The following is a 57,671-nucleotide window of genomic DNA, read 5'->3' as shown; positions in this document are numbered from 1 at the left end:
GATACATCTCTAACGTATCCGTTTCATGCTTATTTCCCATAGAATATTTAAGTGCCATATATGCATATAAATAAAAAATAAAACTCTTTGTTTTTGGATGAATTTCAATTGCATCTTTGTAAAATCCAAAAACTAATTTTTTTCCATGGGTTGTTTTAACACTCGCGTAGTAATTGCTTTCTGGGATCATCAAAAGCTTGATTGTATCATCTTTAAGCAACTGTTTAGCCACTGCTCCACTGGCTTCCGTATAATAATCTTCATGGAGCATTTTTTTCAATAAATGCAAGCGTTGTTCACGTCCTGCACTATCATTTTTCCCAAATCCAAAACTAATTCGGGTTCCAAATGAGGTTGTTCGTAACAAAAAGCACTGACTGATTTCATTTTGATCTTCAATAATTAGAATACAGTCATATTTCACCTGAGTATCTTGGGGAGCAATGCCTCTTTGAAACTCTTCAAAAGTAAGTAACTGGCCACCAATAGGTTTATAAGTGTCAAGATATAAATTATAGAGGTGAGCGATTTCATGCACCTCAAGGCTATTGACTATACGTTCGCCCGTTGGAGAAATTTTTTTAATAACTAACATTGTTTATCACTTATCTACGTGTTTGAACTTTTGCCGAAGAGCAAATTTAATATGCTCAACGGTTCTGAATTAAAAGCAGGAAATTATGCTTATTTCTAATAACTAAACGATGATCGCTAAACTATCAATATATTTTCTGTTAAGTACATTTTAGAATCCGTTTGATTTTAGAGTGTATATTTTAAATGAAAAATAATAAAAAAACACAAAGATTGATAAAAATAAATGCAAAATCATTGTGTTTGGGGTTGCCTAGTCACGTTCATTATACTAAGAAACCGATCTATATCTTTTGGTTCTTTGACTCTACTAAAAAATCCAGCCTGGCTCGTTGTATTTTTAGTATTTTGTTTTTCTCGGAGATGAGCGACGAGGTAAGCACTTCCCGGAGCATTAATAACACCTCCTGAAGATAAATGGGTAGCGACAATCAGATTTTTTACCTGCCTATATTCATTTTGTCCATAACATAAGCACATGCTCTTGCGCCCGTCCATCGCGTACGAAGCGATCACAAAAAAGATGTTTATTGTTGGTAATGAAGTTGTCGCTTTAATGATTGCTCGTGTTGCTAAATCGTCACATGAATTCCTTGCTTCGACAACAATGTTTTATACTTGGTGATAGGTAAAGACGTAACTATTTTAGGTTGGGCGAAAAACGCCCCGGAAAAACGAAACGTAGGCGTTACGTGAATATTTTACGGGGCGTTTTTCGTTCAAGATATCCAAATATGGCCGTTTCTGGATAAGGAAACCAATTGCGAAATGAGAAGATTGGTTATCGAGATTGATATGCAGCCAAAGTACGCCGACTTTCCGCTATTTCTGCAAGATGATCATCAGCAGTATCATCCCAAGATTTGACGAAACTAGTTGCTGCCGTTCCAATTATTGTTACCACTGCTGAAGTAAAATCAATAGCCATGCTTGTGTTTACATCATTAGCCGCCCACTGTTGCTTTGAAAGTTGTAAAACCCCAACGGTAGCAGCTACTAGACCAGAAATATAAAGATACCTTCTTTTATAGTTCGCTTTGGCAAGTTTTAATTCAGATTCAGCCGTGTCTAAATCCCCTTCAAGTATACTTATTTCAGCAGAAATTTGCGGGACTAATACGGATTGTATCGTTCTAAAAAAGCCGCAGTATTTGCTTTTGGAAACCTTTACCCTACATGGATGAACATTATCTGGTCCTGGTTGTTCGTTCTCTTGTTGCGGTCTACCTGCTTCCAGATCATGCAGTTCAAAATTATTCTGTTGTTGTTCCATAATTAACTCCTTGAAAAAAAATGCATTGTAGACCACGATAAGCCTCAATCATATACGCTAAAAAAATTTTATTATGAAAACATCAAATGATTTCCGCTAGCGACAGGCAAAGTTGGAAGAGAAAAAATAGATGTAGTTAAGGAGTTACTGAGCGCATGATGAGATTGCAGTGAGATAAGTGTTTCTGTCGAATGTATTTCCTCAATAAAATGTAAAGTAGGCAATTATTAAAGCGACAACCCCATTGCCAATAAGAGACATTTTTTCAGTAATATTTTGAATGGATATAAGCATATTCTGTTTTCACACATTTTTTAATCCATTTCTAGATGGATAATGCAGCAATCTACTCAAAGATGCAAAAGATTAAAAAAAGGAACAGGTAAACTTCAGAAAAGATGTAAGATAGATGAAGAGCAAATTACATGTAGCGATAAAAAATTGATTTATAACCTTGGAGATTTAATATCGCTACACTTGTATTGTATCACTCGAAACTTAATTTATGATTAATAATCTTTACTTTTTAATAGACTGAAAATCATCGCATGATTCACTCATATTGCCTTGAAGTATTGCTGCCAAAATTTGTATTTGAGTACGCGATAACGTATCAAATCCATTTAAGTTGGCAACAGAAGGCCATAACTCAATTGATTGTGCATAATATTGGGCTCCAGTTTTGAAAACATAACACAAATTATCATTTTCACTTTTTGCCAATACAGCGGGAGAAACCGTTTGAAAATCAGCATATACAGTACCATTGGCAACAAAACTCAATATTTTTTGATATATTTGCGCCAAATTACTATTCATAGATGATGCTTGATTTAAACCCTGATTACTGATAACACATGCCCCATGTTCAGCGCATTGCTGCATTACGCTATATGAGAAAGTGAAGTTAGGTTGTGAACTCCCCCCTTGCATGGGAAAAAATGGACTAATAGGAAAGTCCAGCCAAGTGTTTTTCCAAGCTGCATAGTGTAGATTTATAGCATTTGATAAACAATTTTGTTGCGCAATATCCGTATAACCTGCACTGATTAATGCGTGTTCTGCGTTTGGATCAGCCCATGAAATAAAGGGTTCATCCGTAGAGGAAGCACACGAGGTTACACTGATTTCGCGTATTAATGGTTCTTCATCATAAGTATAACCGTTTATATCGGTTGCATTAGCTAAAGCGGATAAAAAGTTGGCCCAATTATCTAAATAATCTTCCTCCCACCAATGGGCCACTGTTCCCTTTTGGGTGACATTTCCTTTTTGAGCGACAATATTTATAGGTTCATTTCCATTTAAATTTTTTACCCAGTTTGGAGCCGCAAATCCCGCCCAAACTCGCAATTTAGCAGTAATTTTTGCATTGGGATTGGCTTGATTATATGCATTAATAACACTAAGTGCTTGATCAATACTTGTTGTATCGAGCGTAATATTACCATGTTCATCTGGCGAATTAGGCTGTAATTGAGCCCAAGTCACATTAATTACAGTACCGCCAAAAAGTTGTACCGTATTGGACAATGTTAACTTATCTAAAGAATTATTTGGCGAAGGAGGATCAATACTGTCCTGTTTATTATAAAAAGTAATATCACCCATATTTACTAAACCTTGTACCGGAGGTTTATTGGGTAAGTTAGCAGCAGAAGATTGGCTTGTAAGCGTTAACGTTAGTATCGTTGATAAAGCTATTTTATTAAAGAGATTCATAAAGCCCACTTGTTATAAGAACGAATTGAACAACCATTTTGAGGTAATATGAATAAGTTATTTTATATGCAATGTTTATAAATCACTAGTCAAAAATAAAGTTCTTAAGATATCCGCTTTAATAGTATATTGAAAATTCGGCATACAGTTGCCAGTAGAGTATCCTTGACTCTATTCTTTGATAACGAGTAATATAAAACTATTTTTAGTGTGAAGGCATAATTACGTTTGACTGTTTTTGCATCGCATGTGAAAAAGATTTTTTCTGCAAATTATGTATGATTAGGGCAAGACTAAAATTTATATCTCAACATTAAATTGCTGAAACACGAGTAAATGGAATTAAAATGATTAACACTTTTTCATTTTGCACAAAATCACTTGTACTTGTAACGTCCGTTTGCGCAATGACATCATTTGCCCTTGCCGCCTCCCCGTCAATTCCTGTTCCCATTTATGGTTCATACATTAGGTACTTAGATCGCGCAAAGCAAACATTTAATGGCGAACCTAATCCTAACAGTCGACCAACCAAGCAAAAGGAAGATTTCTTCACTGTTTGTAAAGCCTCGGGGTGCGTAGCTCATACGCCCAATTTATATGCCCCTCCCGGTGCCCCCAAGTACATTGACTATCACTGGAAGAATAATCGCTGGGAGCTAAAGGCCTCACACCTCTTCAATTGCAATAACGGCAGTAAAGTCAAATCTACTCTATTCGAATTTTTTACACCGAATGGCGACGGAAGTTTTTCTGGTCAACGGAGTATTAAAATAGAGGGTGCAGGATGTCCGGAAGAAGGTCCAGGAGTATATAAAATACCTTTTAAATTAACCCCTGCTTAAGAGAATTTTTCCTATATCGTGCTGCAAATTTTTCACGCATTTTCCCGTGGACAAAATCTTTATTTCATATTGTTGCATTTATTTATAATAAGCTTGATATAATCCATTAATTGGCCTTTGAAAATAGTTCTAACGATGATGCACCCTAAATCAGTAATGCCAAAGCGTTTTATGGTAATTGGCGCTTTATCAGCAATGTTTGCCACAATTTTCGGGGCTTTTGCTGCTCATGCTTTGAAAACACAATTGAGTGCCTATCAAATACATGTTTTTCAAACTGGAGTTTTTTATCAATTTATCCATAGCTTGGCCTTATTATTTGTAGGCATAATTCTCTATCGATTCAATGCACAAACCATAAGAGTTTCAGGATGGTTATTTTTTGCGGGTATTTTGTTCTTTTCAGGTAGCTTATACTTACTGAGTTTGACGAACATAAAAATCATTGGAATGATTACTCCCATTGGTGGAGTGTGTTTTATTGCTGCTTGGCTATTACTGGCGATAGGAATACACAAAACCAATTAAGAGATGACTCATTTATCAAAATAAAGGAGTCAGAAGCGAATAACCTTATTGTCTTTTAAATCGCTTCTGACTTTATTTACTTATTAATTTTATAAAAGCACACACGTTGATAAAGAACTATTTTCTCGATCACTACTTTGATTCTCTCTTTTTACCTCATTTAAGAAAATCTTACCCCCTCTTTTTAAATTCAATTTAGATCCTGTGAATTTAGGGACAGCTTGGGATGAGCTAACTGAAGTTTCAAGCATTTCAATCCCGAGGTTTAAGTAATGAATAGTTCGAATCTCACTATTTACAAATCCTTGTACATTATGTTGATAGTATTCAAGTGGCGTTTCTTCAATTGTAGAAGCACTAAAAAATGAGCTTGAACTCATTTTATTCGATTCTACATTACGTTTTTTAAAAAGTGCCTTCATTGCTTGAGTAAAAAATGGGATGCATGACGCATTATCATTAAAACTTCGGTAAAATGGGCAGGCAAAACCCTCCTCTCCAATTTGAAAAATTATTTTTCCATCTACTTGCTTACAAAAATCTTTGCTTGCATAAAGAGATAAGGTAATCGTAGAGATTTTTAAACTGCTCTCTTCAATTACTTCACCAGCGAGATGTTTTCTGCCTTTTAAATAAGTGGTTATGGTCTCATATAAATCAGAAGGAATTCTATCCTTATCTGCAAGGGTATATGGTGTTTTAAAGGTTGCGCCCTTCATCGCTTGATAGGTAGGTTCATCAATAAAAATTCTCAGTGAAATAGGTGTTTGTCCCTCTTTTAAATGCCCTACATATTCGGAAACCAGGTGTTTGGTGTATGCAAGTACTCCTGGAAGTTCGGTGATCTTATTGAGTGCATGTGTAGTACCAGAGGCTTTATATTTCACTTCAACTGCATAACGCAAAGGTTCATTAATCTGGTTTTCTCCATTAAAAACTTGAGGATGGATAATTCCTCTTAATCCGCCACTTCCTACAAAATAATCAGTTTCAGGATATTGTTTTTTTAACTCATTAAAGTCTTTTACTTCTTGATACTGAATTTTAATGCCAATTGATGTGGCATATTCCCTTAGCCTTTTTTCCAAATCACTAATGGTCACTTTGGAATGAATGCTGTCTAATATCTCTCCAAAACCATTACTTCTATCCATTCCAGAAAAGGAACTTTGCTCCACATACATTGCGTGATTACGTATAGGAACCTCATATTTTTCAAACATTAGAATTTCTTTTTCTGGGAATTGCAGCTTTAATTGTATAGCACCTAAAAGACCAATAGGTCCTGCGCCAATAAAAATTACATCAGTCATAATTTATTGATAACATCTAGAAAAACAGGTGGGTATCATAACAGGTACAATTTTATTTTCATCTGATTTTTAAAGACAAAACGATTGTCGTTATAACCCTTTCCCAGGCCCCTTCATACCCCCATCAGCAAATAAACATGGACTATATTGCAATTTAAAACGTATAAATTATAGTGCACATAATTTTTTATTTTTAAATGCTCAGTGAGATAGATTGGGGAGTTTGACTAACCTGGTTGTTTGTTTATACCTAAATACTGAGAAAAACCATTATTGTGATTCACGGATTTATTATGAAATTTTTTAAACGCTTATATGTTCAAGTTATTGCAGGAATTTTTATCGGTATTCTTTTAGGCATTGTAGCCCCAACACTAGCAGTCTCATTTAAACCCTTTGCCGATTTATTCATAAAGCTAATAAAAATGATGATTACCCCCATCATTTTTTTAACACTTGTTTCAGGTATTGCAGCAATGAGTGATTTAAAAACCGTAGGTAGAATTGGTGGTCTCTCACTCATTTATTTTTTGATAACAACTATTTGTGCCTTAGCTTTGGGGTTAGTAGTAGCCAATATAGTTCAGCCCGGCACAGGGATGAATATAGATCCGTCTTCTTTAAATATCTCCGAAGCACAATCTTATCTGGGTAAAACAGAGCAGATAAATAATATTCAGGATTTTGTTTTGAATATTGTGCCTGAAACTTTTTTTAGTGCATTTGTCCATGGAGAAATTCTGCAAGTGTTGTTTGTTGCTATTCTATTTGCATTAGGCTTGATGTCATACGGGAGTAAAGGAAAATTTATCTTAGAAAGCTTTGAGCACCTGACCAAAATATTTTTTAACATCATCCATGCGATGATGCATTATGCTCCTGTGGCTGCTTTTGCTGCTATGGCCTATACCGTAGGTCAATATGGCGCCCATTCTTTACTCGGATTGACTGAGTTATTGCTTTGTTTTTATTTAACCTGCATTGTATTTATATTAGTCTTACTGGGTAGCGTTCTCTATTTTGTTTTAGGCTTAAATGTCTTTAAGGTAATCAAGTATTTTAAAACCGAAATTTTTATCGTTTTTGCAACATCTTCTTCTGAAACCGTGATGCCAAACTTACTGGAAAAACTAACTGAATTAGGTTGTGATAAATCAGTGGTGGATCTGGTAATTCCTACAGGTTACTCTTTTAATTTAGATGGAACAGCGATTTATCTTACTCTCGCAGCTTTATTTATTGCCCAGGCAACCAACTCAAATTTGCCCCTTGAACAACAAATTTTTTTATTAATGATTATGATTATCAGTTCAAAAGGAGCAGCAGGTGTTACAGGTAGTGGTTTTATTATATTGGCCAGCTCTTTAGCCGCTGTAGGAACCATTCCTGTTGCTGGCGTAGTTATAATTCTTGGGGTAGATCGTTTTATGTCTGGAGGGAGATCTTTAACCAATATGATCGGTAATGCTATTGCTGCATTGATTATTTCAAAATGGCAAAAATCGATTAATATGAAAAAAGTTCACGAAAAACTAGTATAGAAAAACGGATTCTAATATTCACAATGTTTATTAAGCAAAATAGAGGATAATTTTGTAATATGTTCTTTTCCTGGTAAAAACTCAATTCCCCATAATGAGTATGATGGGTTATTACCTAGAGTGTAACGGCCATCCGCAAGAGTCAAGGGGGTGTACTGAGCAACAATCACATAATTGTCACTAAACCACGAAAATACAGCTAAATCACGTTGTTGCCCTGGAGTAAAACTTGCACTAGTGTGGCTAGAAAAAAGTGGAACTTGTGCCACGGACATTATAGAACCTCTTTTTAAAATTGGTGTATGAACCTCTTTAATAATGAGGCAATGGTTATTTTTTGCAATGACACGCCAATAAAAGGAACTTGCTAACGCTGGCATTGCGCGAATGCTTGTTAAGCGTAATTTTTGCTGCGCGGCGAATGCTTGTATGCTTTGAAGCGCACGTTGATGTTGTATGCTATTAAATAGCAAGAGAATGCTTGCAAATAACAAACCTAACATAATGCCCTTTTGATCTTGATGGATAACAGACCAAGCAATACCTAATATTAAAGGGATAGTAAATATCGGATCCACTATAGCAATAATATCCCAACTAATCCGTTTATAACTCACTGGCCATAGTAACACGGTACCGTAAGAAGTGAGTGCATCAAGAAGCCCGTGGGTAGCATAACCTACCAAGGCGGCACATAAAGTAAGTTTCCAACATGCTCTATAACGGGAAAAACACAAAAAGAATAGAGCCACCAATATTCCACCCACAGGAATAAACAAGAGTGAATGAGTAAAGTTACGATGCCACAGCTCCAAACTCATAGGATCATTTTTAAAACGAATAAAAATGTCCAGATCTGGTGCCATAGCCGCTAAAGCACCTACTTTCCAAGGAATATGCTTATTATATTTTCCAAAAATTGCTTGTGAACAGGAAGCGCCTAATGCTGCATGAGTAACAGGATCCATACCTTATCTCGCCAGTCTAGTTCTTTCAAAAAGGCCTCCCTTTGTTCTGCAAAAAAATGAATTGTCAACAACTCCCATGAATACTCAAAAATTATTCCTATATTTAATAACCCAAGTCAGGCAACATACCGAAAAGTATAAATTATTTTTTGGATTACTGAGTTGGAGTTGGTTTTGTAGCTAGCGAATTCTCAACACAATTATCAGCAACTTTATCGATACCCGCTTCATATTCATTATCAGTCATGTTATCTGATTGTTTAATAAGATCCATTAGTTTTGGCTGAGCGCACTGACAATAAGCATTAATGAGTTTTTTATCATCTTCTGTTTGTTGTGGCAAAACGACGTTCCATCTATCAAGACAATAATCATTAATGTCACTTTCTTTGGCTTTATTTAAAGTAATTTCATCTTCTAGAGAATCCATGGCATCATGCAATAACGTTCTTGACATACATAGCTGAATTGCTTTTTTTACCGCAGCATCATTATCTAAGGGTTGTTTTGCCGCACAACTGCAATATTTTTCACCAAAATTTTTATAATCTACTTTATCTTTTGCTTTATCAGCTTTTTTCATCCAAGCATCTGTACATATAGTTTGGAAATCTCCACTTTGTTGTTGAGCATCTGCATAAACAGTAAGAGAAAAAATCATTGTAAGAACAATAGCTGGTCCTTTTAGCGAGGAAAAGGTCATTATATATCACTCCTTTGGTTGAAAATGGTGTCTTCCCTAATTGAGGATAGCGTATGCATTACAGGTAATCTACTATTTTATCACCGCTCCCAAAACATCCCCCTATCCTTTTCTTTTAACATAGTAATAATAAATCCCAATATGAACAAACCATATGAAACCAGCTAAGAATATTTTTCTACCCTCATGGCTAAAAAATGGACCTATAAAACGTCTGGCTTTACTCGATTAATAGAGTAGAAAAAGTAGAGATCGCTATAAACGATTTCCAGGACAACCACAATGTGGTTCTAACTTTATTTCCTGTTTATGGTTTCTCGGCTTCGCTCAGATTTTGAAAGATCCAGAACAGGGAATCAAATAAAGTCCTTATCTCGACCCCACATTATTTATTTTTATTTTGAGAAAACGAAGGGTCTTTTTTTTCATCTTTAATTATTGAAGGTTCCTGAGTCAAATCAGTAATGTTGTTATTTAATAAATTTGTCGTCCTACAAGTAAAACGTAGCTGCATCTGAAAGTATTGATCCCTGCCTGAAAATTTTTTTAATGGCTCAACCCCATACTCAACCAACATCCTTTTAATAGTAGAGTAACATTTAGGATTCTCATACTGTGTCTCTCTTGCTAAATGAAGCAGTGAGTTTCCGTGCTCCGATTCATAACGTTTTACATCAGCCTTACATAAAAGTAATCTTTTGATTGCTTTAATATTCCCTTCTATGATGGCTTGCTTCAACCAATCAGACTCATTGGCAATGTTGGCTATTTTTTCTTTATTTTCGTTAGATAACTTTTTTAAATCTAATAAAATATCTTTATTAAATAGAATATTTTTCAAAAGAGGTGTAGATGCATGTTTAAACACTTCGTTATAGAGTGCAGCACTATTCTTATTTATTTTATAATTTAAAAGAGCATAGATTAATTCTGGTTGATTAGCCTCTAAGAGATGCTCGAGTGCCGCTTTATTTTCAACTTTTATAGAGAAGTCAGCTCCATATTTACAAAGCACTTTCAGAGTATTAATCATATCGTCTTTCTTATTTTCCGAAAAACACCCTATACGACTCTTCATCAAAGCTCTTAAGCACTCTGTAGCAGTCTTATCAATATCATCTCGTTTCCCCCCAAGAATGGGTGTGAAAAATAAAGAAAAAAACGATGTTTTTTCTTTATTTTCATTTTGACCCATGTGTTCGAGATATTTTAGATGTTTATCTAATACTGTATGGTTTAGGCACGCAGCTATATTATATAATACCTGTTTTTCATAATAGTTTAATAAAAGTGGATTGGTGTAAGTTTTATCTTTAGTATCCATCATAAGCGCTTTATAGTCCTCTTCAAAACGGTTATTTTTTTCTACTCCTAATAAATTAAATTCATTTTCAAAAGCTTTTGCCTGGTTCCCGTCCATTAAATTATTAATATATTCATGGAACTCGGCTAATAAATAGAACCTTAATTTCATACAATCCAGCATGACTTCATCTTGTGCTTTTTGAGGTGTCCTAATAGTACAAGATAGTATTTGTAAAGAAGGTTGATCTTGATTTACTGTCATAGGGATATGTGAAAATACAATCGTTTGCGGTGTGCTCATGATGGTACATTGTGTTGTTTCAATTAAAGACATCTCCTGAGATTGTTTTTTTCTTTTTCCACACAATTCGATAGTATGACTAATAATATTCAGATTATCTCTAATAAAGCTAAAATCATCACCAGAAGATGGCATCATGAGGCTGGTTCCGGGTAACAGTTTTGTTTTTGACTCCAGAAGGCTCTGAGGAATAATGCCAGCAAAACAAGATGTAATAATTGCATGTTTAAATCCACTGATATCTTGCATTATTTGTAAAAGTTCACCCGTTTTTTTTTGTGTATTGAAAAGATCAATCGTATGATTTTTGATTTTTATACCGCCATGCCCCCATATAATTAAATTATTTGCTCGTTCTAAGTCGCACACGTCTGAAAAATCTATCCAATTTTTTCCATCCCCAAGTATATGCACCGTCACATTATGCTGTTTGCAAAGTTCTTGTATTTTTCTGATCCCATTTTGGTGGCTGTTATCCTTTTCATTGTCTTTACCTACAATCACAATCAAATCTATTTTATTTTTATTGTGAGCACGGTTAACACGAAAAAATTCATTTTTTTCATTTTCTGACAAAATAAGAGGAACTGTTTTGATAGGAAGACCATGTTTTTCAAGTGTCTCTTTAACACCATTAGGCAGTTCAGAAAATTTTATTGTGGTATATCCCAGAAAGAAACCTTCATTCTCTGGGAACAATTTTTTGATATCATCAAGAGATAAATCAATTTTTTTTTTGTGCAATATTGAATCTTTTTTATAGTGCACTTCGATTTCATTTTTATTTTTTATAAAAATAAGTTCCTCATCTCCCACATCTTCCATGATATTCTTTGCAATTTGTGTGGTATCAACTGGCGTAATCTCAATTTCTTGCTCATTATCTTGAATCTCTGCAACCGTCATAAGTACGATATCTTTTTTTCTTATAACAAATTCGGATAATATTTCGTTAGGCATGTGGCATTTGACTAAATAATAATCTTTACCTTCAATTGGATGCCGATTTTTCAAGATATTTTGAGCGACTTCTTCAGCATGTGTTTTTAAGATGGGGTGGCTTATTACAAAAAGAGGTGTTTTTTTTTCCTTGCTCGATAATGATTTCACCACAACAAAATATCGTTCAGAATCATGCCCTTTTTCTTGCACAGATTGCATCATTACACCTCACTAAAAAGTATTCCTTTCATATAACAAAGCTGGACCCTTTAAGTATAGATAACTTTTTGGACACTTTCATTTGCTAGTCCTCTCAGTACAAAATGCTCCTGAAAAAAGATAAACCTGACAAAGACCTCCTTTTGAAATACTATAATCTCTATTGAATAAAATATATGCAAAACAATAATCATCATACCGAGGAAAATATGATAGAGATAAAGAAACTGAACGAATTACATGTAGAAGAATTGTCCACTTATCTCAATAATTATCAAGAAACCACGATGTTCATCAGGAACAATTTATATTACTCAGGAATCAATTACCAAGATGCGCCATTTCACGGAGAATATTATGGCTCTTTCGAGAACCATCAACTTAATGGAACTTTAGTTCATTATTGGAATGGGAATATAATGATGCAAGCTGAAAATTTTTCTATATTATCAGCATTAGTTGATGAATTTAAACTGAATAGAATAAGGCCTATTGCTGGAGTATTAGGAGAAGACTCTCAAGCCAGTTTTGTCATTGATAAGCTAGACTTGCAATCGCCTTCCCTATTCGCCGTCAATTATCAAGAAAAGCTTTTCTTACTTAATCTTGAAAAAATGATGATGCCTGAAACAATTCATACATATGACTGTGCCATTAAATCAGTACAAGATTGCCAAATAGATGTCATCAAAGAATGGCTTGTTGCTTATCATATAGAAGCACTTGGAGAAGATGTTAATAATCCCAAACTTGAAGAATCCATTATTAATGAAATTCAAGATAAACAGCTTAGCCAAAATCGATGGGTTTTATTTGTAAATAATACTCCGGTTTCACTGTGTGGATTCAATGCCCATTTACCTGATATTGTACAGCTAGGCCCAGTTTATACCCCTCTTTCTTTAAGAAATAAAGGTTTTGCCAGAACTGTTGTATCTCTTTGTTTAAAGCAAGCGGCTATGAATCAAGTCAAAAGAGCTATTTTATTCACCAATGAGAATTCTGCTATACGTGCTTATAAATCTCTTGGCTTTCAAGAAATAGGAAAATATCGATTAGCATTGTTTAGAAAATAATGAATAGTATCCTAAAATCGAATCCCGAAAATCTGATTTTAGGATGGTATCAAACTCAACATCCAGAAGTAGTTATAGCCACAGTTGGGGGTGATGTAGCACTGCTTGCTTGCGTGTATACAACAGTACAGTTCGTTTTAAGCGTATAAGTTGTCGCAGCACCTGAAGTAGATGCTGTAAACGCATTTGATACGTTCACTGCACTTGTAATACCCACAGCAGATGGATATCCAAAAACCAAACCAACGGTACTGCCTTCCATAGTAATTGAGCCAGTAGCCCCAGTTTGTCCCGTAGCTAAAGCCGCACCATGGGCAGTTACATTAGCTGAGTTGATTGCTCCAGCTAAACCATTCAGATCTGCAATATTAGCCTGTGTACTAAAGCTATAAAACTTAGGAATAGCATAAGCAGCTAAAATTCCTAATATGACCATCACTATAACAAGCTCAATTAATGTAAAGCCATTTTCCTTCTTCATTCAAACCCCTGTTTACTCATTTATTCTGGGCCCAAGTTATAGGTTATGATTCGGTCCTAGGCTAACCCCTAGGAACGAATCATAACAACATTAACACCCAGAAGTAGTTATAGCCACAGTTGGAGGTGATGTAGCGCTACTCGCTTGAGTGTATACAACAGTACAGTTCGTTTTAAGCGTATAGGTTGTCGCAGAGCCGGAAGTAGATGCTGCAAACGCACTTGATACGTTCACTGCACTTGTAATACCCGCAGCAGATGGATATCCAAAAACTAAACCAACTGTACTGCCTTCCATAGTAATTGAGCCAGTAGCCCCAGTTTGTCCCGTGGCTAAAGCCGCACCATGGGCAGTTACATTAGCTGAGTTGATTGCTCCAGCTAAACCATTCAGATCTGCAATATTAGCCTGTGTGCTAAAATCATAAAATTTGGGGATTGCATAAGCGGCTAAAATTCCTAATATCACCATTACAACAACTAACTCGATTAAAGTAAAACCTTTTTGTTTACTCATTTGAAATATCCTTATTTACTAGTGATTCTTTTTAAATATGCCAAAAATTAGTTACCATACAGTACAGCCCCAAATTTTCTTATCATGGCACCATTGGAACGAGTCCACCTTAAAAATAGCATTCCCCTGGTTACAGTATAGATCAATAACCATCTGTTGGGAGTACTTTGATTTAAAATAGTTCCTGCTACGCACGTTATAAATAAGCTGATGTTTTTTAGAGTCATATATCCAACTCCCAGGAACATTTTTTGCGCTTGAAGAATCTGCAGAACGCACATTAAATTGCCGAAATAAATCAGGCTTATTTAGAAAGGTACATTCTGGATTTTTGGTTTCAGAAAACGAACTTTGAAAACGCGCGAATTGCTGCATATTAAAAAGGGTACTCTGTACAGAAACCTCTTCAATAGAAGCTTGCATCAAATCTAAAAAACGTATAAATATGCCTATAAGAAGAACAACCAAAATGAATAAGACTACAATATGAACACTCGATAAGCGGTAGGATTTTTTCATGTTTGTCATTGTTGTTTCACCAAAGACGCTAAGTTCCATGTCGGCAAAAATACCCCCAACGCAAGAATTAATACCATGCCGCCGATAATCACGAGTAATATAGGCTCGATCGCGTCACTTAAACGAACAAGGTCATAGTTAACTTCACGCTGGTAATACTCTGCCACCTCATCAAGTAGATGATCAATGGTACCACTCTCCTCCCCAAGTACGATCATCTGAATAATTAGAGGAGGGAAAAGATGCGTTTTATCTATAGCTGCTGAAATTGTATTGCCTTTAGCAATTAAATCAGTAACTCCTTTGATTTGCTGAGACATATAAACATTATTGGTTGATGCACCAACCATCCGAATACCATCAACCGCGGTAATGCCTGCGCGTAATACTAAAGAAAGAAGCCGAGCAAACCGAGTAAGGAGTATGCGATGAATAAGCCATCCTATAATCGGAATTTTAAGTTGCAACTTCCCCCACTGAATTGCTCCTATAGGTGAATGTATATAAGATCGAATAGCCAATACAATTAATAGGATAATTCCAATCAATAAATACCAATAATGAATAATAAAATTAGATGTGGCTAAGAGAATACGTGTAGGTAATGGTAAAATCCCATGCATATTAGCATAAAGTTTAGCGAATGCAGGAATAACAAAAACATTAATGATAAGTAATGCAATAATAATGGCCCCGATCACCATTATGGGGTATCGTAAAGCTGATTTTACTTTTTTAGTAATATCTACTTCCATCTCAAGATATTCGGCAAGATGCAGAAAAATATTATCTAAATTACCAGTGTTTTCTCCAATAACAATTAAATTAAGGAAAAAATCTGAAAAAATTTTCGGGAATTGACCCATGGCTATATTGAGAGAACTGCCTTTATTGAGAGCAATCACTATCTTTTGCAGCGCATCAGCTAACGTTTTATTGCGTGTAGTATCGGCAAGCCGTGTTATTGCAGAAGCAACAGGAATCCCTGCGTGAATCAGTGAATACATCTGGTGACAAAATATATGCAAATCACCTAGAGTTACTTTAGGGACAAACCAATTTGTTTTGGAGGTTGGCGTAGTAAGCGATCTTTTAATTTGACTTGCAGAAATATCTAGCGGTATGAGGCCCTCACTGATCAGTTGGTTAGCAAGATCTTCTGCACTGAGTGCGTTTCGTTGACCGCTCAATGCTTTCCCCTGTTGATCTCGGGCGTTGAAATAATATTCTGGCATACGCTAGTCCCTTATCAAAATAATACTATACTCGTAATGACAGAAATTGTAGTTTGATAGAAAGCAAAACTTTGCCATAAAGCCCTAGCTTTACTACGTGATGTTCACACTACAATTTTTTAAACGATTATAACAGTACTCATCTCTATTTATCGTCTCATAAATTCTTCATCTAATTGTCCAACTACGCGAATGGCTTCACTAACTGAAGTGATACCTTTCTTCACGAGATCCAATACTGATTCGGATAAAGGGTGATAAGTTTCGCAAGCCAGTGCTGCTTTGACAAAACTGTTTGAGTCATTATGTCTTAAAGCGATTAACATGTCTTTATTTAACTCCAAAAGCTCATAAACTCCAGTCCGTCCTAAATATCCACGATAATTACAGGCAGAACATCCTTTGGCCTTTTTAAATGACAGATTTACATCGACTTTCATTGATTCAAGCCAAACGATTTCGTGAGGATCAAGTGGAGCATTGTTTATTATACAATTATCGCACAAATTTCGAACTAATCGCTGGCCAATGATTCCTTTAACAGCTGCTGCGACCATATAACCTTCTGAGCCCATATCAATTAAACGCATTGCCGAAGTCATTGCATCATTAGTATGTAATGTAGCTAATACCAAATGTCCTGTAATTGCAGCACGCATCGCTATTTGCGCTGTTTCAGCATCACGAATTTCTCCGACCATAATGACATCAGGATCCTGGCGCAACATGGCACGTAGAACCCGGGCAAAGGTAAGATCTATTTTGGGATTCACTTGCACTTGATTCACTCGTTCAATCCTATATTCAATAGGATCTTCAACAGTTAATATTTTACGTTCTGGAGAATTGATGCGCTGCAATACACTGTATAATGTAGTCGTTTTACCGCTTCCTGTAGGACCAGTAACAAGAAGCATCCCATAAGGTTTAGAATAAATATTTTCTATACGTTTAACTATCTTATGGTCTATACCCAACTGATTTAAATCAGTAATATGAGTGGATTGATCCAATAAGCGCATGACAACTGCTTCTCCATTCGCTGTAGGAAGTGTTGACACACGCACGTCAAATGATTTTCCTTTAATTTTAAAGTTAAAACGACCATCTTGTGGAATGCGTTTTTCAGCAATATCTAAGTGAGCACGGAGTTTTAAACGTTGAACCAAAGCACCTAGGATACGTTTTTCATCTAAAATATTTTCATTTAATATTCCGTCCACTCGAAAGCGAATTCGTAAAGAATTCTCACCAGGCTCAATATGAATGTCGGAGGCGCGTGCTTGAACAGCATCACGAAATAAAGAGTTTAAGAGTTTAACAACAGGGGCTTGTTCTTCACTTTCTTGTGCTTCATCAAATAAATCATCTTTTTGCTCCTTAAACTCTTCTAAAATTTCATGTGAAAGCTCATGAGCAAAATTCGTGATCTCTTGTGTACGGCGATAAACTCTATCGAACACTTTCAGCAAAGCCAACTCGCTGACTACAGCCATTTTAATAGGTTGTTTCAAGATTTTTGAGATTGCATCAAAGGCGTTAATATCTTGAGGATCAGACATTCCCACTATTAAAGCTCCATCTTCTTCTCCTATGATAAGAGCACGATAACGACGGGCATAAATTTCGGGTAAAAGATGAATAAGATTCTTATCTATTTCATAATGATTTAAATCGACATAAGTTATTTTAAGCTGATTGGCGATAAACTTTAAAACTGCTTCTTCAGAAATTACTCCCATTTCAACTAATATGTGACCTAATTTATCTCCAGATTTTTTTTGTAACTCAATAGCCTTATCCAAACTCTCTTGGGAAATTAACTTCTCCTTAAATAACAATTCGCCAAGTCTAATCCGTTCCATAATTATCCTTGTAAGACCTTCAATCGATTTTCAGCATAATCACGCACTGTTGGATCACTATCAGGATTTTGACTCGCACGAATATATGCTTCAATGGCTTGGTTGGCTTTATTATTATGCTCCAAAGCAATTGCATAACCTAACCAATAACGACCATCGTTCGGATCGACTTGTATCAAAGATTGATACAGACTTCCTGACTCACGAACTCGGCCTACAGATTGGAGTGCTGCTGCTAAAGTGCCGTAAAAATCAGGATAGGACATCATGGGGGGACGATATTTTGATAATAGGCTAATCGCATCCCTTGCTTTACCTTGATCAAGAAATATTCTTGCTTTGATAGTAATAAGAGCAGCATCAGCAGGAGCGTACCGGAGTCCTTCATTTACCACTTCCGTTGCTTGAGCAAAACTTCCATACGTTAAATAAAGTGAAGCTAAATTTTCTCGAACATCAGATGCGTTTGGTACCTTGACCAGAATTTCTTGTAATAGTGTTATCGCTTCTTCATCAAATCCTTTGTCTATGGCTTGAAGTGCTTTATTTAATTGAGCATCATGCCATTCTTCAATTGTCTGCGGGGTGTATACTTTATTTACACCTATTGAAGATGGCTCGCCTTGATTATCTACCCAGTTATTCAACTTATCCTCAACGCCTGGTAATTGAATGGCGGCCCGTTGTGATATTGAAGAAGTTACTGGTTCTATATAGCTTATAAGATTGACTGGCTCAGGCAGAATTACGACAGCTTCCGGGGTTTGTTGTACAATAGGTTCTGAGTTTATCTCGGTATTAAGGATGATTCCTTCTGTCTTGGATGTACTTTTTGCTGTTTTTACACTCATTTTCTCTACATGTTTATTAAACAAAAAACAGTAAAAAACAAATGCAATTACAAAAAGACAGAATAGCAAAATAATCTTATTCGATCTGCCTCTTCTTTGTGGCAATGCAGGCATGAATAAAGGCATAGCATGCTTAGTATGCTTTTGCTTTGCAAGATCATGTAACATTTCATTAAGCAAACTCATAGGTATAGTCCATAAGTCCAATACATCATAAAAAGAACGCTAAGCCCTAGCACTCCAATTCCAGAATAAATTAAGAATGAATAAATCCATTCTAAACGCGTAGAATTTAATGTATCAATTATCGCTCGTCGTACAGCGCGCCCATCAACTTGAGCCTTCCCTTGTCCATAAGCCACTAAAAGTGATTTATGACAAAGAATATTTAATAATCTGGGTAAGCCTTGGCTTGCACGATATAAACGTTTTTGAGCTGCTTGAGTAAAAATAGAACCATAAGTATATCCAGCGCGAGCCATCCTATGATTCAAATACTTATCCAGTTCATGGCGTGCCAAAGGTTGTAGATGATAGGAAAAAGTAATACGTTGTTTTAATTGCCGCAATCCAGATTGCTCCAACTTAGTATCCAGTTCTGGTTGGCCAAAAAGGACTACTTGTAGCAATTTATGCTCTTCAGTTTCTAAATTGGTAAGAAGTCGGACTGCTTCTAAAGATTCGTCGGATAAGGCTTGCGCTTCATCAATAATCAATACCGTTTTTTTTCCAGCTCGATGTAATTCTAATAAACAGCGATTAATCGCTTCAAGCAATTGATATTGTGTCCAGGCTTCATCTGGTTGCATCCCTAATTCTCGGGCAAGAGAAAGTCGTAAACCTTCAGCTGTTTGGTGCGGATTAGGAATGTAGGCAGTGACGTATTCTTCTGTTAAGTAATTGAGCAATAACCGACACAACAAAGTTTTTCCTGTTCCTACCTCGCCAATAATCTTAATAAAGCCTTCACCCTGAGCTAAACTAAGCAAAAGTACGTTTAAGGCTTCTTTGTGGGTAGGAAGCTCACAGAAAAACTCCGTGTTAGGTGTAAGCGTAAATGGCGCTTTATGCAATTTAAAATGTTCTAAATACATTGCTTCCCCTTTTAGCGCGTCCCTAAGTTTTCATTAGATTTAGGTCCTAACATAATAGGTACCTCCCCTTGAGTTCCGTAAATATCAGGCCTATCACCGATATGAAAACCTCGTTTAAGACTTGAAACACGGCGCGCAGATACGGTAATGTCTTTATTAGTACTTTTTCCAGTCACAATGGTTGGTCTTAATAAAATGACAAGCTCGCTTTTTTGTGAGTTTTGTTTTGTAGCGCGTACTAAAGTGCCTAGAAATGGTATATTGCCAAACCAAGGCAGCTGTCCAATTCCCTCAGTCGTTGTATCTTGCATTAAACCTCCAATAACCACTACTTGGCCGTTTTTAGCATGTACCATGGTATCTGATTCACGAATGGTGCTATTGGCTAAAGGTAAATCCAAGATTCCTCCTTGAGTTCCTAAATCAATGACCTTGCGTTGGTCTTTGACTAAGCTTACTGTGGGATGTATATGCAATGTAACTTGACCATTCGCATCAATTTGTGGCGTAACATCCAAAGTAATCCCAGAGAAAAAGGGAGTTAAATTAACATTTAACGTAGGCTGAGTCACAAGGCTTGAAGTAACAATATTTTGATTTTGAGAGACGTTGGTTACAAAAAACTCATCAAATCCTACCTTTATGGCCGCGCTTTGATTATTCATAGCCGATACACGCGGGCTTGAAAGCACCTGAACATTCCCTTGTGTTTCCAGTGCTTGAATAACTGAGGTAAAATCCTGGGGATTCCAGTGAATGTCAATATCAAACGCTTTAGGAAAACTGGATTGAGTAATATCAACTTCTGGAAAATTACTTAAAGCGTTGAGTCGGCTCCCAAAAAGTTTCCAATCAATTCCCATCTGAAATTCATTGGTCAAATTGACTTCCAGGATTTTCGCTTCAAGAATCACTTGTCTGTCCATGCTGTTTTGCACCATATCAAGATAACGCTCTACTTGTTTAAGCTCTCTAGGGGGAGCATGGACAACAACTAAACCAGCCACATTATTCACTGTAACTGAACGGCCATCAGCTTTACCGATCATCTTTTTGACTGTATCTTCTAGTGACTTCCAAAAATTAATATTACTCTTGGTTTCCACATCACCGACAACCGCACTGTAATTTTGATTACCATTGCTAAGTACACCCGAAAGATTGCCACCAGAAACACTAGTTCCTGTATTTGGGCTTCCAGGGGTGCCTGCGGTGGTCACCTCACCTGAACTTACAGTCATATTTGAACGACTTTTTCGTTCTAACTCCAAATAATTTACTTTAAAAATTTGAGTTCTTAATGTGTTAGGTAAAATTTCATACCCACCAGGAATGGCATTAAAGGAATAACCATATGCGTCCTCAAGTGCTTGAAGCACTTGCTCTATAGTAACTCGTTTCAAACTTAAGGTAATATTCCCCTTAATTTCAGGGCTTACTACCATGTTAGTTGAAGTATCTGCAACCAATCCCATATAAAAAGCTTGTGCAGGAACATCCTTAACTGCTATATCAAAGCGCTGGGGACCACCTCGTGATCTTGCATCACGAATTTTCAGACTTGGCAACAACGCTCTCACTGGAGTACCCCGCCCCTTGGTATGATCCGATCTCATCACTATTTTATTATTAGCAACTGCTTGCTGCATCACGCTGTTCATCTCATCAATGGCTGTTCCCTTTATTGGTGCATGAGTATTACAGGCAGTTAGAAGTAAAATTATTGCTATTATCCCTATTCGCATCAATGAGTTTTCCACAAGCGTTTGCCAAATAAATATAGAATCTTTCTACGTCCAGCGTAAAACAATACCACATGATTTTTATCAATAGCAAGAACGCGAGCTCCTTGAATACTGCTGCCTGTTCCCACTATCTGACCATTAATCATAGCCAGTCGTCTCATTGGTCCAATTAAAATACTTTGCAGATTATAATTATCCTCAACGATGGATTCATGGACTAAAGGATTTATGAGGGGTTTTGTTGGATCATGTAATGCAGCATTACTTATATTAATTAAGTTAAAGAAAAAAAAGCAAAAAACAAGAAATTGTTTTTTTATACTCATTGGTTTTGACCCTGTTTTATTATTAGTTGCGCACTTTTTGGTTTCAGAGTGTAAAAATCAACGGTAATCAGCCCCTCTGGATATTTTGTAACAGTATAATCAAACTTATCCCAATAAAGCCGCCATGGTAATTGTTCCAGACGTTGCAAATATTTTATTACCGGAAAATAAGTACCTCGCATAATCAATCGGTAATGATTCGTTTGTAAAGTTGGTGGGACTGACGTTTTAACAGAAGGCGATTTAGGTGTCGTAGTACTCGTTTGTGGAGGAGCAGGAATAGGTATGACCGTACCAAAATTTTCTATGGTTACCCCCATAGTTTGTTTTAACATATCATGTAATAGCTTTGCTAAATCACGTTCTGAAATATAACGCTTATTATAATGACTAATTTCTTTATCTAATGTGCTAATCTCAGTAGTTAACTCTTTAAAATGCATAATGGTGTTTACTGTCCCTGGATTGTTGATCAAAATCTCGATGATCTTCTTTTTTTGTGTTACTATAGTTATCTGATCGAGTACTTTTTGAACTTTTTGTTCTTTTTCGTTTCTTGAATTTATTATTGGTTTCACAATAGCAAAAAACCATAAGAAAAAAAGAACTACTACAATAATCAAGAGCAACAGCACTCTGTCTCGCTCACTTAGGTGATCAATTTTTTGTTTTAATAGATATAATTGCTTTGTGTAAAAGAACTTTAGGTCCATTTACTTTGCCCCCTGGACTTTTGTAATAGTCTGATCAGTTTGTTCAATAATTTCTTCTTGTGGTCCAAGATCATTTGTGGCAATAGAAAATTTCAAATAAGGATGATCTTTTATTGTTTTTACAAAGAACAAATCAAAGAGAACATTTTTAAAGGAGTTGGTAGTTAGCAGCCTACTCATAAGTTCTGATACGGAATCAGGGCGAATAGCATACCCATTTAACGTAATACTATCGGAATCATGATTAATTTGAATTTGATTTAACCATAAAGTATTAGGAGTTATTTGAGCAAGGTCGAACATATATTCAGAAAATCCACGTCGAATAATGAGATGCTCCAATGAATTAATCTCTGCTTTCTTGGCTTGCAGTTTTTTCTCAAGGTTTTTGACTCGCGTTACAAAAGGAATGTCGCTGACTAACAATGGATAAGCCTTTGCCAGTTTATTGTAATCTTGTTGAACAAACATTAAGTTCTTTTGAGCCACTTTAAGTGATTTATAAACTTGGAAATTAATTAGTTCGAGAACTACTGAGAGAATAACTAAAATGGCTAAGACAATGAGCACTACCAAACCTATTAATGATGCAGGCAATCGACTGGTGCTTTTAGGAATGTCCTTAAGAAAATTAATGGATTGACTCATGATTCACTTTTCCTATCTAAGAGCATTAAAGCACCGCCAATAGCATAAAAAACCTTTTCCATGATTTCAGGAGCAATCGGTTTGGACGTAAAAAATGAATTGATGTCTAATAAGTTCACTTCCTTGTTAAGTTCTGTTTGTAAATAAACAAATAGATCTGTTGCTTTATAAAAACTGGGAGTAAAGAAGATTTGTTTAGGCGCAGGAAGTTTGAGCTCCATTAAACAATAATCAATACTACGCTGAATTTCTAACAATATATCCTGATTTGCAGAACTATTAGGCTGTGTAATTGTTTTGTTCAAAGGTAAGGTACGAAATAGATATAAGTCTCCCATGTAATATATATGGTGGTGACAGTTCTCATCATTATAGCTAATGACTATAATTGGTGTCTCAAGTGATATTGGTTGAAGTAATAAAAGTTTGCTTAAAGCCAATTCACTGATGCTCACGGCAGTAACATTCAATAAACAACTTTCCATTAAAGATACTTTATGGAGTAATGCCGACTGTAATGTCACCGCAACAAACGCTTTTTTTCGTTTACCGCCCGCGCCATGTGGTGGTACTGCAAAAGCATCTACGACTATATCATTTAGAGGATAATCAACTAGACCTTTAAGTTGCCAACGCAAGGCTTTAGAAAGCTCGTTTTCAGGAATTTCGGGCATATCGACTAATAGCAGTTGATAGAGGTCTGGAGAAAGAATCACTTGACACGAACGTCCAACTAGATGATGTTTATTTATGTCTTCCTCTAAACATTTAGCAAGAAGAGCAGGGGATGGCTCCGTAAAGTGATGCTCCTCACAAAACAGAATGCTCTGATTATCTGCTAGACCAACAAGCGAATATCCAGAATCGCTAAGCAAGCAAGACAGAGGTTGAGGCGATTTAAATTTACCTAATCCAAACATGCATCATCCTGATCATTGTTCATGAATGGCAGTATAAACCGAGATATTCCTAATGTCGATTCAAAAAGGTATTGAAAGATACTGATAATTATATCAATTTTTCTATGTCCAATACTATTACATATCACTTAAAAAAACAGTATTGATTATAGGAACAATTTCACTGCCATTACTTAGAGTCATATTTATAGTCACGGCACGAACAGCCTTCAAGGTTGTTGTTGCAGTAAAATCAGATTGATAATAGCTAAGCGAAAAATCGGTCACTTGATTACTGAGTGTCTGAGCTGAAACACCTGTTCTTGTCAAAATGGGGCTTGACCAACTATAAGATATAGTCGTACCATCTGTAGTAGTAAATGTCACATTGGTTGCATTTATTGCAGAAAAACGACTCGCCTCTTGCAACTCTTTAGTCATACGTGTCATGGCTAAAGTTGCCTGGGTGGTTAAAGCGGTAACCTTTACCCCAGTAAAATAGTTGGTAAAGCCTGCACTTAACATGAGAGATACAGCAGCGACAACCCCTCCCGTAATCACCATCACAATAATCATTTCAATGAGAGTAAATCCCTTAATCGTTCGCATAATTATATACACTCGTATTAATAGTGGCATTACCAGCGCCGGTTACATTGATGGTGATTGTTTTCGGGTTAGAACCTGTAATAGTAGGAGTACTTACGATAAAATTATTCGCTGAAGCATAATTCGATAAAGTCGTACATATATCAAGATCTGGTGTGATCGTACAAGGATCGTTTAAAGCTGTATAACCGTTTATATCTCGGTTCATCAAAATGATTTGCATGCGTGCGTTCGCTAAAAAACTGGCTTGTGGTGTTATTCTTGAAATACCACTGTAGCGTTGAGCTTGATTTATCCCAATTAATAATCCGCCTACAATAATCCCCATCGTCACTATGAAAGTAATAAGTTCAATAATAGAAAAACCACGTTGTTTTTGTTTTGACATGATTATCCCCTTATTGATTATGCAATACCGTAGGAGTTACCCCAGCCCCGGTTCTCGATCCCGTTCCACTTACTGAATAAAGCGTGTAGCTTGTAGGTAGTGAGATAGCAGTCCAAGTTCCACCCGTATAACGATAAGCTAGAGTACCTGCGCCTACGGCTAAACAGTCGTTTGAAGAATTACAATGAATGCCAAGTAAATTCATGGTTCCTGGGGACGCTTGGGCGACACAAGACGCATTGGATGTAATAGGAAGACTGCAATTAAAGATTACTCCATTGTTTCCTACAACCATACAATTACTTGTACTTGGGCAGTGAACCTCATTAAGCGATTGACCAGTAATATTAAAAGCATTACTCCATGAAAAACCATTAAAATAATGAACTGCACCAATACTGCGCACAAGAACACAACTATTAGCCTGGGTGCAGTCTATACCATTCATCGTACCGCCTATATTAATCCGATTAGCAAATGGTGTAGTAGAATTCACTGGAAAAACATAAAGATCATTAGGAAGTGTAGCCATGCAAATGTCATTCATACAACTCACACTTGAAACAGGTACACTCCCCACACTATTCGTATGATAGGATGTTCCGGTCCCTGTATTATACATGAGCGGCCACTGTGGACTTTTTTCTTGACCTACTATCCAGCATAGTGTTGGATTACTGGGTACATCACAAGAAACGGCTGTAAAATTTGAGCCGCGTTCCGTTCCAAGTAACGACCAAGAACTCCCGTTAAATTGAAATATATAGCCGGTGTTAGTGGCAGTCGAACCTACAGCTAAACCATAATTAGTACTGATATCTATACCTCTTAAGGTAACCCCGCTTGTTGTCAGCGATGTTGACCATGATGTACCATTATAATTGAGGATAACCCCATTACTACCTCGAGTTCCAACAGCATAATAGCTACCTTTAGCTAATAATACTGCTTGAGCGAGCATTACCTGGCCATTTGGTGCATCTAGAGAAGGAGCTCCGCCTTGGCTATTGATTATATATTGTGACTGACTGACTACAGCACCAGAAAAATGGGATGCAGCAATTGTTCCATTTTGTCCCCGTCGCGCATTGAGTAGAGTATTCCCACTTATCCCATCGTAATAGATTATTTCTGAATCGATAGATATGGCTCCAAAAGTCTCGAAATTGGCAATAGAAGCAAGCGGAATTGAGGACGATGAAATAGACAGAGAACTGGTAATCGTTGTTGACGCTTGATCTTGACTGCAATTGTATTGGTATTCCCCTTGGCCTGGGATCAAAATAGTGGTACTCCAGGCATTATCACACATCCCAAGAGACAATTGGTAACTGCCATTTTCAATGCCTGTTATAGCTAAATCATAGGCATTATTGGCGGATATAGTGCTTATAGATGAATTGGTACCGCTTATAATCATTGAGACAAAAGCAGTAGCAAGTCCAGCTATAACAACAAGCAGAACTGCAATAACCATCATCAAAAATCCGGATTGTTTAACCATTTATAAACCCCGTTTCTGCAGAAACTGTAAGTGTTTTAGTACCGACTCCAGATGCGGTAATGGTAATTGTTGCACCTGATGCAGGTGCTCCCATGGAATTAAAAGTAATGCTCATTGGAGACAGGGTGATTCCCGTAGGCATGCTTACAGAGTATGCTCCATTTGGAGGATTAGGGGAGATGGTATAGCCGTTTGTTGAAAGAATAATACTATAATTTGTATTTAAGCTGGTCGCTAAAACTTGAGTATAACGTATGTCGCGTCTTAATTGCTCTGTTATAGAAGACAAACTGTAAAGCGACATCGATGGAGTTTTCATTCCAAAAAATAGCACAATAAGGCCAATGATTAAAATAATGATAATCAGTTCAATAAGGGTAAAGCCAGATATGCGTCGCATCACAAATCCCTGTCAGTAAAAATATTCCTAGCTTTTAAAAAATATAGTACAGCTGGCTTTATCTAATTGCTATGTATCTGTTTAAAAAGATATAAATTATCAACTTAATAAAATGGAAAACTTCTCATCTATGGTCTAGCATAAATTCATAGAGAGGGAAATGTTCCATGAGGCAGAGAAGAATAATGAAAAAAGTAATCATTGCCTTAACCATCACAGTCTCATCAATGCTGCTCAGTAGCTGTGATACCATGTGCTGTGATGATGGCAAAGGTCATTGTTGTCCAACGGGAAAAACCCGGACTTGTCCAAAGAGTGGTTATAATGCATGGTGGTATTAAGAATATCACTAGTACCACAAGTTTACCTCGCAACAGCCCTGGTTCTGGGGACATTTAGGGCTGTTGTGCAAATGCGTCTATTATAAACTTAACAGTATACCTTGCTCCGGTTTAATTAATTCTACGCCAATATCATTTTCCTGGGACAATTCGTTTATAACCTGCCTGGCTGAATCTTCCTTAGAGTTTGAAAAGTCAACTAATCTCGGTTTGATATGAGTAACAATCACAGGCAATCCCCGTAATGAGTTTCTTAAATTTAAAGGATCAACAATCGATGCCAATTGCCGCAATTCAAGCATAAATAAATTTGGCTTTAAATGACCAAACAATTTGTCATCTGGTTGTGAATTTAAAAATGAACACTCTAGCATGATGGCATGAAGCTGTTTATTTCTGATAAGTGGTGCAATTTCGTTCCAAATAGACTCCATGTTTGTCGATTTTTCAATCCTATCAGCACCTGTATCACCAAAATATAAGATATATTCGGTCTTATAACGTATTAAAAAAGCGCTTGATGCCATTCCACTATGACTTAAAGGAAACGCTTTTACGTGCAGATCTGTATTAGGAATAGCAACCCACTCAAGTAATGGCATCGTTTGATAATGCTGATAATTCAAGTGCGGAATTTCTCCCCCATCTCCAAAATTTCCCCAAACAGACCAATTAAAAATATTTTTCTGCAATGCTTGCATTGTTTCTTCGCGCGCCATAATTGTTTGCTGCTCTCGCAATTCGGGTTGCGCCATCACAAGCCCCATAAGATGATCAAGATGTGCGTGAGAAATGAGGTAAGTTGGGATATGTTTTTGCAGCAAATCGTCAATATTTTTATGATGCACTGATTGTTGATTGACCGCAACTTCAAGCCCATGGACTAAAGTACCCCCATCAAGAGCGGTATAATTTTCACTTTCGGTGGTCTTTAATAAATAAGCTGATAAATTTCCATCTTTCAAACCACCATAGACTCCCAGAGGAACAATTTCGAAGACAGGTGCACAATTTGCTGTATGAGACAACAAAATAAAAAGCGTAATCAATAACTGGCGCATGCGGATTTCCTTTCAATGATGCAGGTAAGTTTGTAAAATAATATAGTATATGACTGACTTCAATCATTTATAGATACGGTATAAAAAAATTAGTAGCATAATTATTAACGCAAGTGTAGCCTGTTTAGACGAAGTCGTGATACGGAACTAAACTCGCCAAAAACAGGGTTATGTCTCAAAACCAGCTCAATGGCTTATCAAGTATTTATCAATATATCAAAATGGGATAAATTAGCGAAAATTGGGAATATTATTGCGTTCAGCCTCCCCTCTTAAGACTTGAATTTTGTGAAATTATTGGCAAATATGTACTATAATTTACCATTAGTTGTTGTTTTACACAGAGTTCCTATGAAAAATAAAACAGAAACAAAGCTTAAAAAAGCATTATTTTTTAAAGAATATTCTCATCTATTAAAACACTTAGCACAAATTTCTGAAGAAGATTTAAAAAATAATCAATTACCGGAGCCTTTAAAGCACGCTTATGCATACCTTGCTCGGCGAGAAATAGGTGCCAATGCAACCGACATATCATATGGTTTATTCCGTAGCATCCATCCAGTAGCTCACAAGGGAGGCATATATAGTCGAGAAGGTTGTTTAGCTAAGACAATAACTATAAGTAAGAAAAAATTTAAAGTTGTTCCAATTGATGAATACGATTTAAAAGAAATAGAACAGTTTATAGATTTAAAAAAGATAAAACGTATCGATCCTAAATCTAATTACGAGAAAAATGATAAAGGTTATTATTATAAATCGGATTTACATTATAATAATTTTGCCCATTTTGAAAAAAAAATCTTAGGTGATTTACTAGGAGAACGAGATAAAAAGACACCTTTTATTGGCTTAGCTTATATCAATAATACACCTGTATTCATTATGAATGACGAGTTTGATAAAAAAAATAACATGTTTGGTCAATATACTGGCTTTACTATGTTGGCATCGAATGCGAATAAGTTCTTTTTTAATCTAGCGAGGTGTTATAATTCTCCAAAAGATTTTATAGATAAAGAGTTAAATTTGAACCTTAACGATCTTTACGCCGATGAATCTAGCAGCAAGAATTTTGAAGATAATCCGTATGACAAAATTAAACAGTTAAAAGAGAATCCTTCGATTGTAGAATTATTAAAATACACTACAGATTATCGAGGCCTTATTGCAAACAAATGGCTAAATACAATTAAACTTATAGAAAGTAATATCGATAAAAATTTGTTTGATAAAAATAAAAAAGTAATTTTACAGTTAATCAACTTATTAGAAAAAGAACTCGCCAGAGCATTTGAATATTCAAAAGAAGACCCAGTTAGGTTTGAATATTTTTTTGAGAATGCGTCGCAATTGCTTTACCATTTATTTCAATTTACAAATAAAGATGCGTTATACCATGACTATTTACAAGAGCTAAAAAAAATTACCTGTCCACAAGGTGATGTAGACTTTGCTCTAAAAAATTCGTGTATGAACGCGATTTTATCTGCTACTTATTATGCTCATGAGCAATTTCAAAAAATAAATGAGCGTCAATTAAATGATCCAATAATGTTAGCCGAATACCAACAAGTAATTGACAGCGAATTAGATAAGATACAACAAAAAATCAAAACATTAGAGTTATCCTACCCCTCAGAAACTTTAGAGAAATTATCACTCGAAGAACAACAAACCCATCAAAAAGAATATTCGACATTAACTGAAACAAAAAATTTTATTCTAAAAAATAAAGACAAATGGCTTACCGACGAACTGGAAACATTGAAAAAAATTTCAGGAGGAGGTTCTCCTGATGCGGGTTTTTCTTTTTATGATAGTAACGAAGAGCAGCATGATATTATTAATTCTTTAAAGGAAATTACTAAGAAATACAGTAATAAATTTTCACTAAATTATAGATTTGATAATTCTTTTTATTTTGAAGTTAGACAGGCTGAATTATCTTCATGGAAAAAATCGAATGAGAATCAAATTATTTATGTAGCCCCTGTTTCTGAGTATTATCAGGATGTGGACGTTATAAAGCAAATTATTTATAAGTTAGCAGATGGTAATGATAAGAAAGAGATTCCTCCCACTACGAAATTTTATGTCATCGTGGATGAAACACTAAAAAAAGACCCAGGAATTGTGCAAAAAATTTTTGATGAATTCCCTGAGCAATGTATAGGCGTTAGTATCGTTAATTCCTATAATAAATCAACAATGTATAAACGAGCACCTGCAGGCTTTGTCATGCATTGTAAAAAAGCAGGCTCCGAAGAATTAAAGCATGAAGATGTAATCCATCAACAAGATTTTTACCTATCGACTTTAATTGACCATTACATTGAATTAAAATCGGGTTACGAATTTGAAAAAAGATTAAAAGAAAATCAATCATTAGTAAAATTTTTTCTAACTAATCCCAAACAACCCAATTCACAACTGGAAGATTATCCATTATTTTTGCGCTCTGGATTATTACATGATCATGAAGACTTACCTATAAAAAAAGAAATAAATCGATATAAAATTCGCGATAGTTTTAATTTTTTATTCTCAAGTTCTGCAAATTTTAATAATGTTCAAATGAATGATGGGACTAAATTATTTCAGCGTCGTGCATCCATGGGAGCCATTCGCTCAGGACAATGTTTGCACCAGCTGGCACATTTCTATTTTCGTGGTAAGAAACGTGGTGAGCTTTATCCAGCAATCCAAGAAGCAGTAAACAATATTTTAAATCAGAAAGAAGTTAATCTTACAGATGCAAAAATTGTATTACTTGCCATCGTGCGTGGTTTAGAATTAGGGGTGAAGGAGGAAGATATTCCCAAACTCAATCAACAGCTAAAAACAAGCTTGGAACAATTTCCGGAGGATGTAAAAAAACATATTAATTTTGTACTTACTGGAGTGGACGAAAGAGACAAGGACAGTAAGTTATATCGATTTTTCCATCATAATAAAGTATATTCAGAGTTAGAAGTCAAAGAACAACAAGAAAGACCCCGCGCCCCGAACTAAAAATGGTCTTTAAGCCCTCTTTTAATTTCAGTCATCGCAGCCTTGATGCAGCAAAAGCATCATCAAGGATAACAACATATCCACTTCCCACAAATGAAGCCAGACCTTTCCAATTTGCCCCAGCCCGTCATGTGAAACAATGGGAGTTAACATCCTAGCAGTTGCCTTTATAATTTGCTTTTGATAGTCAATTGATTTGTGAAAGATGATATTATCCAGACAACTATTAAGACGCGGACTCAATTATATTTTTTACGCAGTTAATGGGAAATAAATGTAATACAATCAATATGGAGATAAATAAAATATGAGAAAAAAACGATTAAAACTATTTAATATGCTTGTCTGTCTTGGCTCGCTTGCCTTTAGTCAAAACTTAGCAGCCATTCATCCTCATGCCTCAAATTTAAATGACTTTGCAACACTCATTCAAGCCTATGAAAATAGCTTATTTGAACGTTCTCCTGAAACAGCTTTATTTTTAGATCGTAAAGAGATCCCACAGGATAAATTTACTGATAACTCTTTTGAAGCGATATATCGCTGGCAATCCCAAGAGGATTACTACTTATCTGCACTTAATGAATTAGATCCCAATAAATTGCGTGGAACTGCAGAATATACAACCTATTTGTTGATGAAAGAAACTTTGGAAAACAATAAAGACAGTAGGCTATGTAAAGAGGAGTTGTGGGATGTCAATTCTGCAGCGGGATGGCAAAACAACGTAGTAGATATTGCAACAAAACAACCCGTAGGTACCCCTGAAAACCGCGCAATGGCCCTAAAACGATGGACTACTTTTCCCCAACTGGTTCATAATGAAATTCGTAATTTAAAAACCGGTATCTCCCTCGGTTTTACTGCATCGAAACCCACAGTCGAGCGCGTTGCTAAGCAAATACATCTCATGATTAGTGAACAGGCAGAAGAATCACCTTTTTATGATTTTGCCAAACGAGATAACGATGCCACATTTAAAGAACATGTAGCCAATCTTATTACTACAAAAATTAATCCCGCATTACAAGAATACGTTGTCTTTCTTGAGAATGAATATCTTCCTATAGCACGTAAGGAAGTTGGAGTTTCAGCCCTACCCCCTTCCGCTCAGCTGTGCTATCAAGCGAAGATTAAACAATTTACTACCATAAATATAAGCCCAGAAGTCATTCATCAATTAGGATTGACTCAGATGGAGCGATTAAATAAGGAGGTTTCTGAAATAGGTTATAAGTTATATGGCATCAGGGATATGACCGAAATTTTTCACAGAGCTCAACAGGAATCAGCACATTATTTTTTAACAGAACAAGATATATTAGATTATAATATGGCTGCTTTAAATAAGATAAAAGAGCAAATCCCGCTATGGTTTGACTTGATCCCTAAATCCGAGGGGATAATTAAACCGTACCCGCTTCATAGGGCTAAAACAGGCGCTTCCGGAGAATATCATCCACCTACTGAAGATGGCTCTGAACCTGGTATTTTTTATATTAATACTTATGAACCAGAAAAAATCAGTCGTATTGATCAACAAGCAACCTTGTTCCATGAATTAATCCCCGGGCATCATTTTCAAATCGCTTTGCATGTAGAAAATAAGTCATTACTTTTTATGAACCGATATTTTCATAATTCGGGATTTGTAGAAGGATGGGCTTTATATGCAGAGCGACTTGCTGATGCTATGGGTGTTTATGATGACGATATTTCTCGGCTTGGTATGCTATCTAATGAATCGTTTCGTATTGCACGATTAGTAATAGATACTGGGATACACAGTAAACATTGGACCAGACAACAAGCAGTTGATTATTTGAGTACGCACTCTGCAGTAAATGCTTCTATCATAGAAGGTGAAATTGATAGATACATAGCCTGGCCTGGACAAGCTACTGCTTACATGATTGGTAAACTTGAAATAGAACGATTGCGTGATTTGGCAAAAGCAGAATTAGGTTCTGCCTTTAATATTAAAGAGTTCCACAATCAAGTACTACAAAATGGCACAGTGACTTTAAACATACTTAGGGAACAAATGATGTATTGGCTGAGTACGGTCAAAAATTCGCAAACAGCGTATGCAGAAAAATCCTAAGCGTGTTCCTAGCTTTTGTTTCTGTTTATATAACTGCCTACATACCGCTGAACAGCAGCTGAATGTAGGTCAATTATAAAAGTAATCTTGTATTCTTAATTCGTATTTGGGGGCACTTTTAGAAGCAAAATATGCTCCCTTGGTCGCTTTATGACTGAAGTCAAGCCATGCAAACTTACCGAAAGATTGAAATTCGTCGGATAGATCTTCCAGAGCAATTTGACGATTTTCAGCAATAAAACCTTGCAAGACTCACATGACCTTCTTTTAAATGTTGCTGATGTTTTACGACTTCGTCTATGCATTCATTTAAGTTATATCTAAAACTATCAAGCTCTGCTGCTGTTTGATTTTGGTGATTAACAATGGTGCTATCAACACGCTCATCTGCGAGTAATCGTTTAACACAGTCTAGATGACCACGCTCTACGGCATCATGCAAGGCTGTATAGCCCACATTATCCTGTTTATTAGGATCCAATTTGCGATCTGCAAGGAATAACTCAAGAACAGCGACATCACCAATGGATGTAGCCCAGAATAGAATAGGTTCTGAACTTGCTTGTATCGCATTGATATCAATTGCAGGGGTTTTAAGAAACATTTCTATTATTTGAAACGCCTGGTTATACTCTTCTCCTTTTTTGCCTGCTAATCTGCGTATCGCATCTCCTATAGGAGTAGTACAATAATGATCACTCGTCTCAACGACTTTAATATTAGGATAAGCAAGTAAACATCCACGAATAGCTCGCATGTCATTAAGACGGATAGCAACAATGAGATAATCTATATTTTCTTTGATAATGCCGGGGTTGCTATTTTTAAATGTTGTCTGAAAATACTCGAGATCTGCTTTTCTTTCTTGCTCTTTAAGTTCAATCGTCTTTTGAATATCCTCATCTTGGGTCATCTTAATTACAGACTCCCCCCGATGAGGACCTTTAAATAAGGTGCTTGGATAATCAATCAAGAGTTTAGCAGTATTTTTATGTCCATTTCTAAGTGCTAATTGTAAAGGCGTAATACCATTTACGTTACTGGTATCTGGATTAGCGCCGCCATAATAGACTAATGTACGAATATTTTCATCATTTCCTGCTCTAGCTGCAGCATGAATACTAGTACTGTAATCATGAGTAGGTTTTGCCACTGTTTCTGGATAACGCTCCATTAAGGACTGTAAAATCTTGGAATCCTTAGAAGCGGCATAATAGGCACTGTACTCACTGGGTTTGGCTCCATGTTGGAGTAAAGAGCGTACCAAATCTACTCTGTTTCTTCGGATAGCATAATCTAGTGCATGATCACTATCGGTCCTAGTAACACTGGCACCTGCATTGATTAATACATCAATCATTTCAACAGAGCTCACCAAACATAATGGTTCTTCACCATACCAATTAGTTTGATTAACAGCATTAGGAAACATCTGTACAAGTGATGAAGCAAGAGCTAAGTTGTTATTCAGCACCGCAAAATGTAATAAATGATAACCTTGAAAGATTTGTTTTGATAAAGGCCAGGATTTTAACTCATCTAAATCATTAGTAGTTACTTGATCATTAAGGAAGCGTTGCAAAATTTCTAGGCGCTCATTTGTAGGTTCTAGATGCACACCTAAAGTTTGTAGTTGCTTATCAAATTGTTCTGTAGATTTTCCATAAGCAATTAACTTCCACCGTTTCAACATAAATTCAGTTTGCACTATTTCCTGATTCGCTTCCGTATTAAAATGCTCAGCTAACAATCGTTTTATTAACTCAAGTTGTCCCTCTGGCATTAGTTTCTGAATAATTAATCGCATGAGCAGATGCGGTACAGTTGGATTATTCGCATGAAGAGTAAGATATTCTTCCAAATAAAACTGTTCAAAAAATGTTATAGTATCAGTAAGTAATTGATCGGCTATATTTGCAGGTAAAAAAAGCTGATATTTAGTTTTTAAAGCAATTAGCAGACTGTAAAGACTGCAATTGCCTACAGTTTGAAAATCACCCGAAATACTATCTATAAATACCAATCCTAGAAGACTGTGCAAATCTCGTTGAATATATGCTTTATTTGATTCCCACTCATCTTTATAGAGTGTAGAAAACATGTCTTTGGTTATATTTTCAGGTTTAGATATTCTGTAATGTTCTATCGTGGCATCAGTACTGCATCCACCACCATTATTACGATACAAATCATTCTGTTTAATAACAAGATCTATCGTATGTTCAGGCCAACCCGTAATGATTTCTACACCCTCATTTTTACTGTCTTCTATCATAGAGAGCAACATATTTTCTTTAGAAGTATTTGTAGATTGGTAATACGAATGGGACATAAAATAAAGACGCATGGCTTTTACTGCCATGTTTCTTACCTTTTGGATAGCATCTAAATACTCTGTATTCTTATTATTTGTTTGGCAATGAGAAAGGTATGCATTCATTAAATATACCATAAATGGCGCGGTATCCCGAGGAGTACTTCCTGTGAGTTTGATACGGTGGTTATCTTTAGGTATTGAACCACTTAATGAAAATAAATGGCCAAACATTTTACTTGCTTTCTCAATATCTTGTCTTGATTTTGCACGAAGACATTCATCTTCTAATGCAAGCATTCCTTCATCTAAATTATCTGGAGAAAAACTAAATTCATTTAAATAAGATAAAGCACGTAAGCGTTCATCACTGTTATCTGGGGTCAAATTTTTTATATGGCTAATAACTGCTTTCAAATCAAGCTGAGGTTTGAGTATTTTGAAATTGTTATTAAGTACGATGTTTGTATATCCATGTGGATTCTGAATCGCACACTGAGCAAAGCAATATTCAACATCGATATTAACCTGAGCATCAATAAGCTCTTGGGTTAAAGCAATGATTGTCTCCTCAGATACCAAACCTTGGCGAAAATTATTAAAAAATTCTGCTACAGTCGTTTTCAGAATTTCTTTACCACCTCTTTGATTTTTACATAGACTAAGGAGTGTAGGGAATGCAGATTTAAGCGTATAATCATCGCTTTTGAGGAGTTCACTTAATATAGACTTACCATCTTTATATTTATCAAGAAGCGATGTGGGATGAAGTTTAAGGATCTGAATTAATAATGCATTATTTGCATAGTCTGATCTACCCGCTTTATTCTCAAGGATTAAATCAAATACGGATTTACCTTCATTATTTTTATGATCAACATCAATAGCTTTATTAATAAGTAGTTGTGCGATCTCTCCTGCCTGAAATTCGCAAGAAATAATTGCCAATTGCAGATAATTATTTTCATCTTTATCTAAGAGATCAATGTCACATTGTTCATGATTGATTAAAGCAGTAACTAACGCCATATTCTTATATGCTGTATCACTTAAAATTAAATCCAATGCAGTCTGCCCATTATTATTTTTAATGTTTGGATTCGTTTGTGGATGACTAGCCACGTCTTGTATATGCTCTTTATGAGCAAATACATTCTCAGAAATCATATGTAACAATATAGAATTATGTTTGGATGTTTTAAGATTGGGATTGAATTTTTTGTGCCTTATAAACATTTCCATGGAGCCACGAGAGTCCCAATCATGAGAATTATAGATAAATTCGAAAAATGTTTTGTCACTTGTAATTATTTGATTGACATCAAGGTCTTCTTTTTTAAGCAAGAGTTTGAAGAGTTCATTTTCATTGTATCGCATCTCATGATCTAAATAATAACCCAGGAAAACATTATTCTGATTATCAATTGCACTTACATCCGCTCCAGCATTTACTAACTTTTGAAGATAGTCAAAGAAATATAGAGTTTGTGCATGTCTTGACTTGGCTAAAATATGTAAAACAGAATCACCCTCGTCGGTTCTATCAGTGACTGAAAAATTTGCTTCTTTAAGCTTTTCTACTACGTCATACGAATTATCTATCTCATTGAGAAGTTTTAGCAGACTGGAGCTATTCATATATTTTGGGCAATTTGATTATTTAAAGTGCCGTTATTATGACTTGCAAATATTAATAAAATATTAAGATAAATGATGAAATGAATTAAAATAATTTTGATGCCCTTTGTTCCCTAGTTTCATGAAACATTTTGAAGTGAAGATATCAATTCTTGTATTCCGGTAATTGAATCTTATCCATCAGATCACGTCCCGCAATCATTTTTGCTACCCACGGGATTGACATAGCGCTCATAATTTTGTTGCTCACAAACAAACTAAATAATGATTTCGGTGCAAATGCTCCTGCAAACTTTAATGCCGCCTCTTGTTTTCTCTTTACAAAAGGTTCGAATAGATTTTGATAGCGCGAAAAAGCCAACTGATAGTTCCCTTGAGCCTGATAGAGCTCACCTGCTAAGATGTAAGCAGCGATCATCGCAAGAGCAGAACCTTGACCACCCAAAAGCGAAATGCATGACGCAGCGTCTCCTATTAAAGTCACTCGTTCTTTAGTCCAAAGACCTTCGTTCTTATTCATACAGATTTGACTTACTCGATCAAAATAAAGATCATCGCAAGTATCAAGAGCCTGAAGAATTTGAGGACACTCCCATCCACTATCAGAGAATCTATTTCTCAATTGAGCTTTTTGCGCAGTTAAATCATGTTCTGATAGGTTACTAAATTCTTCATCAGTAAATATAAAGAGAAACATAGTTCGGTCATCACGTTTGGCAAAACGACTCACTTGCTGCCCAACTTGTTTATACATGACATAAACCAGTTCATCTCTAGGTCGATAACCATCCACTTCAAAAGCGGCTACTTTATATCCAAGATATTTTTCAAATTGACATTGAGGCCCAAATACAAGTTCACGAACTTTTGAATGGAGCCCATCGGCACCGATGACTATGTCAAACTGTCGTGGGTTACCACGTTCAAAATTAACATGGACAGCGTTCTCTGTTTGCTCGATATGATTGATGCGATCATTGAAAATCGTTTCAACCTTGCCGTCAAGTTTGTTGAAAATTAATTGTGCCAAGTCTCCGCGAGCAATACTTACGTATCGTCCCTGAGTTATTTGGGTAAAAACCTTGACCGGAAACCCACCAATTCGCTCCCCGGATGGACCAACAATCCTTACTTCTTTAACGTCATATCCCTTTTGCTTAATTTCAGGGACCAATCCCATCCGATCTGCAATATCAAAACCAGCCCCCCAGAAATCTATGATATAACCACCGGTTCTCAACTGGGGAGCCTGCTCAATAAGGGTAGGCTCAAAACCATACTGAAGCAGCCAATAGGCTAGTGTTGGTCCTGCGATACCGGCTCCTGAAATTAGAACTCTCATATTATTTTCTCTCATAAGTCCGCTTGAGGGTTGCAATATCAAATTTCTTCATCGACAAAAATGCTTGTGTGACACGTTCAATCTGCTTATGGGTGCCATTTTTCATCATTTCGCTTAAAGCGGTGGGAACGATCTGCCATGAAAGACCATACTTATCCTTGAGCCAACCACACTGCTCCGCTTCAGGCACTGCAGAGAGCCTCTCCCAGTAATAATCAATTTCTTCCTGAGTGTCACAATTCACCATGAACGAAATTGCTTCGTTAAAAGCAAAATCATAAATTCCAACACTATCCATTGCAGCGAACCATTTCCCTAAAAGCATGAAATCGGCAAACACAATTGTCCCTTCTTTATTCGGAGCTTGTTCCGAGCCATATCGAGCTACAATGCCGTGTCTTGAGTTTTTGAATATCGATGTATAGAAATTGATAGCTTCTTCCGCCTTACCGCACATATTTCCAACGAACATCAGTGAAGGAATAATGAACTGCCGTTTTTCGCTGATTGCATCCGAAAGAATAAGTTGCCATGAAAGACCATATTTGTCTTGCACCCAGCCATAACGTTTACTGAAGGGATATTCTTGAAGCGGCATAAGTTCCCTGCCATTACTGCTCAACTTGCTCCACAGCAAGTCGAGTTTTTCTCTCGCTTCTTTTTCCTGCACAGAATTGAAATTTACGAGAAACGAAACCGCGGGATTAAATTTGAAAAGGGGGCCCGCGCTAATAGCCATAAACGACTGTCTTGAAAGCTCAAATGAAACAACGTCACAATCTCCAGATGGGGTGTCATGGAGCGTTGTAATATTCGTAATTTTTGAGTTAGGAAACAAAGAAGTGTAGAATTCGGCGGCTTCCCTAGCATTCTTATCGAACCATAAATGCGGTGTTATCTTTTCCATGCATATTGCCCCTTTCATATATTGATTACTTCATGCGTCTAGTTCATCCATCTCTATCATTGCTTGCTGCATTGAAAAATCCATGAGAGTGGATAAACCAATTTTGAGGTTTATCGCTGAATACATAATGTTTAAGATATTCAGGTTTGCTCCCCATTGTTAACTCTTTTAATTCACAATTACACTTGCTCATTAATAATGAGTTTACATCTCACGTAGATCATCATGGAAGTGTAATAATAAAGTCACTTAACCTAAATATAGAACGGTTGAATTTAGCGCATCTTGCGCAAAAATTATTCTGAGAATAACATAGCATACATTAATGACACTAAGTTAAGCGTTTTTTTGACTAAATTCATTTCATCTCGACTTCCCGTGGCTGTCTCATAGGATCCAGAAATCTCACTCTAGGATTAGATCCCTGGATCCCGTGGACCCGTCACGGGAAGTAGGCGAGGCCTTAACTTAGATCCATCATAGCATACATTAGTATATGAGGCTCCATAAGGATTATTTTTGTTCAAAATCCGCCAAATCTAAATGAGCGGCTTTCTTGCGGTTCATCTTGATCAACCTTCTGTGAACTTTCCTGCTTCTGTGAATTTTCCTGCCTCTTTGAATTTTCTTGCCTCTTTGAGTTTTCCTCAGAAAGAGCCACTACTCCAGCGACAACTTGCTCTACACGGGGCATCAGCGCTGCCATTGTAGCGTGTGAATCAAGTATATTTTGATTAGCAGAAGTACTTTGCTTAACTGAAGTATTTTGCATAACCGAAGTATTTTGATTAGTAGGCTGGTTTTGACTTGGAATAAAGAATTTTACAACTGCAATCGTGACATCTACAAGCATATGAGGAACACCTGTATATCCATAATAACCATTCTTTTCAGCAATCTCAGTTAAACCTAAACCCACGCCTGCCCCTATCAAAGCCCCCATCTTTGCCGCAGCAGCCGTGCCTGCACCTGGTGCGACGATGGAGCCTAAAACTCCACCAATGGCACCACCCGCACTAGCTCCCAAAGTGGAATTTAATGAACGGGCTTTCGTATTATCAACCATAATTTTATCTCCTTAAGTTAAGGTATATATAAAATTCTATTTAACCAATATTAAGCCAAGATTAAGGTTGGTTATCAAAGAACAAGACCATTAAACACATAATAAAATCGAGCTTTATTAAGTTTTTGCACTATATGAAATATTAACTACACTTAAATTGATTTTCATAAACTAAAGGGAGAGAGTTGTGTTTAAAAAGATATTAGTCACATTCATGATAGTTGCTAGTTTTTCTTTGATGTCTTCGGCTTTTGCTGATGTAGAAGTAACGTGGCGTGATACGTTGGGTTATGATCAGCAAAAGTTTGAAACCTGGTATGCAGAGCCTGGAAATGCAAAAGTGTGGAGTGGTTGGTATACTCAATATCATACCGAACCAGATTTCGTCACATTTTGTAAACAAACATGGACTGGGACATATTGTAAATAAAACTAGCTTACCTACTAAGACTGCATTAGTCTTGGTAGGCTTGAGCTTGCGAATAAGCCAATCGAGGTAAGAAAGGGGCTAGTCGATGCTGGTAATCACGCAATTGCAGTAGCATATGCTGCAAAACAATTAGGTATCAATGCGATTAATTTTGCGGGACTAAGCTTTAGCCCTCCTATAAACAATTTATATGGTGAATATCGCAAGCGCAACTTTGAAGAAGAAATAGCCGACCAGTTTGCACAAGCAATCCACAATAGATTGAACCCAATTGCTGCGTGTTAATAAGTCCCAACTTTTATCAATGTATTGAGTGAGTTGTAAATCAACATTATCAATTTCACTAGAAAATGCATTTTAAAAATCAATATTAATAAGGAATATATAAGTACCGCTCTTTAGAAACTATATGCATATCCTTATTTATTACATTTCACACTTACAAATCTTATTACTTTATATTTAGCCGCATTAACAGCACATAATGCGGAAATAGAGTATGTTTATGGTAATGAATGGGTAAGTAACCTTGAACACGATTAAGGGGAGGTATTTACTCCAAGGATGTAACTCATTAATACAATATCCAATTATATAAGTATGCATCTGTAATTAGAGTCATTATCTATGTTTGTCACAAAATTTTCTTCTCCATCTGCGGATTCCTTAATTTCCATTTCTGTAATTTCTTTTTTAGGCTGAGGTACCTTTTCCTCAAATATTTGTCGCGCTTTTTGCATTTCTTTTTCATCCTCTAAGGAATGCCATGTCAGCTCTGCACCATCTAAAAATGTAATTTTATAAGTTACTAAATGGCTATGTTCAAAAAATGTTCCTCGATAACTTCTTCTTGATTGTTCTTCATCGTCTATATGTACATTGAATCCTGTAACTAATTTTCCCTCGAATGCAAATTTCATTTCCTGTTTTAAATCTTCATCAAAGAATAAAGAATTAATTTCATCTATTAATTTTTTATATTCCCCCAAATTATGTTTTATCTTTATTTGCTTAAATATATTCCATTTGGCATCCTGTAGTTTCTCTCCTTGATGTATTTGCCATGAAATATAGGGTGACATGAAATTCATCCAGCACTCTACAACCTTTTCAAGTTTCTTTAAGCAATTTACATGATTATCAAAACTAATTGGATCTTGTTGCTGCTGTTTAATGATGAGTTTAAATTCTTGGTTTAAATTTATTAATGTTAGTTTTTGAGATTCCTTAAGTTTCATGATATATCCTTATATTACTTTTGAAGTATGATAGTATTAAATATGAAAGCTGGTTGCAATTTTGAATATCCGATAATTCTAAAAATATAAAAACATAAGAGCGGTAAATTGAGGACCATCTGTAATTGCTTAGATATTATGTAAAAATTTAGACAGATTAGCCTGGTGGGGGCTGAGTTTCTCCATATCTAATCTCGTTTATCCTTCAACTGATTTTTGATTAGCCATTAATATCACAATGATATTATTGATTTGATGCAAAATCTTTATATGAGTTAATAACCATTTTATTTTTCCGAAATCTTAATCCAATTTGTTAGCTATAATTTTTAAAGGAAATTAATTCTATTTCTTATAATGAAAAAAATTAACCTGTCATCAGCAATGATTACCGCACTTAGTGCAGCAATACTCTTTGGAGGGAGTACACCATTTGCGAAACAATTAATAGGAAATACATCCCCTATTTTATTAGCAGGATTACTTTACCTAGGCAGTGGCATAGGCTTATTTCTTCTCCGCTTTATAAAAGACAGGACTTACGAAAAACGCCTGAATTAGGTGAATAGATCAAGCAAATACAAGAAATTTCTCAAATAGAAGAAGGAGAAAAGATCATTTAAAATAAGATGGTAGTTTACTATTATGACGATTATTTTTTACTGAAAGAGACTAGCCATTGCCCGCCCTAGAAAACCATTTGGCCGATTAGATTACTGCCAATATCTGTTAAGTAGCCAGATTAATTACACACTAACCAATTATGCAGAACATGTGTCCCATGTAAGTCATGATTTGGTGAAATTGTATCTAGAAAGAGAGCGATTAACAGCCAGTGATGTTTGGTTACACGTTAAAGCAGATATTGCGGTGAGTGATGAAGGTTTTGTTGTATTTGATGATACGGTTCTTGATAAAAGTCATTCACGTCATATTGAATCGGTGCGCTGGCAGTATAGCGGTAATGCTCATGGTGTTATTCGTGGGATTGGACTTGTTAACTGCATTTATGTTAATCCAGAGACGGAGCAATTTTGGGTTATAGACTTTAGAATCTTCGACCCCGAAAAAGATGGGAAAGGCAAAGCAGAGCATGTTAAAGACATGCTTAATAATATTATTTTTCACAAGAAATTACCTTTTAAAACCGTTTTAATGGATACCTGGTATGCCACTAGCATGCTGATGTTACTTATCAATGACCATAAAAAGACATTCTATTGTCCTATGAGAAAAAATCGTTTGGCTAAACTTAAGGACTCTGAGGATGCCTACCAACCACTACGTAGCTTTGAATGGAGCGAGGCTGAGTTAAGTCATGGTAAATTAATTAGGCTCAAAGGGATGCCGGAGCATCTACAGATGAAATTGTTTTCTGTTGCTATTTCCCCCAATAGAACAGATTATGTTGCTACCAATGATACTTCACAAACATGTGCTGATGACACGAAAAAAATTTGTGCCATTCGATGGTATGTGGAGCAATTTCATCGTGAAGTGAAACAGTTAACTGGCATTGATAAATGTCAGTGTCGCAAGCAACGTATTCAACGTAATCATATTGCTTGTGCTATTCATGTCTGGGTTAACCTTAAAAAAATCGCTTACCAAACGACACAAACCGTGTACCAAATAAAAAAAGGACTACTTAAAAACTATCTTGTCAATGAACTACAAAATCCTTCTGTCTTGATGAGTTTTTCGTAAGTCCTGAAAGATTTAGGTTGGAATAGCCCAGGATTATTAAAGCAAGAATGGCCTTGGTTATTAAGCACAATACTCTTCGGTGGCATTTTGGCACCAGTTTTATTCATGCTGGGATTATCAGATACAAGCGCATCAGTAACCTCATTACTATTAAATCTTGAATCTGTTTTTACAGCGTTAATAGCTTGGATTTTCTTTAAAGAATATACTGATCGTCGAATAATTCTAGGTATGTTTTTTATTGTCATGGGTGGGATAGTCTTAACTTATCAAAGTCAGTTAACCAATCAAAACTGGTGGAGTGCTCCTGTGATTGCCTGCGCCTGCTTATGCTGGGCAATTGATAATAATTTAACGCGTAATATATCCGCATCAGATTCCTTGTTTATTGCTGGCAGTAAGGGGCTTGTCGCAGGAATCGTCAATATTAGCCTTGCATTATGTCTAACACTAAACCTTCCTAATTTAACAAAAATTTTTTCCCTTTTAGGGATTGGTTTTTTAGGATATGGTTTAAGCTTGGTTTTGTTCATCTTGGCATTGCGTGAACTTGGTACTGCAAGAACCGGCGCATTTTTCTCTACCGCCCCGTTTATTGGCACAGCAATTGCCATAGTTTTCTTTCATGAACCAATCTCTATATCATTTTGGATTGCCGCAGCCCTTATGGGAATAGGTGTCTGGATTCATATCACCGAGCATCATGAGCATGAGCATACACATGAAGAGCTTTATCACAATCACAGCCATATTCATGATGAGCACCATCAGCATAAGCACGATTTTGATTGGGACGGTAAAGAACCCCATAAACACTTTCATCAACACAAACGCATTACCCATTCCCATCTACATTTTCCAGACATTCATCATCGACATAAACATTAATTTTATTCAATCGATAACAACAAGTCCTATATCTAAAAACTCAATTTCTGAGTCACACTCTTTTCTTATTTAATAAGTCAAAATCCAGCATGACCATTGGTAATCATGGGAAAATGCAGTACCACGTCTTAATCATGGCATGACAATAGAATTGGGCCGACCCTTCAAGAAGCTATTTATATAAAACCCGAAATTAACATCCAATCAGACAGCATTTGGATAACTAGAAACATCGCATTCAATTCCTTAGACAGAACAATTTTGATTAGACTTAAACACAAAAAGTCAATGGGTTTTATTTTGATCCATCTAAAATGTTAGATAAAGTAATTGAATTCAGTATTTAAACAGTAATTTTTTGAGTTTAGATTTAGCTACCCCTGATTATTTAGTATCTCAATGATAGAGCACTAATAAGTATTCATTAACCATTCAAGAATCGAAAATATCAATTTCGTTTGAATACTTACTCAATTTTATTATGTGTTCAATGGTCTTTTTTTTTGATAACCCACCTTAATTTTGGCTTAATATTGGTTAAATGGCAGCGATGATGCCCCGTGTAGAGAAAATTGTCGCTGAAGTAGTGGCTTTTTCTCAGGAAAGTTCAAAAAAGGTTGCGCTAGATGAATCGCAAAAGGTTAAGCCGGTTGAATCGCAAGAAGTTGAGCAAGAAGAACGCTCATTTAGATATAGCTAGGAATTTCATTGCAATTTAAGAATAAATATCATTGTTATTGTTTTAAACAATATGTTAAAATCACGCATCTATTTATTGCTGCGTTTTTCAATGAAATATGCTGATTTAATTGATTCTGAGTACTTAATTCCTCCCGCAAGCGATCTTCATAAAAAATATATAATAACCAGGTATTTTGCTGACACCTCAAGTTTTATACATTTTAGCCCATGGCGAATACAAGGGCGCTCATATAGAGGAGTCGGCACAAACTGGAAAGCACGTCTTAGCATTCACCCAGAAGATATGAATAAGGCATGGGAAATAATTCTCCCTTTCCTTTATCAAAAGGATATATCTTTCAAAGTAGCGAATCTTAATGCAATTGAAAATTTTAAAAATGGTAGGCAGGAAAAATTAGAGAAGCTAATTGAAGAATATAATCTGTTTGTACAGAATTCCAATTCTCAAGATATAAAATTTTTAAAAAACATTTTTCATAGAAGATATCAACAACTAGGGGCATACAGCTATAGTGAATGGCGATTAATTTCTTTTGTACAAACATATCTTACCAAATTAACGAGCTTTTTTTACCAATACACTCTGAATAGAGAAAATTTATTTGTGCGCACTAAAAACATCTATGAGCGTTTAATAGACCTAAGAAAACAAAAAGTAACGAATAGCTTAAGACTCTATGAAGGGATGCAATTTACTATCTATATGTTACCAGGGCTTGAAAAGGAATGTCAGAATACATTGGAAGAAATAGAAGATAATTTAGTACGAGCAAAAGTGAGGCCAGGAAAAATTTTCCCTACCGATAGGCAAATTGGAATTTATAGTTCAATTCGCCATCCTGGTAAATGGAGTTATCATAAAGCCACGGATGCTAATTTGGAGACATATAATCCTGATAAACTTGATGACCCGTTTAGTTTTCTTAAAACAGTCCCTCCAACTGAAATAATGCAAGAGGAGGAGATAAAAACAATACTTGAGAATAAAGCCAGCGCCCAACTCATAATATCAGCATTGAGAACAAAACAATTTATTGCTCCATCACAATTAAAAGCGCTTGCCGTATACAAAGAAGATGTTGTGAAACATATAAAAACCTTACATCCAGAGATAAATAAAGAATTAATAACTGATTGTTTCGATAAATCTTCAAATTTAGGTAAATTTTTTAGAATTCAACGTGGTATCTTTAAACCGAAATTAGGGCATGGCACATTGAAACAACTAGAAGATATTAGATTAACAATTAACTAAGAAAATAATGACTTAAACTGCCTGGTAATTCGCATTCACCGGGTTTCTGTAATTTAACCCAATACTCTGAGAATATGCTGAGCGCCAACTGTGGCATTATTTAATCTTCATATTCAACATATTCTTTCCAAATTCATATAATTCTGCGATTTCTGCTGCCTTGACTGCTTCTTCTTTGATAGGGGTATATTTAAAACTTTTCTGGTACATGATGCAGCCTGTTAAACAGGCCTATTAAAGGTTTGGTCTGATGACGGCTATACAGGCAAACCACTGCAAAACTGGTTTTTATCAGTATGCCAGTGTATTCTGGAAATTGTTTAAAGACTGCGTAAAAAATTTCAAATTGTGAAATGGAGATGGATTGTTGAGCACTCTTTTGGGTGACTAAACTGGCAGAGACGACTGAGCAAAGATTACGAATATTATGAAGATAGTGCTGAAGTATGGATAAACTTGCTTTTATCGATGTAATGATTCATCGCCCTCAGCCTGGGTAGGTGTTTTAGAAATAAAGTGATAATACTCGATAAAATTTAAGCTCCAAGGGATAGGTATGCCTAGCAACGGAATTTCTCTTGATTTTTTTAGAAATATTTTGGATCAAGTAGTTTTAAGTCTTGATCAGATTAGTTGAGTAGTCGAATATAAGCCAAAACTGTCCGGCTTGGACTATTGTCACCGCTTTTTCCGGATAGGCTCTTAAGGTAGAGCCTAGCTTAAGAATAGACCTTAACGCTTTCCCCTAATTTGCATTTATATGTCACTTTGTCAGTTAAGAGTGAATAATCTTTTGCATCAAGTACTTGCATAGATATGGTCATTTGATCATCATTTGTTAAGGTGTAACGAGCAAACTCATACACCGGTTGATTAATGAATTGGGGATCATTCAACGTAAAATGGTTGGAAGAAGCAGCGAGTTTGTCTTGAGTCATAGCAATTTCATGAAAGGAAACCAACCCTACTAAAAGTGGGTCCATTTTCAATGGTGTCGGACCGGCACATTTTAGAAAATCTACAACAAAATGCACATGTTTTCCTTTTAACACCGCTTTTTGTACATCTTTAAAATGCTGTAATGAATGCGCAAAACCAGTACTTGCCATCAGTACCATCAATGCCCATAAAACTAATTTTTTCATGTTAACTCCTTTACATATGATTAAAATTGCCCATAAGCATAACCTTAAAAAAAGTTAAAAACTACATAATCCGGTTGTATCGCAAAAAGATGGTCTGGATGATAAAATTGAGTAATTTGTTAGTGCTCGCAAACAGAATCAGCTCGACTCGCAATAAAATGCAAATAAACTTTCGATAAACTTACATTATTCTGCGAATATGGCGATTATGAACTCGAATTATTTTGCGAATGGCAATTTAAAACGTTCGTTTCAATAACTTCTTATAAATATCAGTAAAAAATCATCCACATCAATTCCAGAGGTTATGCAAGAGATCTAATCTAATTTATTTAGATATCAACCTTATTTTTGTATCGCCGAAAATGCTTAATTCAGAATTAACATTTTTGGTGGTTATACCACACGCCCCATATACGTTTAATTTCTATCATTGAATTCAGGAGGAAGTATAAAATATCCTCCCCTCTCTTTGTATAATCTGATATTTTTTACTTGGATTAAATAAGATTATTTAAACAAATCTGAATGGGATCCAGTCCGAGACAATCTTAATAATTAACCCCAAAGATAAAGAGTTAGCAACGAAACAACGACAGCAGGTTTCAGATTAGGAATATATTTAAGCTAAAAGGGCCTTACAGTCTTTTTGCAAAAATAGTATTACCAATATCATCATCAGGTATTGAAACATTGTCCTCACCAAATACATTTTGAACTTCTTGCAAATAAGAGCGAGCATCCTTATTCGATTGAGTCACACTAGGTATTCCAGTGCTATTACCGCGCCATACTTTAAAGAAGGCATAACCACCCGGTTTTAAAGAATGATAAACGAGATTAAGATGATCTTCTCTTTCTTGCTTATCTAAAATTACATTCAATACACTCAGTGAAGTTACAGTATCAACAGGTTGTTGTTTTACATTATTTAACACAATTTCATTGTGTTCTACTGAGCGATTGTATGGATCATAAACAAAATTCTCTACCTTATAAAAATATTTAACATGTTCAGTTGCTGTATCAAATTTTCCACCACCAACATCTAAATTTCGTGTATTTTCTTCAAATGGCAGTGTATCCATCGCGACAAGACATTCTGTATCATCAAGAACCGATTGGACATGAATAATTTCTCCAGAATTACGTGTTTGGATAAGATCATCAACCAAAACATAACCATTTGTTGTATTAGTTGTACTTGATAAATCAATTTTCTCTTTCATAAAATTTCCTGTATGTACTAATAGTCGGTTCTGTCGAAAATTTAATACCAAGTTCAAGTCAGTATTATTTAGGGTGTGTCTATGCCGCAACCTCATAAAATTGTTTCCACGAAGGCATATCCCCTACATATTGCAACTGCCCTTTTTTAAGCATTTGATGCAATTCAATTCTCGCAATGTTTGCTTCAACAGCCTCAAATGATTTAAAGCCAAGCATATATTTCAACACCACGATGGTCTTGTTCAATCATGTTGTTCATATATTTTATCTGCCTTACTTCAATCAGTAAATGCCACAATCCATGAATAAACAGTGAGGGGTTCTCTGGATGTAATTCTTCTCTATTAAGCATCACAAGAATTTTCACGAACAGTAAAAATCTTATTAGTTAACTCCGTTTCAGCAAATTGTTCTACATTTTATGTTGTAGAAAACTCCATTCTTCCTAATAGAAATTTTCTACAATAGAATTGTTAATTATAGTAATATTGCGGTTGTGGAACGTAGTATTCCTCATCTTCATAGCTGTACGATTCCATTTCATTCTCCCGATCTTGTTCTTTTTTGTGATAAGCCCTTTCCAGCAAACGAAACTGTTCCTGTTCAACCTCTAATCTTGTTTGGTCACTCTGAGACTGCTCATGGTAATTCTTTTTATCATTTTTTGCAGAAGAATATAAAGACATCTGACCCAACATATTTCGAGTGCTATCAGAGCAAGTCCCTGTCTCTTGTATTTGCAATTCAAATTGAGCTTTTAGAAAAAATTCCTTCCATGCCTTTATGGATTCTTTCATAAGAGGTGCGCGATCGATAGCATCTAATTTTGATAGGCTACTGATAATATCAGTCGCTTTTAAATGAGACGCAGAACCTAAATTCCAAATTCCAGCACGCAAAGCTGCATCATGACTTAAGGATAAAAGATATAAAAGATCAACGCCATTATACTTGCTTGCAGAAGTTAATTTATGATGTGCTAAAAAATCTATAAAATCTTGACCTAAATTGGTGTCCTCTGTCGTAGCTGAACGAGATACCTTGCATTGCGGAGAAAAAATAACTGGGGCAACAGCCTTATAATGAGCTATTTTTTCCGGTGATTGTACATTAGAGGGGGATGAATGATAAATCAATTCATCAATAGAACCTGTTGAATAGATTTGACTATTTTTTTCATAGAAATAAGGCATTTATTTTCCTTTTTAAAAATTAGAACGAAATATAACATAAATGCTCAATTCGACCAATGTGCGACCACTAAAATTTTTAAGTTAAGTAGAGTGTCTTTATAAGCAAGCAAAATTTTCATTAAAAGTCGCTTGCTTTTAGTTACTCTTCAATAAGATTTCTAGGGTAAGAGGCTTTTAAATTAAAAAACAAGAGGCTTGGGAAAACGCTCACAATTAAATATTCTTTTTCAAGTAATGATAATTTTTTCATAGATTAATTTTAATATTTATATCTCAAAGTAAAAAATAAAGCAGTTATCTCTACTCATAAAAACTATTGTCAACATCGATTAATGTTGTATTTATAAATTGATGGTCATTCAAACTTTAGAATAAATAGTCTAAAATTTAAGACGCATGCTTATTGGACCATTCATCATGATTAATCATAAACACATAGTTATATTAATTATTATTTTACTCTCTATCGCTCTATTTATGTTCAATTAAAGGACTTTCAGATTTAAAACAGTAAATGTGGAATGGGTTATCTGTAATAAATCTTGCTAATTTTGGGCAGATTGCTCTTGGATCGGCCTTTGTTAGAAAGCCACTTATAAATGTTGGGTGTAGGCATTTAGTTAATTTTTATATTACTATTACCTTATCAAGTGTAGAGTCTTTAGTTATATTGGATAACCATTTATGGATCAATTTAAATCCCTAACAACATTTAATTTTGAATATCTATTAAAAATATACGATTTAGTAACTCAATCAATCCACAAAGATATCTCTCATTTAGAGTCCAAAAAAAATATTAATAAACTAAGCATGAATGAAATTCGTAATTTAGCCTTTTATAAGCAAAGTCTAGATATTTTAATCGAATCTACTTTCCTACAAATTTATGCGGAACTAGAAGAGGCTTTATACCATGGGTGTGAAAAACAATTAATTAAGAAAAATGCAAGTATATCACGCTTTGAAACAGCACTTAATGAGCAAGGATACCTTATTAATAGTGAACATTGGAAAACTTTACTCAACATTTCTAAAATCCGTAATTGCCTTTTACATGCTAATGGAAGAATAGATATTGATAAGTATGGTATAGATACAAAAGAGACAATAAAGACCCTCAATTCAGATGCAAACATTATTCTAATTGAAATACTTAATTTAAAAGGAAATAGTGAAGGCACATCTAAGATTAAAATTAAGGAAGAATTTCTAAATTATTGCGTTATTAAAATAAAAAATTTTATCTATCCTCAAAAATAAAATTTATATTCATTCCTGATGCCAGCATCGATACTCAGTATAACTACATATAACCTGCTTGTTTAATACTCAACTTACACTTTAAGCTATTTCATATAACTCATATATGTCATATCAAAACACACTTTGATTTTTAGCCAGAGTTTTCGAACCGATTTAAAACCAAAATAAGAAAATTTCCACTCAATCTCCTGTAGTTCCCAACCCCCATCGTTTTATGGACTCATGTTTTCTATCAATAGAGCGTGCCTCAATGATAGTTTTGAATAAATTTCAAGCGATGCACGGCATTCGCGTTTGAATATTACTAAAGCTTATTGTGGTTAGTAAGTACTTATGTGCAGTAGCCAAATAAATATGATTATTTCCATCAAGTTAATTAAAAATTACTGCACATAATATTCGTTAAGTTACAGAAATCGGACATATGCGAACTATAGTAAAGCAATCAAGATAAATACTCGGCCACCCTTTTTCTAGAAAGTTAATTAAACAAAACGATAATTTTCATTATTAAACTGCAAAAGTGATTTTTGTTTTTGGTAATGTATAGACTTTACCAAAACTATACCACGATGATTTCGGTTTTCTATGTGCTGTTGTTCTATATGAATGGCATGGCTAAAATGCTTACCAATAGAACGTCCACCCGCAATATAATCCAAGGAGTCAGCGCTGCTTTCTTCATTAATTTGACTGAGTATTAATACCCTTGATGCATGCTGCTGTGCAATTAATTTAATTTTTTGCAAAAAATCACGATAAGGATCAGTGCCGTCATGTGACTTAATAGCTTGTAAATAATCAATAATTAATAAACTACCTGGTTTATTATTTTGTATTTCCTCTATTAATGTTTTTTGTTCAAAACTTCTTTCTTCTACTGTCAAATACTGTCTAGTAAGCCAGTCACCAACTAAATTTGGACCGACAATTTTATTTAAGCGCTCAATAATGAAAGAGGCGCTCACATGCATTGAAAAATATTTAACAGACACATATTTTTTTGCGGCATATGCTGCAACATTTAAAGCAAGAGACATTTTTCCTGCGCCTTCAGGAGCAGATAACAATATCATTTCTCCAGGCAAAAAAGACTGCCAAAGAGACTCAATATTATTTATACGAATTGATTTAAAATACTTTAGAAACAGTGTCCAATGAGTAAAACCATACTCATTAGCAACCAAATCGAGTGCTTGGCTTAATTGAATATTTTTGGTTGATGCTAAGAGTTTCGCAGATTGCTTAAGAGACTGTATTGAAGGAATTGTTTTAGGTAATGACATAATTTCGACCTTTATATAAACGAAAAATAAACACTCCCTTCCTAATATTTATTTTTCAAATATAAAAATCGAAGTTCCTACTCTCTGGGAGTTTTGCGCTGGAAGAGTGCTCGCTTAGGAAGAGCAAATACTGAATCAGAATACAAAAAAGAAATTTAGCTGTCAAATAGAGATTTGTTTTAGCATGAGATGCTTTCGAAGCTTGAATTCTAAATTAATAAAAATATTATGTGCAGTTATTTTAAAAATTCATCTTGAAAAATAATAGAAAATTAGTTGTACTGCGCATAATATTCTACTAACCACAATAAATTTTATGTGTTGCAGCGCATAAAACTTATCTAGGATGAATATCGTGATTATAGGCTACTACATACAAGAACGGCATGTCAGTCCTAATCAATATTGGAACCTTGTGTTTTTTATTTGATATAAAAGCCAGTCAATTAAAGAAATCCTAGTCGCAAATCAATCATACTCACAAGTTTATAAGCAAAACTTCAATTACTGATCTATTATCGAAAATAAAACAAATTAATTTTCAAATTTAAAGGCATTCTATGGACATTCAAGATTCAAGGATTGATGAAAGTCATACTCGTACACCGAGCCAAATGATATTGATGATAATTGGTGGGCACTTGGTCAGCATTACGGCTTAGCAACTCCATTATTAGATTGGGTATCCTCGCCCTACGTAGCAGCTTTTTTTTCTTTTCACAAAGAAAATTCATCTGCGAAAAAAACTTATAGGTCAATTCATGTTTTAGATTTTAATAAAATTGAAAATATACTAATTAGCTATAATCGAGGTAACGCTGCTCAGCTGAATGAAATAAGAAGAGTCGACCCATTAACACATGAAAATCAAAGATTAGTTAGTCAACAAGGTATTTTTACTTTTATTCCAGATACTAACAATGAGGATAATTACTCCTCTATTGATAATGCGATGCGGTACGAAGAGTGGATTGCACAAGCATCAATAAATTCGTAGATGCTTCTTTTATCCTATAATGAATAAGTAAATTTTTATCATTATTCTTTAAACTAATTTCAAAATCTGTTGTTAAGCTATGCAGCGTTGTTCTATGCGACATAATTTTCTTTGGATCTTTATTTATCAGGGCAATTTTTAATAACTTTAACTCACCCCGAACGCGAAGATAAATTTCAGAAATAGGTTTAATATTTGTTACGCTCATTTGGAGTATTTCCAAAAAGTGTAGCCAGAAGTGTAGCCAGGAATTTGTGTATTAAAAAATTTTTGTCTATAACCCTTGCTGGGCTTGGTCGGGACGGAAGGATTTGAACCTTCGACCACTAGCACCCCATTCTTAAAAATACCGTTTTCAAACAGTAACAATTGATATTAAATAGCAACACTAACTCATTGTATTTTATATATTTTCACCATGTGCTATACTTCAAAAAATATCAAACGATTTCACGTGAGAACTCACGAAAGTACACCTAGAAGTACACCTAATTTTTAAGTGGTGCAATAATGGAAAGACAATTTACAGATGCTTATATTCGATCCCTGAAACCCCGATCTGCTCGTTATGAAGAATTCAGAGATGGCGGTTTTGGCATCCGTGTCACCCCCAAAGGACTAAAAACATTTCTATACCGTTATAAAATAAACGGCCAAAGGCATTTCATAACCATAGGTCACTACCCTGCTATGAGTTTATCGGAAGCCAAGAAACGCTTTATTGATTTAAGCGACATGCGCCATGGCGAGGTGAATCCCAAAGAACAGATTGCAGAACAAAAACAGAAAGACCAAAGCACGGTAAAAAATCTTATACTCCATTGGTATACCAACTACATTGAAAAACACCGCGCTCAACCGCTGCAAATCTGGCAACACATCAAAGTAGATATCATTCCCCTATTGGGCAATAAGAAACTGGAACATTTAAAAACAAGAGAAATCACCCAAGCCCTGGATAAAATTGTAGGCCGTGGCTCCCCTGTTCATGCAAACAAAGTACTAAGCACACTAAAGCAAGCCTTTAATTACGCGGTAAGCCGAGGTGAAATGCTGATTAACCCTGCAATGACTATACGAGCCAGAGACATAGGCGGTATAGAAAAGCCCAGAGAACGTTATTTAACCCTTGATGAAGTAAAAACCTTATGGCAATTCCTCGACAGCGAAGAACATGGCACCTCTTTCCAGATTAGAGCAGCCCTAAAGATCATTCTGTTAACAGGAGTTAGAACAGGAGAAATCCGAGTAGCCAAATGGTCAGAATTCGATTTTGAAAACTCCTTATGGACTATCCCTGCCGAAAACACTAAAACCAACATAGTCATGAGAATTCACCTCACAGAAATGACCAAAAAGGTATTGCGAGAGCTCAAAGCACACAGCGATTCCGAATACGTCATTACAGGCGCTGACGACCAAAGTATTTTATCCGACCGAGCTATGCCAAGAGCGGTAATCAGAATACAATCACGAGTCGGCATTCCACATTGGACAGCCCATGATCTAAGACGCACCTTTGCAACTCAGCTTGGTGAAGCATTGCATGTTGATCCAGTGGTGATTGAGAAATGTTTAGGGCATAAGATGCCGAAGATCATGGCGACTTACAATAAAAATGAAATGCTGCCTCAAAGAAAAGAAGCATTGGAAAGGTGGAGCCAACACATTGAATTCTTATCTCAAAACAATTTAGACGTAGCCTGGATGAAACAACGTGAAATCCAGGAACCCATGAGCGCAGCGAATTCATTCTAATAAGTATCAATTGGCTGTCCATAGCATATGTTCCAAAATGGAACTTATGCTGATTATGCAAAGTTACCTAGAGTTTTTGATAAATTTTAAATCAAATATTGTAAACTCAGTTTACAAAAACTATAATAACAATATGGAATAGAAGTAATGGTTACAAAACCTTCTAAAAAAACAGACCTAGAGCTTTTTGCTTTGATTGAGCAAAAAATTAAAGAAAGAAACTATCTCTTTGTAAAGCATGCAAAAGACAGGCAACAACAAAGAAATATTTCAGAACTTGATGTGCTCAATATTTTAGAGGGTAAATCAGGCTATGAGAGAAAAAGAAACAAAAGCAAGGATTCCTATGAATCCAACTACATACATGAAAAACCGCAGGATTGGAAATACTGTATTGAAGGCAAAGATATAGATGGGAAAAAAGTACGAATTATTCTTACATTTGATGACCATCTGATGCCCATTATTACAGTAATCAATTTAAGCGAGGAGGAACTACCATGAAAACTAAAATAGAATCCACATTCCTTTACGAAGGACTTGGTTTTCCTATTGAATTAGAAAATGTAGAAATGATTAACATCAATGATGAATGGCATCCCAAAATTGATGTCCGCTACGTTGCTGATGAAATAATAAAAAAATTGGCTATCCAAGAAGAAAGATTAACGGGTAATCAAGTGAAATTCATTCGTTCCTATTTCTCCATGCCTTTACGTGAATTTGGTGAAACCGTGGTTCATGAATCACACACCGCAGTCAGTAAATGGGAAAAATGTGAAGATGAGATAACCAATATGAATGAAAATACCGAACAGGTATTACGACTCTATATTATCGAACAAACTCAAACCAAGACTAAAGCTGATCAAAAGAATTTTTATTCGAACTTTAGAAGAAGCAGAGCTTTTGTAAAGGCAAAAGGTAAAAAACCCAAACCACTTCAATTAAACCTCTGCGCATAAATTGTTAGTACTGAATACCAGTCGGTGACATTTTGTCACCAACTGAAATTACAATTAATGAACAAAGTGGGATTAAGGGAGGTGGCAAATTACCACCGCGCTTTCAATTGAATGAAACAGTTGGTTATTATGACTAATAAACATTTATCTACTTTTGAAAGAGAAATGCGAGACCCTGTTTTTCGTGAACAATTTGAAAACGAATACCAAGACGAACTTGAAAAATGTCAAAATAACCGTGAGAAAACTAGCCTAAAAAGGAGAAGCATCTCTGACCGTAATTCAAAAAAATGTAAAACTTAAATATGCTTTAAACAACTTCCACTTTTGGGGTTTGAAAATAACTTTAAAAAAATGAGTGATAAGTATCATTTAGAAATTAATATAACAAATTGATTTTTAATGAAATAAATTAAAATTAATTTTTATCTCTAATAACCTCTAATAAAAACCTACCTTTGAGTAGGACGTAAAAAGCCAAAATCCACTCACCTATATAAATAACAGATTATCCCCAACACCCAGGGGGTTACGGCAAGAGTCGCGGCCAGAGTCATGGCTAGAGTGAAATCATCTTTGTGTTACGTATTCTATCCAAAAACAAATCACAAGTGGTTACATTTTGTAACCGGTTGCAAAAGATAAACCGGTGAGAAATTGTCACCAGTTCAAAAGTTAACTTCATTTATGTTCAATT

General features: G+C 35.5%; 54 protein-coding genes (1 of these 54 running past the window's edge). 17 read left to right on the top strand and 37 right to left on the bottom strand.

Annotated elements, in window-relative coordinates:
* From Lsan_RS20465 to Lsan_RS20450, 4 genes are all read right to left on the bottom strand, one after another.
* Nucleotides 1–595 carry the 5' portion of a hypothetical protein gene (locus Lsan_RS20465; protein ID WP_058515941.1) on the bottom strand. It extends 368 nt beyond the left edge of the window, so 595 of the gene's 963 nt are visible here — the first part of the coding sequence; it begins with the start codon at nt 593–595; the stop codon falls past the left edge of the window.
* A 233-nt stretch (nt 596–828) separates the two neighbouring features.
* A complete protein-coding gene (locus Lsan_RS20460) occupies nt 829–1,074 on the bottom strand; it encodes an FAD-dependent oxidoreductase (RefSeq protein ID WP_058515940.1) in 246 nt (81 codons plus the stop codon).
* 301 nt (nt 1,075–1,375) lie between these two features.
* The gene (locus Lsan_RS20455) at nt 1,376–1,867 is read right to left on the bottom strand and encodes a hypothetical protein (RefSeq protein WP_058515939.1); all 492 of its coding nucleotides are present in this window, start codon (nt 1,865–1,867) and stop codon (nt 1,376–1,378) included.
* 519 nt (nt 1,868–2,386) lie between these two features.
* Nucleotides 2,387–3,589 carry a hypothetical protein gene (locus tag Lsan_RS20450; RefSeq protein ID WP_237762226.1) on the bottom strand — a complete coding sequence of 401 codons (1,203 nt, stop codon included), beginning with the start codon at nt 3,587–3,589 and terminating at the stop codon, nt 2,387–2,389.
* A 347-nt stretch (nt 3,590–3,936) separates the two neighbouring features.
* Here Lsan_RS20450 and Lsan_RS20445 point away from each other — a divergent pair, with 347 nt between their 5' ends.
* Together Lsan_RS20445 and Lsan_RS20440 are read left to right on the top strand one after the other, a co-directional pair.
* Complete coding sequence (locus tag Lsan_RS20445) at nt 3,937–4,434, top strand: MBOE_33420 family protein (protein ID WP_058515938.1); 498 nt, start codon at nt 3,937–3,939, stop codon at nt 4,432–4,434.
* 135 nt (nt 4,435–4,569) lie between these two features.
* Nucleotides 4,570–4,962, top strand: a complete 393-nt coding sequence (locus tag Lsan_RS20440) for a DUF423 domain-containing protein (protein ID WP_058515937.1) — start codon at nt 4,570–4,572, stop codon at nt 4,960–4,962.
* Nucleotides 4,963–5,051: 89 nt separating this feature from the next.
* On the opposite strand, the gene Lsan_RS23260 is transcribed toward Lsan_RS20440, so the two are convergent.
* The gene (locus Lsan_RS23260) at nt 5,052–6,275 is read right to left on the bottom strand and encodes a hypothetical protein (RefSeq protein WP_237762225.1); all 1,224 of its coding nucleotides are present in this window, start codon (nt 6,273–6,275) and stop codon (nt 5,052–5,054) included.
* A gap of 293 nt (nt 6,276–6,568) precedes the next feature.
* On the opposite strand from Lsan_RS23260, the gene dctA reads away from it, so the two are divergent.
* Nucleotides 6,569–7,816: a C4-dicarboxylate transporter DctA gene (gene dctA, locus Lsan_RS20425; protein ID WP_058515936.1), complete on the top strand. Its 1,248-nt coding sequence runs from the start codon at nt 6,569–6,571 to the stop codon at nt 7,814–7,816.
* Nucleotides 7,817–7,827: 11 nt separating this feature from the next.
* Here dctA and Lsan_RS20420 read toward each other — a convergent pair whose 3' ends face one another.
* The 3 genes from Lsan_RS20420 to Lsan_RS20410 form a co-directional block, all read right to left on the bottom strand.
* The gene (locus tag Lsan_RS20420; protein ID WP_058515935.1) at nt 7,828–8,784 is read right to left on the bottom strand and encodes a metal-dependent hydrolase; all 957 of its coding nucleotides are present in this window, start codon (nt 8,782–8,784) and stop codon (nt 7,828–7,830) included.
* A 154-nt stretch (nt 8,785–8,938) separates the two neighbouring features.
* Entirely contained in the window at nt 8,939–9,487 is a 549-nt protein-coding gene (locus tag Lsan_RS20415; RefSeq protein ID WP_058515934.1) for a hypothetical protein, read from the bottom strand.
* Nucleotides 9,488–9,872: 385 nt separating this feature from the next.
* Entirely contained in the window at nt 9,873–12,245 is a 2,373-nt protein-coding gene (locus tag Lsan_RS20410; protein WP_157068331.1) for a hypothetical protein, read from the bottom strand.
* 185 nt (nt 12,246–12,430) lie between these two features.
* On the opposite strand from Lsan_RS20410, the gene Lsan_RS20405 reads away from it, so the two are divergent.
* Nucleotides 12,431–13,330, top strand: a complete 900-nt coding sequence (locus Lsan_RS20405; RefSeq protein WP_237762224.1) for a GNAT family N-acetyltransferase — start codon at nt 12,431–12,433, stop codon at nt 13,328–13,330.
* A gap of 55 nt (nt 13,331–13,385) precedes the next feature.
* Here Lsan_RS20405 and Lsan_RS20400 read toward each other — a convergent pair whose 3' ends face one another.
* From Lsan_RS20400 to Lsan_RS20325, 16 genes are all read right to left on the bottom strand, one after another.
* Complete coding sequence (locus tag Lsan_RS20400) at nt 13,386–13,811, bottom strand: prepilin-type N-terminal cleavage/methylation domain-containing protein (RefSeq protein WP_058515932.1); 426 nt, start codon at nt 13,809–13,811, stop codon at nt 13,386–13,388.
* A 90-nt stretch (nt 13,812–13,901) separates the two neighbouring features.
* Complete coding sequence (locus tag Lsan_RS20395; RefSeq protein WP_058515931.1) at nt 13,902–14,327, bottom strand: type II secretion system protein; 426 nt, start codon at nt 14,325–14,327, stop codon at nt 13,902–13,904.
* A 51-nt stretch (nt 14,328–14,378) separates the two neighbouring features.
* A complete protein-coding gene (locus Lsan_RS20390; protein ID WP_133134262.1) occupies nt 14,379–14,846 on the bottom strand; it encodes a hypothetical protein in 468 nt (155 codons plus the stop codon).
* Between the two features lie 5 nt (nt 14,847–14,851).
* Entirely contained in the window at nt 14,852–16,081 is a 1,230-nt protein-coding gene (locus Lsan_RS20385) for a type II secretion system F family protein (protein ID WP_058515929.1), read from the bottom strand.
* 149 nt (nt 16,082–16,230) lie between these two features.
* Entirely contained in the window at nt 16,231–17,946 is a 1,716-nt protein-coding gene (locus Lsan_RS20380) for a GspE/PulE family protein (protein WP_058515928.1), read from the bottom strand.
* 2 nt (nt 17,947–17,948) lie between these two features.
* Entirely contained in the window at nt 17,949–18,983 is a 1,035-nt protein-coding gene (locus Lsan_RS20375; protein ID WP_058515927.1) for a tetratricopeptide repeat protein, read from the bottom strand.
* Nucleotides 18,980–19,891: an ExeA family protein gene (locus Lsan_RS20370; protein ID WP_058515926.1), complete on the bottom strand. Its 912-nt coding sequence runs from the start codon at nt 19,889–19,891 to the stop codon at nt 18,980–18,982. Before Lsan_RS20370 ends, Lsan_RS20375 begins: the two co-directional genes overlap by 4 nt.
* A gap of 11 nt (nt 19,892–19,902) precedes the next feature.
* Complete coding sequence (mshL, locus tag Lsan_RS20365; protein WP_058515925.1) at nt 19,903–21,636, bottom strand: pilus (MSHA type) biogenesis protein MshL; 1,734 nt, start codon at nt 21,634–21,636, stop codon at nt 19,903–19,905.
* The gene (locus Lsan_RS20360; RefSeq protein ID WP_058515924.1) at nt 21,636–21,962 is read right to left on the bottom strand and encodes a hypothetical protein; all 327 of its coding nucleotides are present in this window, start codon (nt 21,960–21,962) and stop codon (nt 21,636–21,638) included. Before Lsan_RS20360 ends, mshL begins: the two co-directional genes overlap by 1 nt.
* On the bottom strand, nt 21,959–22,675 hold the full coding sequence (locus Lsan_RS20355) for a hypothetical protein (RefSeq protein WP_058515923.1): 717 nt from the start codon (nt 22,673–22,675) through the stop codon (nt 21,959–21,961). The genes Lsan_RS20360 and Lsan_RS20355 overlap by 4 nt, the downstream gene beginning before the upstream one ends.
* Complete coding sequence (locus tag Lsan_RS20350; RefSeq protein ID WP_058515922.1) at nt 22,676–23,323, bottom strand: PilN domain-containing protein; 648 nt, start codon at nt 23,321–23,323, stop codon at nt 22,676–22,678.
* Nucleotides 23,320–24,243, bottom strand: coding sequence for a hypothetical protein (locus Lsan_RS20345; protein WP_058515921.1), 924 nt, complete (start codon nt 24,241–24,243; stop codon nt 23,320–23,322). Before Lsan_RS20345 ends, Lsan_RS20350 begins: the two co-directional genes overlap by 4 nt.
* 117 nt (nt 24,244–24,360) lie before the next feature.
* Nucleotides 24,361–24,831 (bottom strand): PilW family protein, encoded by a 471-nt coding sequence (locus Lsan_RS20340; protein WP_058515920.1) that lies wholly within the window; start codon nt 24,829–24,831, stop codon nt 24,361–24,363.
* The gene (locus Lsan_RS20335; RefSeq protein WP_058515919.1) at nt 24,818–25,219 is read right to left on the bottom strand and encodes a type IV pilus modification PilV family protein; all 402 of its coding nucleotides are present in this window, start codon (nt 25,217–25,219) and stop codon (nt 24,818–24,820) included. The genes Lsan_RS20340 and Lsan_RS20335 overlap by 14 nt, the downstream gene beginning before the upstream one ends.
* Nucleotides 25,220–25,229: 10 nt before the next feature.
* Complete coding sequence (locus Lsan_RS20330; protein ID WP_058515918.1) at nt 25,230–26,723, bottom strand: hypothetical protein; 1,494 nt, start codon at nt 26,721–26,723, stop codon at nt 25,230–25,232.
* Complete coding sequence (locus tag Lsan_RS20325; RefSeq protein WP_058515917.1) at nt 26,716–27,123, bottom strand: prepilin-type N-terminal cleavage/methylation domain-containing protein; 408 nt, start codon at nt 27,121–27,123, stop codon at nt 26,716–26,718. The genes Lsan_RS20330 and Lsan_RS20325 overlap by 8 nt, the downstream gene beginning before the upstream one ends.
* Before the next feature lie 185 nt (nt 27,124–27,308).
* Between Lsan_RS20325 and Lsan_RS23255 the strand changes: the two genes are divergently transcribed.
* Nucleotides 27,309–27,464 (top strand): hypothetical protein, encoded by a 156-nt coding sequence (locus tag Lsan_RS23255; protein ID WP_165397037.1) that lies wholly within the window; start codon nt 27,309–27,311, stop codon nt 27,462–27,464.
* A gap of 80 nt (nt 27,465–27,544) precedes the next feature.
* On the opposite strand, the gene Lsan_RS20320 is transcribed toward Lsan_RS23255, so the two are convergent.
* On the bottom strand, nt 27,545–28,525 hold the full coding sequence (locus tag Lsan_RS20320; RefSeq protein WP_058515916.1) for an MBL fold metallo-hydrolase: 981 nt from the start codon (nt 28,523–28,525) through the stop codon (nt 27,545–27,547).
* Between the two features lie 351 nt (nt 28,526–28,876).
* On the opposite strand from Lsan_RS20320, the gene Lsan_RS20315 reads away from it, so the two are divergent.
* Both Lsan_RS20315 and Lsan_RS20310 read left to right on the top strand, forming a co-directional pair.
* Nucleotides 28,877–31,543 (top strand): hypothetical protein, encoded by a 2,667-nt coding sequence (locus Lsan_RS20315; protein ID WP_058515915.1) that lies wholly within the window; start codon nt 28,877–28,879, stop codon nt 31,541–31,543.
* A gap of 307 nt (nt 31,544–31,850) precedes the next feature.
* Nucleotides 31,851–33,647: a DUF885 domain-containing protein gene (locus Lsan_RS20310; RefSeq protein ID WP_058515914.1), complete on the top strand. Its 1,797-nt coding sequence runs from the start codon at nt 31,851–31,853 to the stop codon at nt 33,645–33,647.
* A gap of 229 nt (nt 33,648–33,876) precedes the next feature.
* Here the strand turns inward: Lsan_RS20310 and Lsan_RS20300 are convergent, their stop codons facing one another.
* From Lsan_RS20300 to Lsan_RS20285, 4 genes are all read right to left on the bottom strand, one after another.
* The gene (locus Lsan_RS20300; RefSeq protein WP_058515912.1) at nt 33,877–37,599 is read right to left on the bottom strand and encodes an ankyrin repeat domain-containing protein; all 3,723 of its coding nucleotides are present in this window, start codon (nt 37,597–37,599) and stop codon (nt 33,877–33,879) included.
* 145 nt (nt 37,600–37,744) lie between these two features.
* Nucleotides 37,745–38,941 (bottom strand): FAD-binding domain, encoded by a 1,197-nt coding sequence (locus Lsan_RS20295; RefSeq protein ID WP_058516093.1) that lies wholly within the window; start codon nt 38,939–38,941, stop codon nt 37,745–37,747.
* 1 nt (nt 38,942) lies between these two features.
* The gene (locus Lsan_RS20290; protein ID WP_058515911.1) at nt 38,943–39,848 is read right to left on the bottom strand and encodes a VOC family protein; all 906 of its coding nucleotides are present in this window, start codon (nt 39,846–39,848) and stop codon (nt 38,943–38,945) included.
* Between the two features lie 523 nt (nt 39,849–40,371).
* Nucleotides 40,372–40,914 (bottom strand): hypothetical protein, encoded by a 543-nt coding sequence (locus Lsan_RS20285; RefSeq protein WP_058515910.1) that lies wholly within the window; start codon nt 40,912–40,914, stop codon nt 40,372–40,374.
* Nucleotides 40,915–41,101: 187 nt separating this feature from the next.
* Here Lsan_RS20285 and Lsan_RS20280 point away from each other — a divergent pair, with 187 nt between their 5' ends.
* A complete protein-coding gene (locus tag Lsan_RS20280; protein ID WP_133134264.1) occupies nt 41,102–41,344 on the top strand; it encodes a hypothetical protein in 243 nt (80 codons plus the stop codon).
* 590 nt (nt 41,345–41,934) lie between these two features.
* Here the strand turns inward: Lsan_RS20280 and Lsan_RS20275 are convergent.
* Nucleotides 41,935–42,582: a hypothetical protein gene (locus Lsan_RS20275; protein ID WP_058515908.1), complete on the bottom strand. Its 648-nt coding sequence runs from the start codon at nt 42,580–42,582 to the stop codon at nt 41,935–41,937.
* A gap of 357 nt (nt 42,583–42,939) precedes the next feature.
* Here Lsan_RS20275 and Lsan_RS20270 point away from each other — a divergent pair, with 357 nt between their 5' ends.
* The 4 genes from Lsan_RS20270 to Lsan_RS20255 all read left to right on the top strand — a co-directional run bounded on the left by Lsan_RS20270 (nt 42,940) and on the right by Lsan_RS20255 (nt 47,134).
* Complete coding sequence (locus Lsan_RS20270; protein WP_058515907.1) at nt 42,940–43,143, top strand: EamA family transporter; 204 nt, start codon at nt 42,940–42,942, stop codon at nt 43,141–43,143.
* A gap of 117 nt (nt 43,144–43,260) precedes the next feature.
* On the top strand, nt 43,261–44,289 hold the full coding sequence (locus Lsan_RS20265) for an IS701 family transposase (RefSeq protein WP_058515906.1): 1,029 nt from the start codon (nt 43,261–43,263) through the stop codon (nt 44,287–44,289).
* A 3-nt stretch (nt 44,290–44,292) separates the two neighbouring features.
* Nucleotides 44,293–45,177, top strand: a complete 885-nt coding sequence (locus Lsan_RS20260) for a DMT family transporter (protein WP_083505193.1) — start codon at nt 44,293–44,295, stop codon at nt 45,175–45,177.
* Between the two features lie 790 nt (nt 45,178–45,967).
* A complete protein-coding gene (locus Lsan_RS20255; protein ID WP_133134390.1) occupies nt 45,968–47,134 on the top strand; it encodes a hypothetical protein in 1,167 nt (388 codons plus the stop codon).
* A gap of 719 nt (nt 47,135–47,853) precedes the next feature.
* Here the strand turns inward: Lsan_RS20255 and Lsan_RS20250 are convergent.
* The 5 genes from Lsan_RS20250 to Lsan_RS20240 all read right to left on the bottom strand — a co-directional run bounded on the left by Lsan_RS20250 (nt 47,854) and on the right by Lsan_RS20240 (nt 50,702).
* Entirely contained in the window at nt 47,854–48,279 is a 426-nt protein-coding gene (locus Lsan_RS20250) for a VirK family protein (RefSeq protein WP_058515903.1), read from the bottom strand.
* A 638-nt stretch (nt 48,280–48,917) separates the two neighbouring features.
* A complete protein-coding gene (locus Lsan_RS20245; protein WP_058515902.1) occupies nt 48,918–49,508 on the bottom strand; it encodes a hypothetical protein in 591 nt (196 codons plus the stop codon).
* A gap of 79 nt (nt 49,509–49,587) precedes the next feature.
* The gene (locus Lsan_RS22295; RefSeq protein WP_157068330.1) at nt 49,588–49,725 is read right to left on the bottom strand and encodes a hypothetical protein; all 138 of its coding nucleotides are present in this window, start codon (nt 49,723–49,725) and stop codon (nt 49,588–49,590) included.
* Nucleotides 49,712–49,864: a hypothetical protein gene (locus Lsan_RS22290; RefSeq protein WP_157068329.1), complete on the bottom strand. Its 153-nt coding sequence runs from the start codon at nt 49,862–49,864 to the stop codon at nt 49,712–49,714. The genes Lsan_RS22295 and Lsan_RS22290 overlap by 14 nt, the downstream gene beginning before the upstream one ends.
* A gap of 118 nt (nt 49,865–49,982) precedes the next feature.
* The gene (locus Lsan_RS20240; RefSeq protein ID WP_058515901.1) at nt 49,983–50,702 is read right to left on the bottom strand and encodes a hypothetical protein; all 720 of its coding nucleotides are present in this window, start codon (nt 50,700–50,702) and stop codon (nt 49,983–49,985) included.
* Between the two features lie 684 nt (nt 50,703–51,386).
* Here Lsan_RS20240 and Lsan_RS20230 point away from each other — a divergent pair.
* Nucleotides 51,387–51,965 (top strand): hypothetical protein, encoded by a 579-nt coding sequence (locus tag Lsan_RS20230; RefSeq protein ID WP_058515899.1) that lies wholly within the window; start codon nt 51,387–51,389, stop codon nt 51,963–51,965.
* 488 nt (nt 51,966–52,453) lie between these two features.
* Here Lsan_RS20230 and Lsan_RS20225 read toward each other — a convergent pair whose 3' ends face one another.
* Entirely contained in the window at nt 52,454–53,254 is an 801-nt protein-coding gene (locus Lsan_RS20225) for a P-loop NTPase family protein (protein ID WP_058515898.1), read from the bottom strand.
* 619 nt (nt 53,255–53,873) lie between these two features.
* Between Lsan_RS20225 and Lsan_RS23660 the strand changes: the two genes are divergently transcribed.
* Nucleotides 53,874–54,251, top strand: coding sequence for an FRG domain-containing protein (locus tag Lsan_RS23660; protein ID WP_083505208.1), 378 nt, complete (start codon nt 53,874–53,876; stop codon nt 54,249–54,251).
* Here Lsan_RS23660 and Lsan_RS20220 read toward each other — a convergent pair.
* Nucleotides 54,193–54,459, bottom strand: a complete 267-nt coding sequence (locus tag Lsan_RS20220) for a hypothetical protein (protein ID WP_058515897.1) — start codon at nt 54,457–54,459, stop codon at nt 54,193–54,195. The genes Lsan_RS23660 and Lsan_RS20220 overlap by 59 nt on opposite strands.
* A gap of 302 nt (nt 54,460–54,761) precedes the next feature.
* On the opposite strand from Lsan_RS20220, the gene Lsan_RS20215 reads away from it, so the two are divergent.
* From Lsan_RS20215 to Lsan_RS20205, 3 genes are all read left to right on the top strand, one after another.
* Entirely contained in the window at nt 54,762–56,009 is a 1,248-nt protein-coding gene (locus tag Lsan_RS20215; RefSeq protein ID WP_058515896.1) for a tyrosine-type recombinase/integrase, read from the top strand.
* A 147-nt stretch (nt 56,010–56,156) separates the two neighbouring features.
* Entirely contained in the window at nt 56,157–56,513 is a 357-nt protein-coding gene (locus Lsan_RS20210; protein WP_058515895.1) for a DUF4258 domain-containing protein, read from the top strand.
* Nucleotides 56,510–56,974, top strand: coding sequence for a hypothetical protein (locus Lsan_RS20205; protein WP_058515894.1), 465 nt, complete (start codon nt 56,510–56,512; stop codon nt 56,972–56,974). The genes Lsan_RS20210 and Lsan_RS20205 overlap by 4 nt, the downstream gene beginning before the upstream one ends.
* The last annotated feature ends 697 nt before the right edge of the window (nt 56,975–57,671 follow it).

Source organism: Legionella santicrucis, assembly GCF_001468135.1.
Classification (GTDB): Bacteria; Pseudomonadota; Gammaproteobacteria; order Legionellales; family Legionellaceae; genus Legionella; species Legionella santicrucis.
Note: the sequence above shows the minus strand (reverse complement) of the source record. Positions and strands in the feature narration are given on the sequence as shown.

Coding starts and splice junctions, on each gene's coding strand:
- Lsan_RS20460 (WP_058515940.1), bottom strand. CDS start 1,074: ATGTGCTTATGTTATGGACAAAATGAATATAGGCAGGTAAAAAATCTG.
- Lsan_RS20455 (WP_058515939.1), bottom strand. CDS start 1,867: ATGGAACAACAACAGAATAATTTTGAACTGCATGATCTGGAAGCAGGT.
- Lsan_RS20450 (WP_237762226.1), bottom strand. CDS start 3,589: ATGAATCTCTTTAATAAAATAGCTTTATCAACGATACTAACGTTAACG.
- Lsan_RS20445 (WP_058515938.1), top strand. CDS start 3,937: ATGATTAACACTTTTTCATTTTGCACAAAATCACTTGTACTTGTAACG.
- Lsan_RS20440 (WP_058515937.1), top strand. CDS start 4,570: ATGATGCACCCTAAATCAGTAATGCCAAAGCGTTTTATGGTAATTGGC.
- Lsan_RS23260 (WP_237762225.1), bottom strand. CDS start 6,275: ATGACTGATGTAATTTTTATTGGCGCAGGACCTATTGGTCTTTTAGGT.
- dctA (WP_058515936.1), top strand. CDS start 6,569: ATGAAATTTTTTAAACGCTTATATGTTCAAGTTATTGCAGGAATTTTT.
- Lsan_RS20420 (WP_058515935.1), bottom strand. CDS start 8,784: ATGGATCCTGTTACTCATGCAGCATTAGGCGCTTCCTGTTCACAAGCA.
- Lsan_RS20415 (WP_058515934.1), bottom strand. CDS start 9,487: ATGACCTTTTCCTCGCTAAAAGGACCAGCTATTGTTCTTACAATGATT.
- Lsan_RS20405 (WP_237762224.1), top strand. CDS start 12,431: ATGCAAAACAATAATCATCATACCGAGGAAAATATGATAGAGATAAAG.
- Lsan_RS20400 (WP_058515932.1), bottom strand. CDS start 13,811: ATGAAGAAGGAAAATGGCTTTACATTAATTGAGCTTGTTATAGTGATG.
- Lsan_RS20395 (WP_058515931.1), bottom strand. CDS start 14,327: ATGAGTAAACAAAAAGGTTTTACTTTAATCGAGTTAGTTGTTGTAATG.
- Lsan_RS20390 (WP_133134262.1), bottom strand. CDS start 14,846: ATGAAAAAATCCTACCGCTTATCGAGTGTTCATATTGTAGTCTTATTC.
- Lsan_RS20385 (WP_058515929.1), bottom strand. CDS start 16,081: ATGCCAGAATATTATTTCAACGCCCGAGATCAACAGGGGAAAGCATTG.
- Lsan_RS20380 (WP_058515928.1), bottom strand. CDS start 17,946: ATGGAACGGATTAGACTTGGCGAATTGTTATTTAAGGAGAAGTTAATT.
- Lsan_RS20375 (WP_058515927.1), bottom strand. CDS start 18,983: ATGAGTTTGCTTAATGAAATGTTACATGATCTTGCAAAGCAAAAGCAT.
- Lsan_RS20370 (WP_058515926.1), bottom strand. CDS start 19,891: ATGTATTTAGAACATTTTAAATTGCATAAAGCGCCATTTACGCTTACA.
- mshL (WP_058515925.1), bottom strand. CDS start 21,636: ATGCGAATAGGGATAATAGCAATAATTTTACTTCTAACTGCCTGTAAT.
- Lsan_RS20360 (WP_058515924.1), bottom strand. CDS start 21,962: ATGAGTATAAAAAAACAATTTCTTGTTTTTTGCTTTTTTTTCTTTAAC.
- Lsan_RS20355 (WP_058515923.1), bottom strand. CDS start 22,675: ATGGACCTAAAGTTCTTTTACACAAAGCAATTATATCTATTAAAACAA.
- Lsan_RS20350 (WP_058515922.1), bottom strand. CDS start 23,323: ATGAGTCAATCCATTAATTTTCTTAAGGACATTCCTAAAAGCACCAGT.
- Lsan_RS20345 (WP_058515921.1), bottom strand. CDS start 24,243: ATGTTTGGATTAGGTAAATTTAAATCGCCTCAACCTCTGTCTTGCTTG.
- Lsan_RS20340 (WP_058515920.1), bottom strand. CDS start 24,831: ATGCGAACGATTAAGGGATTTACTCTCATTGAAATGATTATTGTGATG.
- Lsan_RS20335 (WP_058515919.1), bottom strand. CDS start 25,219: ATGTCAAAACAAAAACAACGTGGTTTTTCTATTATTGAACTTATTACT.
- Lsan_RS20330 (WP_058515918.1), bottom strand. CDS start 26,723: ATGGTTAAACAATCCGGATTTTTGATGATGGTTATTGCAGTTCTGCTT.
- Lsan_RS20325 (WP_058515917.1), bottom strand. CDS start 27,123: ATGCGACGCATATCTGGCTTTACCCTTATTGAACTGATTATCATTATT.
- Lsan_RS23255 (WP_165397037.1), top strand. CDS start 27,309: ATGAAAAAAGTAATCATTGCCTTAACCATCACAGTCTCATCAATGCTG.
- Lsan_RS20320 (WP_058515916.1), bottom strand. CDS start 28,525: ATGCGCCAGTTATTGATTACGCTTTTTATTTTGTTGTCTCATACAGCA.
- Lsan_RS20315 (WP_058515915.1), top strand. CDS start 28,877: ATGAAAAATAAAACAGAAACAAAGCTTAAAAAAGCATTATTTTTTAAA.
- Lsan_RS20310 (WP_058515914.1), top strand. CDS start 31,851: ATGAGAAAAAAACGATTAAAACTATTTAATATGCTTGTCTGTCTTGGC.
- Lsan_RS20300 (WP_058515912.1), bottom strand. CDS start 37,599: ATGAATAGCTCCAGTCTGCTAAAACTTCTCAATGAGATAGATAATTCG.
- Lsan_RS20295 (WP_058516093.1), bottom strand. CDS start 38,941: ATGAGAGTTCTAATTTCAGGAGCCGGTATCGCAGGACCAACACTAGCC.
- Lsan_RS20290 (WP_058515911.1), bottom strand. CDS start 39,848: ATGGAAAAGATAACACCGCATTTATGGTTCGATAAGAATGCTAGGGAA.
- Lsan_RS20285 (WP_058515910.1), bottom strand. CDS start 40,914: ATGGTTGATAATACGAAAGCCCGTTCATTAAATTCCACTTTGGGAGCT.
- Lsan_RS20275 (WP_058515908.1), bottom strand. CDS start 42,582: ATGAAACTTAAGGAATCTCAAAAACTAACATTAATAAATTTAAACCAA.
- Lsan_RS20270 (WP_058515907.1), top strand. CDS start 42,940: ATGAAAAAAATTAACCTGTCATCAGCAATGATTACCGCACTTAGTGCA.
- Lsan_RS20255 (WP_133134390.1), top strand. CDS start 45,968: ATGAAATATGCTGATTTAATTGATTCTGAGTACTTAATTCCTCCCGCA.
- Lsan_RS20250 (WP_058515903.1), bottom strand. CDS start 48,279: ATGAAAAAATTAGTTTTATGGGCATTGATGGTACTGATGGCAAGTACT.
- Lsan_RS20245 (WP_058515902.1), bottom strand. CDS start 49,508: ATGAAAGAGAAAATTGATTTATCAAGTACAACTAATACAACAAATGGT.
- Lsan_RS22295 (WP_157068330.1), bottom strand. CDS start 49,725: ATGCTTGGCTTTAAATCATTTGAGGCTGTTGAAGCAAACATTGCGAGA.
- Lsan_RS20240 (WP_058515901.1), bottom strand. CDS start 50,702: ATGCCTTATTTCTATGAAAAAAATAGTCAAATCTATTCAACAGGTTCT.
- Lsan_RS20230 (WP_058515899.1), top strand. CDS start 51,387: ATGGATCAATTTAAATCCCTAACAACATTTAATTTTGAATATCTATTA.
- Lsan_RS20225 (WP_058515898.1), bottom strand. CDS start 53,254: ATGTCATTACCTAAAACAATTCCTTCAATACAGTCTCTTAAGCAATCT.
- Lsan_RS20220 (WP_058515897.1), bottom strand. CDS start 54,459: ATGAGCGTAACAAATATTAAACCTATTTCTGAAATTTATCTTCGCGTT.
- Lsan_RS20215 (WP_058515896.1), top strand. CDS start 54,762: ATGGAAAGACAATTTACAGATGCTTATATTCGATCCCTGAAACCCCGA.
- Lsan_RS20210 (WP_058515895.1), top strand. CDS start 56,157: ATGGTTACAAAACCTTCTAAAAAAACAGACCTAGAGCTTTTTGCTTTG.
- Lsan_RS20205 (WP_058515894.1), top strand. CDS start 56,510: ATGAAAACTAAAATAGAATCCACATTCCTTTACGAAGGACTTGGTTTT.